The organism is Streptomyces sp. NPDC048516 (genome assembly GCF_043199875.1).
Taxonomy (GTDB): domain Bacteria; phylum Actinomycetota; class Actinomycetes; order Streptomycetales; family Streptomycetaceae; genus Streptomyces.
On sequence record NZ_JBICWS010000011.1, the window covers coordinates 140,097 to 197,096 of the forward strand.

The 57,000-nt window shown below is 71.9% G+C and carries 43 protein-coding genes, 1 tRNA gene and 2 pseudogenes (1 of these 46 cut by a window edge); 24 read left to right on the forward strand and 22 right to left on the reverse strand.

Translation table 11 applies throughout. The features are described from left to right. Nucleotides 1-186: 186 nt before the first annotated feature. Nucleotides 187-855, reverse strand: coding sequence for a hypothetical protein (locus ACGFR7_RS22685; RefSeq protein WP_393322074.1), 669 nt, complete (start codon nt 853-855; stop codon nt 187-189). 47 nt (nt 856-902) lie between these two features. On the opposite strand from ACGFR7_RS22685, the gene ACGFR7_RS22690 reads away from it, so the two are divergent. Next, nucleotides 903-1,091, forward strand: a complete 189-nt coding sequence (locus ACGFR7_RS22690) for a DUF5703 family protein (RefSeq protein WP_006607658.1) — start codon at nt 903-905, stop codon at nt 1,089-1,091. 85 nt (nt 1,092-1,176) lie between these two features. Here ACGFR7_RS22690 and ACGFR7_RS22695 read toward each other — a convergent pair whose 3' ends face one another. From ACGFR7_RS22695 to ACGFR7_RS22705, 3 genes are all read right to left on the reverse strand, one after another. Further along, nucleotides 1,177-1,944, reverse strand: a complete 768-nt coding sequence (locus ACGFR7_RS22695; protein WP_393322077.1) for a chaplin family protein — start codon at nt 1,942-1,944, stop codon at nt 1,177-1,179. Nucleotides 1,945-2,117: 173 nt separating this feature from the next. Then, nucleotides 2,118-2,351, reverse strand: coding sequence for a chaplin (locus ACGFR7_RS22700; protein WP_393322080.1), 234 nt, complete (start codon nt 2,349-2,351; stop codon nt 2,118-2,120). Between the two features lie 142 nt (nt 2,352-2,493). Further along, complete coding sequence (locus tag ACGFR7_RS22705) at nt 2,494-3,819, reverse strand: M20/M25/M40 family metallo-hydrolase (protein WP_393322083.1); 1,326 nt, start codon at nt 3,817-3,819, stop codon at nt 2,494-2,496. 384 nt (nt 3,820-4,203) lie between these two features. Here ACGFR7_RS22705 and ACGFR7_RS22710 point away from each other — a divergent pair. Beyond that, a tRNA-Leu gene (locus ACGFR7_RS22710) sits at nt 4,204-4,288 on the forward strand. A 102-nt stretch (nt 4,289-4,390) separates the two neighbouring features. Here ACGFR7_RS22710 and ACGFR7_RS22715 read toward each other — a convergent pair. Next, nucleotides 4,391-4,528, reverse strand: a pseudogene (locus ACGFR7_RS22715) (IS5/IS1182 family transposase); the annotation flags it as partial. A gap of 724 nt (nt 4,529-5,252) precedes the next feature. Here ACGFR7_RS22715 and ACGFR7_RS22720 point away from each other — a divergent pair. From ACGFR7_RS22720 to ACGFR7_RS22735, 4 genes are all read left to right on the forward strand, one after another. Further along, on the forward strand, nt 5,253-6,521 hold the full coding sequence (locus tag ACGFR7_RS22720) for an MFS transporter (RefSeq protein ID WP_393322086.1): 1,269 nt from the start codon (nt 5,253-5,255) through the stop codon (nt 6,519-6,521). Continuing rightward, the gene (locus ACGFR7_RS22725) at nt 6,518-9,841 is read left to right on the forward strand and encodes a type I polyketide synthase (protein WP_393322089.1); all 3,324 of its coding nucleotides are present in this window, start codon (nt 6,518-6,520) and stop codon (nt 9,839-9,841) included. Before ACGFR7_RS22720 ends, ACGFR7_RS22725 begins: the two co-directional genes overlap by 4 nt. Then, nucleotides 9,838-17,304: a MupA/Atu3671 family FMN-dependent luciferase-like monooxygenase gene (locus ACGFR7_RS22730; RefSeq protein ID WP_393322092.1), complete on the forward strand. Its 7,467-nt coding sequence runs from the start codon at nt 9,838-9,840 to the stop codon at nt 17,302-17,304. The genes ACGFR7_RS22725 and ACGFR7_RS22730 overlap by 4 nt, the downstream gene beginning before the upstream one ends. 176 nt (nt 17,305-17,480) lie before the next feature. Next, nucleotides 17,481-18,470, forward strand: a complete 990-nt coding sequence (locus ACGFR7_RS22735) for a pseudouridine synthase (RefSeq protein WP_393322095.1) — start codon at nt 17,481-17,483, stop codon at nt 18,468-18,470. A 58-nt stretch (nt 18,471-18,528) separates the two neighbouring features. Here ACGFR7_RS22735 and ACGFR7_RS22740 read toward each other — a convergent pair whose 3' ends face one another. Further along, entirely contained in the window at nt 18,529-20,148 is a 1,620-nt protein-coding gene (locus ACGFR7_RS22740) for an ABC-F family ATP-binding cassette domain-containing protein (RefSeq protein ID WP_393322400.1), read from the reverse strand. A gap of 400 nt (nt 20,149-20,548) precedes the next feature. Next, the gene (locus tag ACGFR7_RS22745; RefSeq protein WP_393322098.1) at nt 20,549-22,033 is read right to left on the reverse strand and encodes a cytochrome P450; all 1,485 of its coding nucleotides are present in this window, start codon (nt 22,031-22,033) and stop codon (nt 20,549-20,551) included. Between the two features lie 88 nt (nt 22,034-22,121). Between ACGFR7_RS22745 and ACGFR7_RS22750 the strand changes: the two genes are divergently transcribed. The 3 genes from ACGFR7_RS22750 to ACGFR7_RS22760 all read left to right on the forward strand — a co-directional run bounded on the left by ACGFR7_RS22750 (nt 22,122) and on the right by ACGFR7_RS22760 (nt 24,695). Beyond that, nucleotides 22,122-22,523, forward strand: a complete 402-nt coding sequence (locus tag ACGFR7_RS22750; protein ID WP_393322099.1) for a (2Fe-2S) ferredoxin domain-containing protein — start codon at nt 22,122-22,124, stop codon at nt 22,521-22,523. A 235-nt stretch (nt 22,524-22,758) separates the two neighbouring features. After that, a complete protein-coding gene (locus ACGFR7_RS22755) occupies nt 22,759-23,562 on the forward strand; it encodes a response regulator transcription factor (RefSeq protein ID WP_393322102.1) in 804 nt (267 codons plus the stop codon). Then, a complete protein-coding gene (locus tag ACGFR7_RS22760) occupies nt 23,559-24,695 on the forward strand; it encodes a sensor histidine kinase (RefSeq protein ID WP_393322105.1) in 1,137 nt (378 codons plus the stop codon). The genes ACGFR7_RS22755 and ACGFR7_RS22760 overlap by 4 nt, the downstream gene beginning before the upstream one ends. Before the next feature lie 144 nt (nt 24,696-24,839). On the opposite strand, the gene ACGFR7_RS22765 is transcribed toward ACGFR7_RS22760, so the two are convergent. The 6 genes from ACGFR7_RS22765 to ACGFR7_RS22790 all read right to left on the reverse strand — a co-directional run bounded on the left by ACGFR7_RS22765 (nt 24,840) and on the right by ACGFR7_RS22790 (nt 31,479). Continuing rightward, complete coding sequence (locus ACGFR7_RS22765; protein ID WP_393322108.1) at nt 24,840-26,213, reverse strand: MFS transporter; 1,374 nt, start codon at nt 26,211-26,213, stop codon at nt 24,840-24,842. Beyond that, nucleotides 26,210-26,809 carry a helix-turn-helix domain-containing protein gene (locus ACGFR7_RS22770; protein ID WP_393322403.1) on the reverse strand — a complete coding sequence of 200 codons (600 nt, stop codon included), beginning with the start codon at nt 26,807-26,809 and terminating at the stop codon, nt 26,210-26,212. The genes ACGFR7_RS22765 and ACGFR7_RS22770 overlap by 4 nt, the downstream gene beginning before the upstream one ends. A 205-nt stretch (nt 26,810-27,014) precedes the next feature. After that, a complete protein-coding gene (locus tag ACGFR7_RS22775; RefSeq protein ID WP_393322111.1) occupies nt 27,015-27,725 on the reverse strand; it encodes a cytochrome b/b6 domain-containing protein in 711 nt (236 codons plus the stop codon). Continuing rightward, nucleotides 27,709-28,461: a molybdopterin-dependent oxidoreductase gene (locus ACGFR7_RS22780; RefSeq protein ID WP_393322114.1), complete on the reverse strand. Its 753-nt coding sequence runs from the start codon at nt 28,459-28,461 to the stop codon at nt 27,709-27,711. Before ACGFR7_RS22780 ends, ACGFR7_RS22775 begins: the two co-directional genes overlap by 17 nt. An 80-nt stretch (nt 28,462-28,541) precedes the next feature. Beyond that, nucleotides 28,542-29,513 carry a tetratricopeptide repeat protein gene (locus ACGFR7_RS22785; RefSeq protein ID WP_393322117.1) on the reverse strand — a complete coding sequence of 324 codons (972 nt, stop codon included), beginning with the start codon at nt 29,511-29,513 and terminating at the stop codon, nt 28,542-28,544. 310 nt (nt 29,514-29,823) lie between these two features. Then, nucleotides 29,824-31,479, reverse strand: a complete 1,656-nt coding sequence (locus ACGFR7_RS22790; protein WP_393322119.1) for an FAD-binding dehydrogenase — start codon at nt 31,477-31,479, stop codon at nt 29,824-29,826. A 206-nt stretch (nt 31,480-31,685) separates the two neighbouring features. On the opposite strand from ACGFR7_RS22790, the gene ACGFR7_RS22795 reads away from it, so the two are divergent. The 8 genes from ACGFR7_RS22795 (at nt 31,686) to ACGFR7_RS22830 (ending at nt 38,604) form a co-directional block, all read left to right on the forward strand. Then, nucleotides 31,686-32,579 carry a DMT family transporter gene (locus ACGFR7_RS22795; protein WP_393322122.1) on the forward strand — a complete coding sequence of 298 codons (894 nt, stop codon included), beginning with the start codon at nt 31,686-31,688 and terminating at the stop codon, nt 32,577-32,579. 111 nt (nt 32,580-32,690) lie between these two features. After that, nucleotides 32,691-33,224, forward strand: coding sequence for an NUDIX hydrolase (locus ACGFR7_RS22800; protein ID WP_393322124.1), 534 nt, complete (start codon nt 32,691-32,693; stop codon nt 33,222-33,224). 43 nt (nt 33,225-33,267) lie between these two features. After that, a complete protein-coding gene (locus ACGFR7_RS22805; protein ID WP_393322126.1) occupies nt 33,268-33,678 on the forward strand; it encodes a YidH family protein in 411 nt (136 codons plus the stop codon). A gap of 3 nt (nt 33,679-33,681) precedes the next feature. Then, nucleotides 33,682-34,044: a DUF202 domain-containing protein gene (locus ACGFR7_RS22810; protein WP_393322128.1), complete on the forward strand. Its 363-nt coding sequence runs from the start codon at nt 33,682-33,684 to the stop codon at nt 34,042-34,044. Between the two features lie 208 nt (nt 34,045-34,252). Next, nucleotides 34,253-35,224, forward strand: coding sequence for an MBL fold metallo-hydrolase (locus tag ACGFR7_RS22815; RefSeq protein WP_393322131.1), 972 nt, complete (start codon nt 34,253-34,255; stop codon nt 35,222-35,224). A 276-nt stretch (nt 35,225-35,500) separates the two neighbouring features. Next, the gene (locus ACGFR7_RS22820; RefSeq protein ID WP_393322134.1) at nt 35,501-36,553 is read left to right on the forward strand and encodes a phosphotransferase family protein; all 1,053 of its coding nucleotides are present in this window, start codon (nt 35,501-35,503) and stop codon (nt 36,551-36,553) included. 7 nt (nt 36,554-36,560) lie between these two features. Beyond that, nucleotides 36,561-37,811, forward strand: coding sequence for an acyl-CoA dehydrogenase family protein (locus ACGFR7_RS22825; protein WP_393322137.1), 1,251 nt, complete (start codon nt 36,561-36,563; stop codon nt 37,809-37,811). A gap of 151 nt (nt 37,812-37,962) precedes the next feature. Then, a complete protein-coding gene (locus ACGFR7_RS22830) occupies nt 37,963-38,604 on the forward strand; it encodes a MerR family transcriptional regulator (protein WP_393322140.1) in 642 nt (213 codons plus the stop codon). On the opposite strand, the gene ACGFR7_RS22835 is transcribed toward ACGFR7_RS22830, so the two are convergent. The 4 genes from ACGFR7_RS22835 to ACGFR7_RS22850 all read right to left on the reverse strand — a co-directional run bounded on the left by ACGFR7_RS22835 (nt 38,592) and on the right by ACGFR7_RS22850 (nt 42,912). Continuing rightward, on the reverse strand, nt 38,592-39,212 hold the full coding sequence (locus ACGFR7_RS22835; protein ID WP_393322142.1) for a class I SAM-dependent methyltransferase: 621 nt from the start codon (nt 39,210-39,212) through the stop codon (nt 38,592-38,594). The genes ACGFR7_RS22830 and ACGFR7_RS22835 overlap by 13 nt on opposite strands. Nucleotides 39,213-39,684: 472 nt before the next feature. Continuing rightward, nucleotides 39,685-40,296, reverse strand: coding sequence for a TetR/AcrR family transcriptional regulator (locus ACGFR7_RS22840; RefSeq protein ID WP_393322144.1), 612 nt, complete (start codon nt 40,294-40,296; stop codon nt 39,685-39,687). Between the two features lie 25 nt (nt 40,297-40,321). Beyond that, nucleotides 40,322-41,983 carry an AMP-binding protein gene (locus ACGFR7_RS22845; protein ID WP_393322147.1) on the reverse strand — a complete coding sequence of 554 codons (1,662 nt, stop codon included), beginning with the start codon at nt 41,981-41,983 and terminating at the stop codon, nt 40,322-40,324. Between the two features lie 155 nt (nt 41,984-42,138). Continuing rightward, complete coding sequence (locus ACGFR7_RS22850; RefSeq protein WP_393322150.1) at nt 42,139-42,912, reverse strand: SDR family oxidoreductase; 774 nt, start codon at nt 42,910-42,912, stop codon at nt 42,139-42,141. Nucleotides 42,913-43,116: 204 nt separating this feature from the next. Here ACGFR7_RS22850 and ACGFR7_RS22855 point away from each other — a divergent pair, with 204 nt between their 5' ends. Continuing rightward, nucleotides 43,117-44,397, forward strand: a complete 1,281-nt coding sequence (locus tag ACGFR7_RS22855) for an exo-beta-N-acetylmuramidase NamZ domain-containing protein (protein WP_393322152.1) — start codon at nt 43,117-43,119, stop codon at nt 44,395-44,397. A gap of 240 nt (nt 44,398-44,637) precedes the next feature. Beyond that, nucleotides 44,638-45,882 (forward strand): MFS transporter, encoded by a 1,245-nt coding sequence (locus tag ACGFR7_RS22860; protein ID WP_393322155.1) that lies wholly within the window; start codon nt 44,638-44,640, stop codon nt 45,880-45,882. A 25-nt stretch (nt 45,883-45,907) separates the two neighbouring features. Here ACGFR7_RS22860 and ACGFR7_RS22865 read toward each other — a convergent pair whose 3' ends face one another. Then, complete coding sequence (locus ACGFR7_RS22865; protein ID WP_393322158.1) at nt 45,908-46,930, reverse strand: LysR family transcriptional regulator; 1,023 nt, start codon at nt 46,928-46,930, stop codon at nt 45,908-45,910. Between the two features lie 176 nt (nt 46,931-47,106). Continuing rightward, nucleotides 47,107-49,932: a penicillin acylase family protein gene (locus ACGFR7_RS22870; protein WP_393322160.1), complete on the reverse strand. Its 2,826-nt coding sequence runs from the start codon at nt 49,930-49,932 to the stop codon at nt 47,107-47,109. 244 nt (nt 49,933-50,176) lie between these two features. Between ACGFR7_RS22870 and ACGFR7_RS22875 the strand changes: the two genes are divergently transcribed. After that, the gene (locus ACGFR7_RS22875; RefSeq protein WP_393322163.1) at nt 50,177-50,797 is read left to right on the forward strand and encodes a hypothetical protein; all 621 of its coding nucleotides are present in this window, start codon (nt 50,177-50,179) and stop codon (nt 50,795-50,797) included. Nucleotides 50,798-51,025: 228 nt separating this feature from the next. Beyond that, nucleotides 51,026-52,468, forward strand: a complete 1,443-nt coding sequence (locus ACGFR7_RS22880) for an amidase (protein ID WP_393322166.1) — start codon at nt 51,026-51,028, stop codon at nt 52,466-52,468. A gap of 96 nt (nt 52,469-52,564) precedes the next feature. On the opposite strand, the gene soxR is transcribed toward ACGFR7_RS22880, so the two are convergent. Then, nucleotides 52,565-53,203 (reverse strand): redox-sensitive transcriptional activator SoxR, encoded by a 639-nt coding sequence (gene soxR, locus ACGFR7_RS22885; RefSeq protein WP_393322169.1) that lies wholly within the window; start codon nt 53,201-53,203, stop codon nt 52,565-52,567. A 158-nt stretch (nt 53,204-53,361) separates the two neighbouring features. Between soxR and ACGFR7_RS22890 the strand changes: the two genes are divergently transcribed. Continuing rightward, nucleotides 53,362-53,823: a MaoC family dehydratase gene (locus ACGFR7_RS22890; protein ID WP_350250063.1), complete on the forward strand. Its 462-nt coding sequence runs from the start codon at nt 53,362-53,364 to the stop codon at nt 53,821-53,823. A 132-nt stretch (nt 53,824-53,955) separates the two neighbouring features. Here ACGFR7_RS22890 and ACGFR7_RS22895 read toward each other — a convergent pair whose 3' ends face one another. Both ACGFR7_RS22895 and ACGFR7_RS22900 read right to left on the reverse strand, forming a co-directional pair. Further along, complete coding sequence (locus ACGFR7_RS22895; protein ID WP_393322171.1) at nt 53,956-54,606, reverse strand: TetR/AcrR family transcriptional regulator; 651 nt, start codon at nt 54,604-54,606, stop codon at nt 53,956-53,958. A gap of 187 nt (nt 54,607-54,793) precedes the next feature. After that, complete coding sequence (locus ACGFR7_RS22900; RefSeq protein WP_393322174.1) at nt 54,794-55,945, reverse strand: acyl-CoA dehydrogenase family protein; 1,152 nt, start codon at nt 55,943-55,945, stop codon at nt 54,794-54,796. A gap of 92 nt (nt 55,946-56,037) precedes the next feature. Between ACGFR7_RS22900 and ACGFR7_RS22905 the strand changes: the two genes are divergently transcribed. Continuing rightward, nucleotides 56,038-56,679 carry a TetR/AcrR family transcriptional regulator gene (locus ACGFR7_RS22905; RefSeq protein ID WP_393322176.1) on the forward strand — a complete coding sequence of 214 codons (642 nt, stop codon included), beginning with the start codon at nt 56,038-56,040 and terminating at the stop codon, nt 56,677-56,679. A gap of 20 nt (nt 56,680-56,699) precedes the next feature. Beyond that, a pseudogene (locus ACGFR7_RS22910) lies at nt 56,700-57,000 on the forward strand (DUF5753 domain-containing protein) (its annotated part continues 130 nt past the right edge of the window); the annotation flags it as partial.

The following is a 57,000-nucleotide window of genomic DNA, read 5'->3' on the forward strand; positions in this document are numbered from 1 at the left end:
GCGGCCCCCGCCCCCCCCCCCCCCCCCCCCCCCCGCCGCCCCCCCGGCCGCGCCGGCCCCCCCCCCCCCCGGGGCCCCCCCCCGGGGCCCGGCGGCCGGTGCACACGGATCAGGATGCGGTGGCGGGCCAGGACAGCGGCTCGAGGGGCCGGGTGCGGTGGCGGGACGAAGCCCACCGCGCCGGTCTCACCGTCCGCGGTCGGGCGCTTCCAGATCGTCGTCTTCCAGCTCCTCGTCGAAGACCGCGCTGACGTCGAAGCGGCACACCACCCGCTGGGGGTCTGCCTGATCGAACGGTGCCGACAGCCACTCCCCCGGCTCGGCCGGGTCGTCGGCGGCCGCCACCCACAGGGTGGAGTCGCCCTCCTCCAGGCCGAACTCCTTGTGCCGGGAGGCGATCTCGTCCGGTTCGAACTCCCCGAAGAGCACGCCCAGCGCCGCATGCACGCTGGTACCGACGACCGCGGCGGCGTCGGCGCCGCCGGCCGCCTCGTCGGCCGCGTCCGGATCGAGGTCGGCGATGCGCTGGGCCTGATGCAGCAGCCGCTGCGGTTCGGCGACGGTGTAATCGCGCCGGATCAGCACACTCAGCGCACTCGGCCCTTCCGGGCCCGCGTAGGCGGGCAGGGCGTCACTCCCGGGGATCTCGAAGGGGGTGACCTCGTCGTAGGTGTCGTACAGCAGCTCGTCATAGACCTCTGCCGCCGCGGCGAGCTCGTCGAACGCGGCGTAGACGGCCGGATCGTCCTGCCCCGAGCGGCGTTCGACCGCGTCGAGGTGACGGTCCAGCGCGGCTTTGACCGCCTCGGCGGCGGCACGTACCTCGGCAGCGGAAGGCTGCGCAGCATCAGACATAGTGCAGACGCTATCCGTACCGGGGCCGGTCCCGCACAATAGATGCGATGCCGGAATACGAATTCTGCGATGTGTACGTGCCTCGGGGAGTGTCCCGGAAGGCCGCCACTCGCCTGCTGACCGACCATGCCGAGTACGGACACTGGGAGTTGGACCGACTGCGCCTGAACCCGGACGGGAGCCGCAAGGTGCGGCTGCGCCGCCGGATCATCCGCCAGCTCCGCGCCACATGGTGAGCGCCACCGGCGCCTGAGCACGGCAGAGCGGGCCCCGCTGGGCAGGGCCCGCTCCGTGGAGCGCCGGTGCGCTATCTCGTGCTGCTCACCGACGGGCGGCGCGCGCCTTGCGGTAGATCAAGGCGCCCCCGAGCAGCAGCCCGGCGCTGGCCGGAATCGCATAGCCGACCCCTCCGGCACCCGTCTGCGCGAGGTGACCGACGGGCTTGGGAGGCGTCACGATCTGGCTGTGCCCCCCGGTCTGCGGCTTCGTCCCCGGCGTGTGCGGCGACTGCTGGCTGGGCTTGCCCGGCTGATGGGGCTTGCCCGGGTGGTGCGGCTTACCGGGCTGGTGGGGCTTGCCCGGGTGATGCGGCTTACCGGGCTGGTGCGGCTTGCCCGGGTGGTGCGGCCTGCCCGGAGCCGGCGTCGACCCATTGGCGCAGTGGTTGCCGAAGGCCGGGTTCAGCAGCCCGGCCCCCGAGACATTGTTGCCACAGGCGTTCACCGGTACGTCGACCGGAGCCTGGACACTGTTGCCCGACGCGACACCCGGCGAGTTCGAGGCCCCGCCGGCGGCGTTCGCACCGCCCTGGTGGCCACCCTGGTGTCCGCCGACGTGCCGGCCGCCGCCGACGTTGGCGCAGTGGTTGCCGAACGCGGGGTTCAGCAGCCCGACGACATTGGCGGTGTTGCCGCAGGCATTCACCGGTACGTGCACCGGTACCTGAACGTTGTTGCCGGATCCCACGCCGGGCGAGTTCGCCGCGCCTCCGGCGGCTCCCGCGTCGGCCTGTGCATAGCCGGCGGCCATGGCGAGTACGCCACTGGCGGCCGCCATGGTGATCAGGCCCTTTCGTGCGACCTGTCTCATAGGTTGTTCCCCTGCCTAGTGCCTTACAGGAATACGGGCAAGTGAGGATCCTCGGAAAGATCCACCGGCCCGCCGAATACCCAGCGGCTCCGGAATGCATGGTGCGCCTTCCGGAGCCGGACCGAGTCAGCCCCTTACCGGGTGCAAATACAACGCCAAAGGACGCCAGAAGGTCACTTGTTGACGCAGCCCGCGCCGAACGCGGGGTTCAGCAGCCCGATCACGGAGACCGTGTTGCCGCAGGCGTTCACCGGAACGTGTACCGGCACCTGGACGGTGTTGCCGGAGACCACACCAGGAGAGTTCAGGGCAGCACCCTGGGCACCCGAGTCAGCGACGGCCAGGCCCGCACCGGCGAGCACGACACCACCGGCCACTGCCGCAGCGGCGACGACCTTCTTGATCATTATTCCTCCTTGTAGGCAATACGATCCCAGCCGCGGACCGCACTCACTGCAACGAGAAAAATGCTGTTGAAGCTACGAACACATCGGCGCATTCACCCTTTTCAGCGAAGCCGGCGCGAAAGGCAGGTAATCCGCGCCGAATTCAGCTCTGGTCGATGAACCGGTCGAGCACCCGCACCCCGAACTTCAGTCCGTCCACCGGCACTCGCTCGTCCACACCGTGGAACATCCCTGCGAAGTCCAGCTCGGGCGGCAGTTTGAGCGGGGCGAAGCCGAATCCGCGGATCCCCAGATCGTCGAAGGACTTGGCGTCCGTACCGGCGGAGAGCATGTACGGCACGGCGCGCGCGATCGGGTCCTCGGCCTGCAGCGCCGACTGCATCGCCTCGACCAGCGCACCGTCGAAGGTGGTCTCCAGCGCCTTGTCCGCGTGCACGTCCTCCCGCTTCACCCGCGGGCCCAGGATCCGGTCCAGGTCGGCCAGGAACTCCTCCTCGTGGCCCGGCAGGAAACGGCCGTCGACATGAGCGGTGGCCTGCCCCGGGATGACGTTGACCTTGTAGCCGGCGCCCAGCTGCGTCGGGTTGGCGGTGTTCTTGAGCGAGGCCCCGATCAGCTTGGCGATACCACCGAGCTTGGCCAGCGTGGCGTCCATGTTCTCGGGGTCGAGCTCGGTGCCCAGTGCGTCCCCGAGCTGGTCGAGGAAGGAGCGCAGCGTCTTGGTCACGCGCACGGGGAACTCGTGCCGGCCCAACCTGCCGACCGCCTCGGACAGTTCGGTGATCGCATTGTCCTTGTGGATCATCGAACCGTGACCGGCGTTGCCGTCCACCGTCAGCTTCATCCAGTGCATGCCCTTCTGGGCCGTCTCGATGAGGTAGAGCCGCACCCGCTCGTTGACGGTGAAGGAGAAGCCGCCGACCTCGCTGATCGCTTCCGTGACGCCCTCGAAGAGATGCGGGTGGTGGTCGACGAGCCAGCGCGCGCCGTAGGTGCCGCCCGCCTCCTCGTCCGCGAGGAACGCCAGCACGATGTCCCGCGGCGGCTTGCGCCCGGTGCGCAGCCGGTCACGGACGACGGCCAGCGTCATCGCGTCCATGTCCTTCATGTCGACCGCGCCCCGGCCCCAGACGCAGCCGTCGGCGATCTCCCCGGAGAACGGGTGGTGGGTCCAGTCGTCGGCGTTGGCCGGCACCACGTCGGTGTGCCCGTGGATGAGCAGCCCGGGCCGCGAGCGGTCCTCGCCCTCGATCCGGGCGACGGTCGAGGCGCGGCCCTTGTGGGACTCGAAGATCTGCGGCTCCAGGCCGACCTCGGCAAGCTTCTCCGCGACGTATTCGGCGGCGACCCGCTCCCCCGGCCCCGAGTGATCGCCGTAGTTGCTGGTGTCCATCCTGATCAGATCCCGGCACAGGTCGACGACCTCGTCCTCACCGGTCACCGTACGGCCCGACTGCGACCCGCTCATGCCGCCCCCTCGCTTCGCCCGGCCCCGCATTCGCGGGGCACGCACCTCTCCATGGTTCGCTCGCGGAGCTCGCTCATGCCGCCCCCTCGCTTCGCTCGGCCCCGCATTCGCGGGGCTCGCACCTCTCCATGGTTCGCTCGCGGAGCTCGCTCACAGTGCCTCCTCTGGCTTCACGGCCGCGTCGCGCACCCCGGGGAGCACGGCCCACGGCGGGGTCCACTGCCATCCTCCACCCGTCGCCCGCTGTGCCCAAGGCCGCAATACTCCCGACATGCCCTGGTCACAGCCCAGCTTCCGGCCGAATGCAGGGGTGATCGACCACCCTCGAACGTTTGCTATTGTTTTCCTCGTCGGAACGGCCCAGGCCGCACCGGCAGACACCTTGTCCGGGTGGCGGAATGGCAGACGCGCTAGCTTGAGGTGCTAGTGCCCTTTATCGGGCGTGGGGGTTCAAGTCCCCCCTCGGACACTGACGGAGCGGGCGGCATCGCGATGGCGATGCCGCCCGTTCGGTGTTTCCGGGGCAGCGATGCGGGTGGCCGCGACGACCAGCCGGGGTCGGCGTCGAGGCGACCAGGTGGCCGGTGGAGCACCGGTAGCCCTTCGACTGCTCGGCGGTGGTGTGGTCGCGGGTGGGGGCCAGGGTGCCGCCCACGATCAGCACGGTGTCCATACGGAACCGCTGGCGGGGCGGGAGCGCGAGCGTCGGGCACCTCGCGAACGGATGCCCCGTGCGCGGCGGCCGCAGTCACCCCTTCGTGCCGCGGGCCGATCCGCAGGGCGAGAGGCGGGTATTCCCGGAGCTCCTGTGGAGCGGGTGCGGCCCCGGAGGCGTGAAGCGGAGCGGGGCAATCCAATTCCCCTTTTCCCGGCCCGGTATCCGTCTCGGCAAAAGGGAATGCGTCCTAAGATCGCCGGAACTCGACCGGATTCCAGCACGGCTGCCCAGAAGGGTTGATCAGTAGGGGCGCGCATGCTTGACTGGTGAATGAGCAGCCACTCGGGGCCCTCTGTTACCGCCTTGAGCCGGGCGGATATAAGCCTGCGGCATTGATGACTCGATGCGAGCGTTGATACCGGCCGGTTCAGCGGGGATTTCGGGTGCCATGATTCCGGCACTCCGTGGACGGCACGGTGAAGTATCGGGGAATGATGCGGGAGTTGGCGACAGGAGATGCCCTGAGAGACCTCGGGACACGCGCACAGGTTGCGGTTCGAGCCAGGTACAGGAACCATGCACACGCCACTTGACCTGGGAGTTCAGCAGCTCGGGGAATCGGCAATGCATCATATGCCGCTGCGTTAGACCCAAATCATCTCCCCCATCGAGACGTGCGCTCCCTTTTCGATCACCTTGGCCCGTGACGAGGAGAGCAGACCGTTCCGCCTCAATTCATCGGTTCACGGCTTTCAGCAGAACAGAGGAAACGTGAATGGGATATTTCCGTCTGCTTGTCGTCGGGAATGGAATATCGGCGTACGGCAGTTACCTGAATTTGGTGGCCCTGAACGTCTTCATCTACGACGTCACGGGCAGCGCGTTAGCCGCGGGACTCTTCATGGCCGTACGCCTGGCGACCAGCTTCGCGTCGGGCTTTGTGAGCGGCCGGCTCGTCGCGGCTTACGACCGCAAGCGCCTGATGGTCGGCGCCGACCTCTGCCAGGCCATCTCGCTGCTGACCCTGCTGCTCGCCCCTGAGGGGACGCGCGCCACGCTGCTCTACTTCCTCGCCGTGGTCACCGGCGGTTGCTCGACGCTCTCACAAGTGGCTCTGCGCAGCAGCATTCCGGAGATCGTCGGCAGCGAGCACCGGGCACGCGCCAACGGTCTGTTGGTCGTCGGCCGGTCGCTGGCCATGATCGTCGGTTTCGCCTCGTCGGGCGTGGTGGTGGCGCGGTACGGCTACTCCACGGCGTTCGCGCTGGACGCCGTGACCTTCGTGATCTCTGCGACGATCATGTTCCTGCTGCCCGTACAGACCAGGGCAAAGGCGCCGGCAGCAGCCACCGAAGGCGGTGCGGAGCATGCCTCTCCCGCCACGGCGTGGACTGTCCGGATACTGCTGCGGACGGCCCCGCTGCTGATGGTGATGATCGCAGTACGAGCGGTGGACGGGCTGGGCTCCTCTTCCCACAACATTGCCTTACCCCTCTATTCCCACGGCCTGGACCCCGGCCATCCGGCCACCTTCATCAGCCAGTTCTGGGCCACCTGGGCGATCGGCAACATCGTGGCTCAGCAACTGTTCGGCCGGGTCGCCAAGAGGACCGGCCGGACGCCGGGCGAGCAGGCGTTCGCGCTCGGGGCATGTGTGATGTCGGCGGGCTTCATCGTGGTGTTCTGCGGGCTTCCCACCGTGCCGGCCATCACCGCCGCGCTCATCGCGGGGGCCGCCGACGGATTCACCGAGACCGTGTACGTCACGAGGCTGCAAGCCGCCCCTGACGAGCAGCGCGGTCGCCTCTTCGGGCTCTCCGCCTCGGCCGAGAACGCCGGCTTCGGTCTGGGGATGCTCGTCAGCGGGGCGCTGCTGGAGACCTTCTCGCCGCTGCAGGTGGTGGCGTCCTTCCACGGCCTTGCCATCGTCCTGTGCGCGGTCCTGCTCCTGGTGAGCACGCGACGGGCCGGCCCGGCCGCCCGGCGCACGGAGGAACCGGTCAGCCCGGACCTGCCGGCAGCGGCGGAGGGACGCAGCCGATGACGATACGCAACCCCGACCCTCGCATGGCAGTCATCGGCATGGCCTTCCGGCTGCCCGGCGCCGGCACTCCCGAGGAGTTCTGGCGCATCATCCGCGACGGCACGGACCGCATCACCCGGTTCACGGAAGAAGAGCTGGCTGCCGCCGGTATTCCCGCTGAGCAGTACCGGGCGGCGGATTTCGTCGGCGCGTCCGGTGTGGTGGATGACATCGCCGGATTCGACGCCGCGCACTTCGGGATGAGCGCGCGCGAGGCCCAGCTCACCGACCCTCAGCAGCGCATGTTCCTGGAGTGCGCCCAGCACGCCCTGGAGAACGCCGGATACCCGGACGAGCGGGACGGCCACCGTGTGGGTGTCTACGCCAGTACGGGCTACCACCTGTACGGCCTGCAGAACTACCTGCTCAACAACGTGCTGCCCGGCAAGCCCGTCGGTGACTGGATGGCGGGGATGCAGATCACGATCGGCAACTACAGCGATTTCACGGCCACTCGCGTCGCCTACCGGCTCGGTCTCACCGGACCGGCCCTCAACGTGCAGAGCGGGTGTTCGAGTTCCCTGGCCGGAGTGCAACTCGCCGCTCAGTCGCTGCTCATGGGCGACTGCGACATAGCCCTCGCCGGCGCGGCCGCCGTCCATGCGCCGCAAGTACTCGGTTATCGCTACGTCAAGGGCTCGATTCTCTCCAGGTCCGGTTACCTGCGGCCCTTCGACGCCGACGCGGACGGGACGGTCGGCGGTACGGGGGTGGTGGCCGTCGTGCTGAAACGGCTGGCGCGGGCCGTCGCCGATGGCGACACCATCCATGGCGTCATCCGCGGCTGGGGCATCGGCAACGACGGTGCCGGCAAGAAGGCGTTCCCCGCCCCCAGCGCCCAGGGCCAGCGCACCTCCATTCGCCAGGCGCTGGAGCGTGCGGGTGTCGGCGCGGAGACCATGGGCTACCTGGAGACCCACGGCACCGGCACACACAAGGGTGACCCGATCGAATTCGACGGCGCCACCACCGCGTACCGCGAGGACACCGACCGCACCGGCTACTGCGCCCTCGGCTCGGCCAAGGCCAACATCGGCCATCTCGACGCGGCCTCCGGAGTGGCCGGACTGATCAAGACCCTCCTGGTCCTGAAGCACGGCGTCATCCCGCCGATGGCGAACTTCAGCAAGCCCAACCCCGCCCTCGGTCTGGACCGCAGCCCGTTCTACATTCCCCGGACCGCCCGACCGTGGCCGGAGAGCGACACCCCGCGCCGTGCGGGCCTCTCCTCCCTCGGTGTCGGCGGCACCAACGTCCACCTCGTCCTCGAACAGGCCCCCGAGCCCACGCCACGGTCCGGCACCGCCGCTGCGCCGGACGTACTCCTGGTCTCGGGGAGCACCAAGCAGGCCCTGGCCGCCAACGCCGGCGCCTTGCGCGACCGCCTGCGGCAGGAGCCCGGCACACCCCTGGCGGACCTCGTCACCACCACCGCCCTCGGCCGCGTCCACGGCCGGCACCGGCTCGCTGCCCGGGGCGCGACCCCGGTCGCTCTCGCCGACGCCCTCGACGCATGGCTGACCGGCACCCACCCGGCAGCGGTGACGACGGGAACGCCACTGCCACAAGGCTCCGCCCGCGTTGCCTTCCAGTTCGCCGGGCAGGCCGGCCCCTACCCCGGCATGGCCACCGCTCTGTACGAGCGCTTTCCCACCGTACGCAGCGTGCTCGACACCGGTGAGCGCCGTTACCGCGACCTCACCGGCGGCTCCCTGTTCACCGGGCTGCTCGGGAACGGCTCGCCAACGGGCGGGCTGTGGCACACCGACACCGCGCAGCCTGCCCTGTTCGCGCTGCAGTGCGCCCTCGTCCAGCTGTGGCGCGACGCCGGTATCGCTCCGGATTTCGTGGCCGGGCACAGCGTCGGCGAGTACGCGGCGCTCTACGCGGCCGGAGCCCTGTCGCTCGATGACGGTCTTCGCGTCACCGCCATGCGCGGCCGGCTGATGCAGCAGCGCTGTTTGCCCGGTGCGATGACCGCGGTAGCGCTCGACCGGGAGGCTGCCCATGCCCTGGCTGCCGAGGTGCCGGGCCTGGAGCTGTCCGTGACGAACGGGGAGCGGGCAAGGGTGCTCGCCGGGCCCGCCACGGCCGTGGACCGGCTGGACGCCCTGCTCGACGAGCGCGGCATACCGGGCGAGCGGCTGCCCGTGGCGCGCGCCTTCCACACGGCCTTGATGGAGCCCATGCTGGAAGAATTCCGGACGGTCCTCGGCGAGGTGGCCTTCCGGCCGCTGCGCATCCCGTTCGTCAGCGGGCTCGACGGCATGACACGCCCGCCCGGGTGGGCCCCGGACGCCGAATACCTCATCCGGCACACCCGTGAGCCGGTCCGCTTCGACAAGGCACTGCGCGAGATCGGTCGGCACCAGCCCGACGTGCTGCTGGAGATCGGACCGCACACCACCCTCAGCGGCCTGGCACGCCGGGCGCTGCCGAGCGTGCGGTCGTTGCCGTCCATGCGGCGTGGCACCGCGCTAGGCGCGCTCTGGGGCGCGGCGGCCGAGTTGCACTGCGCGGGAGCGGACATCAACTGGCGTGCGCTCCTGGCGGGCTGCGGGGGCCGGAGGATACCGCTGCCCGGATACCGATTCCAGCACAAAGCCCACTGGACAGAGCCGGAGTTGCCGGTCCTGCCCGCCGGAACACCACCGACATATGGAGCCGCAGTGGCACAGCACGAGGCAGTGATCGAGCGCATACGCCGAAGCATCACCGAGTCGACGGCGCGGCACCTCAGCCATGATCCATCGGCCATCACCAGCGAGACCTCCTTCTTCGCCCTCGGCGCTGACTCCTTGCAGATGATCAGCGTGCTGCGCGAACTGGAGCAGGAGCACCAGGTCAAGGTGACGATGCGAGAGCTGTTCGAGGAGACGGGCACGCCGGGCCTGCTGGCGAAGCTCATCGCCGACCGGCTTCCTGGAGCGAAGACGGCGGCGCCGGAGCCCGTGGCGGAGCGGGCCTGGGATCCGGAGCCCGTGACGGAGCGGACCTGGGAGCCGGAGCCCGTGGCGGAGCGGGCCTGGGATCCGGAGCCCGCCGACCGGCGCTCCCCCGCCGTGCAGGAGCCGGTGGCCCCCCACGCCCTGTCCGCTCCGGAGCCCGCGCCCGTCGCCACCGCTGGCGGGTACGCCACTCGCCAGGAGCTGGAAGACCTCGCCCACAAGCTTCACCAGATATCGCAAATACAGCTGCAGATGATGTCCCAGCTCTCCCAGTTGCTCGCGCTCCAGGCTGCTTCGGCGACGCTCGGGGTCAACGGCAAGGCAGCCGAGTGACCGGGCTGAACGGCGTCCGTGCCGCCCTTGACCAGGACCTGGCGGCCATGGCCGAACTCTCGCGGCGCATCGCCGAGCAGATGGGCGCCGGGGCACCCGCCGTGGAGCGACCTGCTGAGCCGCACCGCATGCACGGCCCCCGGGTGACCGTCCCGCGTGCCTCCGGCATGATCCAGGACACCTCCCCGCGTTCCCAGCAGCAGCATCTGGACGACCTCGTACGCCGCTACACCGCCAGGACCCCGACATCGAAAGGGATCGCGCAGCGCTACCGCCGTGTTCTGGCCGACAGCCGTGCCGTCGTCGGCTTCCGCAGCAGCACCAAGGAAATGCTCTACCCCCTTGCGAGCCGCCGGGCGAGCGGGGCGCGGCTGGAGGACGTCGACGGCAACGAGTACGTCGACATCACCATGGGCTTCGGCGTGCTGCTCTTCGGCCACGAGCCGGCCTTCGTCAGCGAGGCTGTCCGTGAGCACCTGTCGCGGGGCATCCAGCTCGGCCCCCGCAACACCGAGACAGGTGAGGCGGCCGAGTTACTGGCCGAGCTGACCGGCCTGGAGCGGGTGGCATTCGCCAACTCCGGTACGGAAGCCAACTCCGCAGCCATCCGCCTGGCCCGCGCGGCCACGGGCCGAGGCAAGATCGTCACCTTCCTGGGCGCGTATCACGGCCATGCCGACAACGTCCTCGGCCGTCCCTCGGGCACAGGGACGGAGCGGGCCACCATGCCCGTCTCCCGCGGTATCCCGCACAGTGCTGTCTCCGATCTGCTGGTGCTCGATTACGGCAGCGACGCAGCCCTGGAGGCGATCGAGCAGCAGGCCGCGGAGATCGCCGTGGTGGTGGTGGAGCCGGTGCAGAGCAGACACCCCTCTTTGCAGCCCGCCGAGTTCGTGCGCAAGCTGCGCGAGCTGACCCGCCGCCACGGCATCGTGCTGATGTTCGACGAGATGCTGACCGGCTTCCGCCCGGCGCCGCGCGGGGCGCAGGAGCTGTACGGCGTCAGCCCGGACCTCGCCACCTACGGAAAGCTGCTCGGCGGCGGCTTCCCCATCGGAGCCATCGCGGGCCGCGCCGACATCATGAACGGCGTCGACGGCGGCTACTGGACGTACGGCGACGGCAGTTACCCGCCCGCTGACACCACTTTCTTCGGCGGTACGTACCTCCAGCACCCGGTCTCGATGGTCGCCGCGCGCGCCGTGCTCACACACCTCAAAGAGCACAGCCCGCGCCTGCAGGAACAGCTCAACGCGCGTACCGCCGAACTGGCCGCCACGCTCAACGGCTTCTTCGAGGCCGAGGAGTTCCCCCTGCGGATGAGCCACTTCGGCTCCCAGTTCCGTTTCGAGCACCACGCCGACATGGAGCTCCTCTACCACCACCTGATGCTGCGCGGTGTGCATGTCTGGGAGTGGCGCAACTTCTTCCTGTCCACCGCCCACTCGGACGGCGATATCGAGTTCATCGCGGATGCCGTGCGGGGCTCGCTGCGCGAGCTGCGGTCGGCGGGCTTCTTCCCGAGCAGCCGGCCCACGGCCCCGAAGACGGTGGTTCCGAAGGCAGTGGTTCCGAAGGCAGTGGTTCCGAAGGCAGTGGTTCCGAAGGCAGTGGTTCCGAAGGCAGTGGTTCCGAAGGCAGTGGTTCCGAGGGCAGTGGTTCCGAGGGCAGTGGCACCGGAGCCGGCCGCACCCACAGCGGCATCCGCCGCGGCGGCCGCCATGCCCCGGAACACCGCTGCGGCCACCGCACCCCGCCCGTCCCCCGCGAGCGGGCCCGCTCCCCGCACCCCCGACTTCAGCGTCTACTTCTTCGGCGACTACCCACAGGACGCCGCCACGCCCCGGCACGGCAAGTACGAACTCCTCATGGAGACGGCCCGCTTCGCCGACCGGCACGGCTTCCACGCGCTGTGGATGCCCGAGCGCCACTTTCACTCCTTCGGCGGCCTCTTCCCCAACCCGGCGGTGCTCGCCGCCGCGCTGTCCCGTGAGACCGAGCGCATCCGGCTCAACGCCGGCTCCGTGGTGCTGCCGCTCCACGACCCGATCCGGGTGGCGGAGGAGTGGTCGATGGTCGACAACCTCTCCGGCGGGCGTATCGGCATCGGCGTTGCCAGCGGCTGGAACGCCCAGGACTTCGTCTTCTTCCCCGACCGCTTCGGCCGGCACAAGGAGGTGATGTACGAACAGGTGGAGCGGGTGCGGGACTTCTGGCGCGGTGCGGCGCTACGGCGCACCACCGGTGACGGCGAGGGCGAGGTGCGGCTCTTCCCCCGGCCCGTGCAGGACGTCCCGCCCATGTACACCGCGGTGGTCGGCAACCCGGAGTCGTACGAGCGCGCCGCCCGCCACGACCTGGGCATCGTCACCAACCTGATGACGCAGAGCGTCGAACAGCTCCAGGAGAACATCACCCGCTACCGCCGCGCCCGCGCCCGGCACGGCCTGGATCCGGACGCCGGCCGGGTGGCCGTCCTGCTGCACACCTACCTCGCGGCAGACCACGGCACCGCGCGGACCGGGGCGTACGAACCGCTGTCCCGCTACATGCGCGCGTCCCTGTCACTGTTCAGCGGCGTCACCAACAGCCTCGGGCACAGCGTCGACCTCGCCGCCCTCAGCGAGGACGACCTGGAAACGGTGTTCCGCCGCGCGTACGGCCGCTACTGCGACCAGCGGGCCCTGATCGGTACGGTGGACAGCGTCGGCCCGGTGGTGGACGCGGTGACCACGGCGGGCGCCGACGAGATCGTCACACTGGTCGACTTCGGTGTCGCGCCGGACGCGCTACGCGCGGGCCTCCCCCACATCGCCGCGTTGCGCCGTCGCTACCTGGAGAACCCGAAGAAGCCCGCTGCCCGGGCAGCCTCCACGCCGACCGCTGCCGCCGCCGGGCCGGCCGCCCCCGCACCCGTGCCTGGTGACGCGCCTGGTGACACTCCTGGTGACGCGCCGCTCTCGCCGGGCCAGGAGCGGATCTGGTTCCTGGAGCGGCTGCTCCCGGGGCGTACCGCCTACAACGAGGTCAAGGCGATCCGCTTCGAGGGCCCGCTCGACGTGCCTGCTCTGCGCGCGGCTCTGCACGGCCTCATCGCCCGCCACGAGGGGCTGCGCACCGTCTTCCGGGAGACGGGAGGTGAGCCGCGGCAGGTGGTGCGGGCATCGGCCCGGCCGGACTTCGAGGTCGTGGACGGCACCAGCGGTCCAAAGGCCGCGGTCCAGGAGGTCCTGGCGGCGGAGAGCGCCCGTCGTTTCGATCTGGCGGCCGGTCCGCTGTTCGTCAGCCGTCTGATCAGAGTCGCTGACGAGGAGCACGTCCTCGTCCTCTCCCTCCACCACATCGTGGTCGACGCGGCCTCCGCCACCGTCCTGGCCCGCGACCTGTCCGCCCTTTACCGCGCCGAACTCGACGGGACTTCCCCCGGTCTGCCGACGATGGCCTGGAGCTACGCCGATCACGCAAGCGAGCAGGCGGCGTCCGCGGACAGCCCCAAGGCCGCCGAGGACCTGGGCTACTGGCTCCATGCGCTCGGCGGTGAGCTGCCCGTATTGGACCTGCCCACCGACCGGCCGCGCCCCGCAACGATGACATCCAACGGCCGGGCGGTCTTCCGCACCCTCGATCCCGGACTCTCCCGGCAGCTACGGGAACTGAGCCGTCAGCACCGGAGCACCCTGTTCATGACCCTGCTCGCCGGGTACGCGGCGATGCTGCACCGGGTCACCGGTCAGGAGGACATCGTCATCGGCGTGCCGGTCTCCGACCGGCCTCAGCGGGCCGAGGACCTGCTCGGATTCTTCGTCAACACCCTTGCGCTGCGCTTCGACCTGTCCGGCGATCCTGGGTTCGGCGGGCTGCTGGACCGTGTGCGTACCGTCGCTCTCGACGCCTACGACCACGCCGGCGTGGCGTTCGAGACGGTGGTCCGCGAGCTCGCCCTGCCACGGGTGGTGGACCGTACTCCGGTGTTCCAGGTGCTCGCCGAGTTCCAGCGCAGCGAACCGTTCCGCTTCGAGCTGCCCGGCATCGCGGCCACGCCCCTGGACGCCGGTCCGGACAAGGCCCTGACGGATCTCACCCTTTACTTCACCGACCAGCCCCAGGGCATCCGCTGCCACCTGGAGTACAACACCGACCTGTTCGATCCGGACACCGTCGAGCGGTTCTTCACCACCTTCCGGGACCTGCTCGCGGCGGCGGTCGACACCCCCGAGGCACCGCTGTCCCGGCTTGCCGCAGCGGCCGCCTGCGGGGAGCCCGTACCGGAGTCCTGGCAGCGCGGCCCCTCCCGTACGTCGCCGGACACCGCTGTGCACGAGCTGGTGGCCCGGCAGGCGGCCGCGGTCCCGGGCCGCACGGCGGTCATCAGCGGCGACACCGTGCTGACCTACCGTGAACTGGACGAGCGCGCCGAGCAGTTGGCCGCCGTGCTCCAGGAGCAGCACGCGCAGGGCAGCACCGGTGACGTGGTGGCCCTGTGGCTGCCACGCTCCGCCGATCTCGTCGTAGCCATGCTCGCGGTACTCAAGTCGGGCCGCGCATACGTGCCGCTCGACCCCTCCCTCGGCCGGGCGCGCGCCCAGCAGGTGATCGCCGAGTCCGGGGCCCGGATCGTGGTGTCCACGCGAGCCGAGGCGGCCGCACTGGCGCTGCCCGGCGGACTGACCACCGTGGCACCCGACGCCACTTCGCGCCGGCCCCGTGACGCCGCGGCCACCACGGACCGCGAGTCCCTGTGCTGCGTCCTCTATACCTCCGGCAGCACCGGCACACCCAAGGGCGTCGCGGTGCCACACCGCAGCATCGTCGACCTGTGCCGGTGGCACCACCGGCGCTTCGCCTTCACCACAGCCGACCGCAGCGCCGTCGTCTGCAGCCAGAGCTTTGACGCCTCGATCCTGGAGATCTGGCCGGCACTGACCGCGGGCGCCTCGGTCACGATCGCCGACGAGGCGGTCCGCAAGGACCCGCTCGCCCTCTCCCGGTGGTACGCCGGGCAGGGCGTCACCTTCTCCATCCTGCCCACGGCGCTGGGCGAAGCGGTGCTGCAGCTACCGCCCGGCAACCAGCCGCCACTGCGCCAGCTGCTGCTCGGTGGTGACGTGTTGCGCACCCGCCCACGGCCCGAGGCACCGTACGAGACGGTGAACGTGTACGGGCCCACCGAGGTCACGGTGCTGTGCACGGTGGAGACCGTGGCCCCTCAGGGCTCTCCCCCGGCTGACGGGGCGATCGCCATCGGCCGCCCGGTCGACAATGTGCGCCTGCGCGTCGTCGACGAGTCGGGGAGCCCGGTGCCGGTCGGGACCGTGGGGGAGTTGTTCGTCGGCGGCCCGGGTGTGACCCTCGGCTACCTGCACCGGCCCGGATCCACCGAAGAGCGCTTCCTGCCGGACCCGGAGGGTGGCCCGGCCGCCCGCCTGTACCGCACGGGCGACCTGGTGCGCTGGACGACGGAGGGAAAGCTCGAGTTCCGCGGCCGGACCGACGACCAGGTGAAGATCCGCGGTTTCCGGATCGAGCCGGAGGAAGTCTCCCGCGTACTCAACAGCCTGGACGGCGTGCGCGAGGCGGCCGTGCTGACCCGCCGCAACGAACGGGACGAGGCCTATCTCGCCGCCTACGCCGTCCCCGCCGACCCGGTCGGCGAAGCCGCCGACGACCGGCAGGCGTTCGCCGACCTCATGGCCGACGAACTGGCGGCCCGGCTGCCCGAGTATTTCGTGCCGCGCGCCTGGCGAGTCCTCACCGGGCTGCCCCTGACGGGCAACGGCAAGCTGGACCGCTCGAAGCTGTCGCCGCCCGACCTCGTCGCCGCGGCACCGCAACGGGAGCGACGTGCCACCGGTGAGGAGGCGGAAGCCGGCCCCGGCACAGGCAACGGGCCCGGCCCCCGCACCACCATCGAGCGGCGGGTACGGGAGCTCTGGGCAGCCGAGTTCGCCCTCGACGCCGACGGCCTCGGGGCAGACGCCTCGTTCTTCGACCTGGGCGGCCACTCGATCACCGTGATGCGGCTGGTCAACCGGGTCCGGGAGGAATTCGGCACCGAGTACCCCATGGTGCGGTTCTACCAGGAGCCGACGCTGCGGGCCATGACGTCCTATCTCACCGGGGAAGCAGGAGAAGCCGGACCGCCCCGAGCCGACCACGGGACCGCCGTCGAACGCCGGGCGCCCGCTACCGAGCAGCAGGCGCGCTTCGCCTCGGTTCACGCCCGTCACCCTCTTCCGCAAGTCTTCAACGTCGCCATGCGGATCACCTTCTCCGGGGCCCTGGACGTGGCGGCGCTGCGCACCGCACTGACCCGGCTCACAGAACGGCACGAGGGCCTGCGGACCCGCCTTGCCAAGGACGGCGAAGGCTGGCGGCAGGAGGTGCTGCGTCCCCGGCCGGTGGACCTCCCCGTCGAGGACCTCACCGCCCGGCCTCCGCAGGAGCGGGATGCCGCCTCGGAACGCGCCGGTGCCGAGGCCGTGGAGACGCCCCTCGACCCCACCGACGGAATTCCGCTGGCCCTTCGCCTGCTGCACACCGGTGAGAAGACCTGGGTGCTGCTGTTCGTCCTGCACCACGCCCTGTGCGACGGGTGGTCCGTCAGCCTGCTGCTGAAAGAACTGGCCGCGCTCTACACCGCGGCCATGACGGATATCCCCCACACCCTGACACCCGTGCCCTATCAGCCCATCCCGTACGCGCGGTGGCAGCGCGACCACGCCGACGCAGCCGCCGACGAGCGGAAACTGGAGTTCTGGCTGCGCCAGTTGGACGGCGTGCCCTTCGGAGTCGACCTGCCGCTCGACCGGCCACGCTCGGCGACCGCGAGCGGGCAGGGCGGGATGGTGATGTTCACCGTGCCGGCCGAGGTGCGTTGCGCCGTGGAGCAGCTGGCCAGGCAGCGGCGCACGACCCCGTTCGTGGTCACCGCAGCGGCCCTGGGCCGGATGCTGTCGCGGAAGTCCGGGCAGCCGGACGTCCTGTTCAACATTTCCTACGCCAACCGTGAGCGCCGCGACTTCGAGTCGCTCGTGGCCTGTACGACCACGGGGTTCGCGCTGCGGGTGCGCAAGGGCGCGGCCGGTCCCTTCGCTGCCCTGACGGACCAGGTCGCCCGTACCACGGTGGAGTGCATCGATCAGGTCATGCCGGTACGCCGGATCGCCCCGGTGATGCGGGAGCGAAAGGGCATCCCTATGCCGGACCAGCTGGCCGTCGGCTTCGCCTACCAGAGCTCGCTGGATACCGGCATCGAGCTACCGGGGCTGACCACGACCGTCGAGGATCTTGCCCCGGCCGCATCCCGGACAGACCTCACCCTCGCGCTCGTGCCCACCGGGGACGTACTCGCGGGTTTCATGGAGTACTCGGCCGACCTGTGGGACCGCGCGACCATCGAGGGGTGGGCCCGTGACTACGTCGAGCTCCTGCGGAAGGAGGTTCGGCAAGCGCAGGGCGGCTGAAGGACCGGGGTCGGGGTCCACCGGGCCCCGGCCCTCGTGAATGCCCTGGTCACGGCCGGGGGGCGGCCCGCAGTCCGCGGCCCGCTGCCCGGATCTGCCGCAGACCCCGAGCGGGCGGGCCCGCGCCGGCCCGGGCCCGCTTTGCGTTGCCGGTCCTGCTGGGGTTCTCTTGCCCCGTGAGACGCAGATCCCCGGCCCCTCCCGCCCCGCTCCCCCAGCGCGACGGTATCGATCCCGTACGGGTGCGGCTGCCCGCCGATCCGGACGGGGTGTGGGGCACGGTCCGGGAGCATCTGGTGCACCGGTTCCAGGGGGCGATCGGGGCGCAGCGGGTGGACGCGATGCTGGGCGCGGGACGGTTCGTCGGGACCGGCGGTGCGCTGAGCGGGACGGAACCGTACGAGCCCGGGCGGTATGTCTGGTTCCACCGGGACTTCGCGCCGGAGGTGCCGGTGCCGTTCGAGGTGCGGATCGTCCACCGTGACGAGCGCATCGTGATCGCCGACAAACCGCACTTCCTCGCCACGACGCCGCGCGGGCGGCACATCACCGAGACCGCGCTGGCCCGGCTGCGGCGCGAGCTGGAGCTGCCCGCGCTGCAGCCCGCGCACCGGCTCGACCGGCTCACGGCGGGCCTGGCGCTGTTCGTCGTACGGCCCGGGGACCGGGGCGCGTACCAGGGCCTGTTCGGCGGGCGCCGGGTGCGCAAGGAGTACGAGGCGGTCGCGCCGTACGACGAGGCGGTGGCGCTGCCGGTGACCGTCCGCAGCCGGATCGTGAAGGAGCGCGGGGTGATGGCCGCGCGCGAGGAAGCCGGTGCGGCCAATGCGGAGAGCCGGATCGAACTGGTGGAGCGGCGGGGCGGGCTGGGCCGGTACCGGCTGCTGCCCGCCACCGGCCGTACCCATCAGCTGCGGGTCCATATGAACCGCCTCGGGCTGCCGATCCTGCACGATCCGGTCTATCCGGTGGTCGGGGACCCGGACCCGGACGACTTCAGTGCGCCGCTCCAACTCCTGGCGAAGGTACTGGAGTTCACCGATCCGGTGGACGGCAGGACGCGGCGGTTCGAGAGCGGGCGGCGGCTGGCGGCGTGGGACCCGGCCCCCGTCCCGCGGGACGGGCCGCGGGACGGGCCGCGGGACGGGGGCCGCCGACGCGGGTGACGGGGCGGGGGATGTCTCCCCCGCCCCGTTCCGTTCCGCGCCGTTCGGACCGTTCCGTCTACAGCGGTGCGATGTCGGTCAGTTCACCGTCCTCCAGTGCGAGCCGGCGCGTGATGCCGATGTCCCGGAGGAACGTCGGATCGTGGCTGACGACGAGGAGCGCGCCCTCATAGGAATCCAGGGCCGTGACCAGCCGGCGGACCGACGCGAGGTCGAGGTTGTTGGTCGGCTCGTCGAGCATCAGCAACTGCGGGGCCGGCTCGGCCAGCATCAGCGCGGCGAGCGAGGCGCGGAAGCGTTCGCCGCCGGAGAGCGTGCCCGCCTGCTGATCGGCCCGTGCGCCCTTGAACAGGAAGCGGGCGAGCCGGGCCCGGATGCGGTTGTTGGTGGCGTCCGGGGCGAAGCGGGCGACGTTCTCGGCCACGGTCAGCGCGGGGTCGAGGACGTCCAGCCGCTGCGGCAGGAAACGGAAGGGGACATGGGTCTGCGCGGCACCCTCCTGCGGTGGGATCTCCCCGGCGAGGGTCCGCAGCAGGGTGGTCTTGCCGGAGCCGTTGCGGCCGGTCAGCGCGATGCGTTCGGGGCCCCGTACCTCCAGCTCGGCACGGGCGCCGAAACGGGTGCGCAGGGCGTTCAGGGTGAGCACCGTGCGACCCGGCGGCACAGCGGTGTGCGGCAGGTCGATACGGATCTCGTCGTCGTCCCTGACCGCCTCGGCCGCCTCGTCCAGGCGCTCCCTGGCCTCCTTGAGGCGATCGGTGTGCAGGATGCGGTGCTTGCCCGCGGATACCTGGGCCTCCCTCTTGCGCTCGTTCATGACGATCTTCGGTTCGCGCTTGTTGGCGTTCATCTTGTTGCCGTAGCGCACTCGGCGCGCCAATTTGACCTGGGCGTCGGCCAGTTCGCGTTTCTGGCGCTGGACGTCGGCCTCGGCGGCCCGCACCGTCCGTTCGGCCGCTTCCTGTTCGACGGCCAGGGCGTGTTCGTAGGCGCTGTAGTTGCCGCCGTACCAGTGGATCTCCCCGTCGCGGAGGTCGGCGATCCGGTCGACGAGTTCGAGGAGTTCACGGTCGTGGCTGACCACGACGAGCACGCCCGACCAGCCGGTGACCGCGTCGTACAGCCGCTGCCGGGCCGGTCCGTCGAGGTTGTTGGTGGGCTCGTCGAGCAGCAGGACGTCCGGGCGGCGCAGCAGCAGGGCCGCCAGCCGCAGCAGGACCCCCTCGCCGCCGGACACCTCGCCGATGGTGCGGTCGAGGTCGAGGCCGCGCAGCCCGAGCTGGTCGAGGGTGGCGCGGGCGCGTTCCTCGACGTCCCAGTCGTCGCCGATGACGGTGAAGTGCTCCTCGCTCGGGTCGCCGCCCTCGATGGCGTGCAGGGCGGCGCGCGCGGCGGCGATGCCGAGCGCTTCGTCCACCCGCAGGTGCGTGTCCAGCGAGGCGTGCTGCGGGAGGTAGCCGACCTCGCCGGCCACCTTGACGCTGCCGGCGGTCGGGGGAAGTTCGCCCGCGATCAGCTTCAACAGGGTGGACTTTCCGGCCCCGTTGGAACCGATGAGGCCCGTACGGCCGGGACCTACGGCCAGCTGGAGGCTTTCGAGGACGGGGCTGCCGTCGGGCCAGCTGAAGCCGAGGCCGGTGCAGACGATGGCCGCGGACGACGCGGCGGTGGGTGGCATGGACACAGGGGTCTCCTGGGCGCGAAGAGGGTGTGGGGAATGCGCTGGGAGACACCGCACCATCGGCGCGTCATCAAAACGCCGGGGTGCGTCGGGTACGCCGTACGTACGCCGAGGTCGCGGACGGGCCGCGCGAGGCATGAACCGCCGCTCCGGATACCCGAAGCGCAGGGCGGATCACCGTCGCGGGCGCGGTGTCTCAGGACCTCAGACGAGCAACGGCCTTCTCCGATCGGCGGCAATGGGACCGGGACTGACGATACGGGGGACGCCGCCGAAACGCAAACGCTATTTCCGTTGCGTTTGTGGTGGCCGGTTGCGTGGGGGGTTGCGTCCGCTTCCCGCCGTGCGTGCGGCGTCCCCGGGCCCTCGCCCTCGCCCTCACCCTCGGGGTGTCCCCCTACTCCCCCGCTCCGTCGCGCGGGCGCAGGCGCACCCGGGCCGGTCCGGTCGCCTGGAGCGTGATCCCGGCGGCGACCGGCACCTCCTGGTCCACGGCTTCGAGTTCGTACGTCCGCAGCAGCACGGCCAGGGCCAGCACGGACTCCAGCATCGAGAAGTGCTGCCCGATGCAGGCGCGCGGCCCGCCGCCGAACGGGAACCAGGCGTAGCGGTGGCGTTCCGCCTCCCGCTCGGGTGCGAAGCGCCGCGGATCGAAGCGTTCCGGGTCCTCCCACAGCTCCGGGCTGCGGTGGGTGACCCAGGGCGCGACGATCACATCGGCACCGGCCGGGATGCGGTATCCGCCGATCTCCGTGGCGGCCACGGCCCGGCGGCTGATGACCGGTGCCGCCGGATACAGCCGCATGGACTCCTTGAGCGCCTGGGTCAGATACGGCAGACGGTCCAGGTCGGCGGCCGTGGGGGTGCGCCCGCCCAGCACCCGGTCGATCTCCTCGCGCACTCTTTGCTGCTCCTCGGGGTGCCGGGCGAGGAGGTGGAGGGTGAAGGCGAGGGAGGTCGCGGTGGTTTCGTGCCCTGCCAGCAGGAAGATCAGGACCTGTTCGCGGACCTCGGTCGCGTCGAGGGAGCCGTCCTCGTCGTTGCCTGCCGCGGCGAGCAGGGACAGCAGGTCATCCCCCTCGCCCCTCACCTCCCTCTCGCCCCTCTCATCCGCCTCGCCCGCCTCGTCCGGCGCCGCCGTGGCCGCCCCGCGCGCCGCCCGCCGGTCCGCGATGATGCGGTCGCACAGGGCGTTCAGCTCGTCGGTGGCGGCCCGGGCCCGCACATTCGCGGGGGTGGGCCACTCCCGCGGGACCTTCACGGGTACGTAGGCACGCCGTACGACATAGGCGTTGATGACCGGGGCGCACCGGTGGAAGGCGTCCTCGGCCGCGGCGGCGTCCAGGCCGAACAGGATCCGGGCGACGGTGCGCAGCGCCAGCCGGTTCATCTCGGGGACCAGGTCGACGGTGTTGCCCCCGGCGGTGCGCCAGCGCTCGGCGAGGGTGCCGGCCTCGGTCGTGATCGCCGCGGCGTAGCTGTCGACCCGGCGCTTGGTGAACAGCGGCTGCACCAGCCGCCGCTGCCTGAGGTAGTCGGAGTCCTGGCTGGTGAGCAGGCCGTTGCCGAAGGCCTGGCGGACCTCCTCGTAGAGCGGGTGATCCTTACGGAAGTTGGCGGCCTTGGAGGCGAGGATCTGCTGCACACCCTCGGGCGCGAAGACCGCATGGAACACACTGCGCAGACCGGGCGGGCCGGCCGCCAGCCGCACCACATCGCCGTGCGTACGCCGCGCGTTGAGGAACGTGGTGAGGGAGTCGCGCCGCAGTTCGAGCATCGAGCCGAGCACGGGGAGACCGGCCGGGCCGGGGATCTCGCTCTCCGGTGCGGGGCCGGGGTACGGGCCGGGGCGGGGGTGGGGCTGGGAGTCGGTGTGGGGCATGCCGGATATCTGTCCAGCGGACCGGGGTTCCTACCCCGTCCAGCCCTCCCGCATCGGGGGCGTGGTGCCGGCCCGTAGCATGTGCCGGATGATCGACAAGCGTGCCGGACGGAAAGCCACCGCGGCCCCGTGCCGGGTCACCGTATGCCGCGGCTGCTGCTGCGGCGACGCGGCCAAGATCCCGGGCGTCGACCACGCCGGGCAGATACCGCGGTTGCGCGCGGCGCTCGACGGCGCGGCCCCGGTACGGGCCTCGGAGTGTCTGGACGTCTGTGACCAGGCGAATGTGGTCGTGGTCCAGCCGTCGCCCGCGGGACGGGCGGCCGGCGGGCGCCCGGTGTGGCTGGGGCTGGTCAACGACGACGACGCGCTGGCCGACATCGCCGCGTGGATCCGGGCCGGCGGGCCCGGCCTGGCCGAACCGCCGGGCGTGCTCGACCTCTATGCGATCACGGTGTCGCGGCGGGTGCGGGAGGGGCTGGAGGGCTGAGGCGTCACGACAGGCGCCACGACAGGCCCCACGACAGGGCCACGACGGGGCTACGACGGGGCCGCAGTGGGGTACGACGGCACCGGGCCCCGCATCGAGCCGCCCGCCGGCGCCCTTGAAGGACACCGCCACCGGTTACCGGAGTCTTACGACAGCAGGCCGGCCCGCCCGCCGGCGCGCGTACTGGTGTTGGCTGGAACCATGACGCTTCTCTCCAGAAGGGCACGCTGAGCCCGTGCACCGCGCAACGCCGCCCTCCACGCCCCCGCCGGTCCCGCCGCACGGGCCGCCGCGCCGTGTCCTGGTCGTCGAGGACGATCCGACCGTCGCGGAAGTCGTCACCGGTTATCTCTCCCGCGCCGGCTACATCACCCGGCACGCCGCCGACGGTTTCGCCGCCCTCGACCGGGCCGCGGAGTTCCGTCCGCATCTCGTGGTGCTCGATCTGATGCTGCCCGGCATCGACGGTCTGGAGGTGTGCCGCCGGCTGCGCCGCGCCGACGACGGCCCGGCGGTCCCGGTGGTGATGCTGACGGCCCGCGGCGAGGAGGCGGACCGCATCCTCGGCCTGGAACTGGGCGCGGACGACTATGTGACCAAGCCCTTCAGCCCGCGGGAGCTGGTGTTGCGGATCGGCTCGGTGCTGCGCCGCGCGGAGTCCGCGCCGCCGGCCGCGGCGCCCTCGGCCGTCCTGTGCGCCGGGGACCTCCGTGCCGACCCCGGCGGACGGCGCGCCGAACGCCGCGGACGGGAACTCTCCCTCACCGCCCGCGAGTTCGACCTGCTGGTCTTCCTGATGCGCCACCCCGGACAGGTCTTCTCCCGGGAGGAGCTGCTGGCCCGGGTCTGGGGCTGGGAGTTCGGCGATCTGTCCACGGTGACCGTGCATGTGCGGCGGCTGCGCGAGAAGATCGAGGAGGATCCGGCCGCGCCACGGCTGGTGACGACGGTCTGGGGCGCGGGCTACCGCTTCGACCCCATGGAGGACGAGCCTGCGCCGGATCCCGGACCACTGCTGGGAGGCGATCCGCTCTCATGACGGACTTCCTGGTCATCGTGGCGCTGGCGGCGCTGGGCGCGGCGCTGGCGGGTGTGCTCGCCGCGCCCGCGGTACGGGTGCTGCGGCGGCGCTCGGTCGCGCTGTCGCTGTTCGCGGTGGCGGTGCTGGCGGTGGCCGCGATGGCGGCGGGCACGGTGGCGGTCGCCCAGGCGATGTTCCTGTCCGGGCACGACCTGGGCGTGGTGATGGCCGTGGTGGCCGTCTCCGGGGTGGTGTCGCTGGCGGCCGCGCTGCTCTTCGGCCGCCGGATCGCGGCGGGCAGCCGGGAGCTGGCACGTTCGGCCCGTACGGTCGGCAGCGAGGGCGGCTTCGTGGCGCCGGCCGAGCCACCCACCGCCGAACTGGCCGCGCTGTCCCGGGCACTGGAGGAGACCAGCGGGCGGCTCGCCGAGGCACGGGAGCGGGAGCGGGCGCTGGATGCCTCCCGGCGCGATCTGATCGCCGGGATCTCGCACGACCTGCGCACCCCGCTCGCCGGGCTGCGGGCGATGGCCGAGGCGCTGGAGGACGGGGTCGCCGAGGACACCGCGCGCTACCACGCACGGATGCGGGTCGAGGTCGACCGGCTGGCCGCCATGGTCGACGACCTCTTCGAACTCTCCCGTATCCAGGCCGGGGCGCTGGCCCTGACGCTGTCGCGGGTGTCGGTGTACGACCTGGTGGACGATGCCCTCGCCGGGGCCGGGCCGCTGGCGCGGGCCGGCGGGGTGCGGCTGGTGGACGGCGGGGTGGTACCGCTGCCGGTGCGGGTGGACGCCCAGCAGATCACCCGCGTCCTGGGCAATCTGCTGGTCAATGCGATCCGTGCGACACCGGCGGACGGCACCGTCGCGGTCAGCGCACGGCACGAGAAGGGCCGGGTGATCCTCGCGGTCGAGGACGGCTGCGGAGGCATCCCGCCGGAGGATCTGACGCGGGTCTTCGACACCGGCTGGCGCGGCGGCGCGGCCCGCACCCCGCGCGCGGACGGCAAGGGCGGCGCCGGGCTGGGCCTGGCGATCGTCCGCGGGATCGTGGAGGCCCATGAGGGCCGGGCGACGGTTCGGAACACCGGGGCGGGCTGCCGCTTCGAGGTCGAACTGCCGTCGGCGGAGGTGGCGGTGGAGTCTTAGGGGGCGACGGATGAGGCGCGGACCCGCGGACGGACCGCGGGCGGACCGCGACCGCGGACGGACCACGACCGCGGACGGACCACGGCCGCGGACGGACCACGACCGAGCCTCCGCGGTGTGGGCGTACGGGCGCTCTGACGCACCTCAGCGCCGTGCTGCCGCCCCGTCCCGGCCCTCCGGGTCCGGGCCGCGTTCTCGGAGCTCCTCTTGGTGCTCAGCCCGGCGCTCGGGCAGGTGCTCCTCCCCGTGCCCCTCCCGGCGCTCCTCCCGGCCCTCGTCTCCCATCCGGCGCACCGGCAGGTCGCGGACGGCCCCGACCGGCGAGAAGAGCAGGATCAGGGCGGCCAGCGGCACCCCGGCGGTCGTGATCCACATGGCGGTGCGGAGGCCGAGGGCGGAGCCGAGCGCACCGCCGAGCAGCGCGCCCAGGGGCAGCGTGCCGTAGTTGAGGAAGGAGCTGCCGGCGATCAGCCGGCCGAGCAGGGCCGGCGGGCAGTAGCGCTGCTGGAAGCCCGCCTTGAGGGTGTTCCCGCCCACCGCGCCCGCACAGACGCCGAAGCTGCCCGCGACGTAGAGCAGCGCCCCGGCGCCGTGGGCGGCGAGGGGGATGAGCAACGCGGTGCCGGACAGGCCCAGTTCGCACAGCAGCATGGCACGGGCCGTGCCGAACCGGTCGGCGGCCCGGCGCGCCAGGAAGGCGCCCGCGATCCCGCCCGTACCGGCCAGCGCCAGCAGCCCGCCGACCGCGCCGGGCGGCAGACCGACCTCGCGGACCAGGAAGACCGCCGCAATCGACTGGTACCCCATGAGCGCGAGGTTGGAGGCGGCGCCGAAGAGCGTCAGGGTGCGGAACCACGCGTCGCCGGTGACCAGTCGCAGCCCCTCGGCGACGTCCGCGACCAGGGTGCGTGGTGCGTGGCCGCGGGGGTCCGGGCGTGGTTCGCGGTGCCGGATGCGGAGCAGGCACAGCAGGGATACGAGGAAGGTGGCCGACTGGGCCGGCAATGCGTCGACGGCGCCCGCCAGTTGGGCGATGAAGCCGCCCGCCCCCTGCCCCGCGATCTGCGCCGCCGAGGCGCTGCCGTGCAGCTTGGCGTTGCCCTCGGCCTGGTCGGCCGGTGCGAGCAGGCCGGGGAGATAGGCGCTGTAGGCGGTCTGGAAGACCACCGCCGCCGCACCGGCCAGCAGGGCCACGGCGATCAGCAGGCCGAGGCTGAGCCCGCCGTACCCGGCGAGGACCGGTACGGCGGCGAACAGCACCAGTGACAGGCCGGCGGCGCCCAGCATCAGGGGGCGGCGGCGCGTCCGGTCCACCCAGACACCCACCGGGAGGCCGATGAGCAGCCAGGGCAGCCAGCCGCAGGCGCTGAGCAGTCCGACCTCGAAGGTGGAGGCATGCAGGGTGGACACCGCCGCCAGCGGCATCGCCACGGTGGTGACCGCCGCCCCGAACTTCCCCGCCGTCTCACCGCACCACAGCAGCCGGAAGTCACGATGGCGGCGCAGCAGTCCGCTCATCGCTCGTGACGCTCCTTGCGTGGGAAGGACTGCAGCTGGACGACGACGGGCCGTTCCTCGGGGGTGCTCTCGGGAGTGCTCTCGGGGGTGTTCCCGGGGGCGCCCTCGCCGGGTCCGCTGTGCGCCGCCGCCCGGTGCCGTGCGACAACCTGCTCCAACTCCGCGTTCAGTGCGGCGAGTTGTCCGGGCGTCAAGCGCAGATCGTGCCACTGGGAGAGGGTGCCGGCGTCTCGCCATTCCGGGGCCCAGTCCTCGGTGAGGTAGCTGACGACCCGGTTGAAGTGCTGCTGGACGATCTCGTGCACATAGAGCGTCAGCGCGCCGCGGGTGTCCGGATCGTCGCGGAATTCGGTGGTGTCGAGCCGGTGGGCGACCCGGACCGCCCGCCACCAGCGCTCGCGCTTGGTGCCGCGGCCGGTCTCCTCCTCGATGAAGCCGTGTTCGGCGAGGTGACGCAGATGCCAGCTGACCGTCCCGGTGTTCTCACCGAGACGGCGCCCGAGCCCGGTGGCGGTGTCCGGCCCGTCGAGCCGCAGCAGCTCCAGGATGCGCATCCGCAAGGGGTGGGCGACCCCGCGCAGACTACGGGCGTCCATCCGGCGGGTCGGGGGCGCGGCCGGCGGCGTCTGCGTCGGCCGGGGCGGGGGCTGTGGTGCGGAGGCGTCGGACATGAACGGCAGCCTAGAACTGCAGAGACCCCTCTGCATAGACTTCTCTGCAGAGAGGTCTATGCAGAGAGATTCCTGCAGGAAGGTCCCAGCAGAAGAGTGGCAACGGGCGGGAACGGCCGCGCCGTTGGGGCTAGGCCGTACCCTGGGGCCCGGCCCCGTGTGGGCTCTCCCCCGCTTCCCCGCCGTCATCCGCGTCCCCATCCGCCTCCCCCTCCCCGTGCACCCACAGCGGATGCTCGCGCCGTGCCCACTGCGCGTCGACGGAGCCGGTGCGCAGACCGCGGCGTGACTCGGGGTCGCCGAACGCCTTCCAGACATGGCCGGCGATCACGAGGACCACGGCGAGCGCGAGCCAGTCGTGGACGAAGGTGGCGCCGGTGCGCCAGACCAGGGGGGCGAGACTGGTGAACCACATCAGCAGGCCGGTACCGAGCATCACCAGGACCGCGCCGGCGATCCAGGCGGCGTAGAGCTTCTGCCCGGCGTTGAACTTGCCGGCGGGCCTGCCCCCTCGGCGGCGCAGTGCGGCACGCAGCCACTGGCGGTCGTGCGGGCCGTAGCGGTTGAGGCGGGTGAGGTCGGCGCGCAGGGCACGGGAGCCGAGGCCCAGCAGCAGGGGGACGGGCAGCAGGATGCCGGACCACTCGTGGACGGTGACCATCAGATGGCGGCGGCCGACGAGTTCGGCGAGGAAGGGGAGGTAGAGACAGCCCGCGGTGAGGACGCAGACGGCCATCAAGCCGGCGGTGGCGCGGTGCACCCGGTGTTCGGCGGGGGTGAAGCGCGGGACGCGGCGGCGCGCCGTGGTGGCACCGGACCGGCTCTCAGGTGGTCGGGGCATCGTCGCGTCCGTTCGACCGGCCGACCCAGGCGTCGATGTCATATCCGAGGTTCTCCCAGTATCCGGGCTGGACATGGTCGGTGACGGTGATCCCGGAGAGCCACTTGGCCGACTTGTAGAAGTACATGGGCCCGACATAGAGACGCACCGGACCGCCGTGGACGTGGGCGAGCGGCTTGTCCTGCATCCGCAGGGCGACCAGGACGTCGTCGCGGCGGGCCTGTTCGAGGGTGAGGGATTCGCTGTAGCTGCCGTCGAAGCACGTGAAGCGGACGGCCTTCGCCTCGGGGCGGACGCCCACGGCGTCGAGGAGGGCGGAGAGGCGGACGCCCTCGAAGGGGGTGGCGGGCACCCGCCAGCCGGTCACGCACTGCACATCGCGGACGAGCCGGGTCTGCGGCAATCGGCGCAGACCGGCGAGGCTCAGGGTGGTCCGGTGGCGGACCAGGCCGTCGATGGTGAGGCGGTAGGTGCGTGCGTCCTTGGCCGGTACGGAGCCGGTCACGGAGTAGTAGCGGAAGCCGCCGCCGCCCGGGAGCAGACCGGTCAGGCCGGTGGGGTCCTGCTGTGCGGCGGCCCCGAGGGTGCTGTCGTAGGCGCTCTGCAGGAAGGGGGCCGCGGCGACGCCCGCGGCACCGGCGGCGAGCATGCCGAGCACCACTCGGCGGCCCACGGGGGTGCCGTGCCCGTCCTCGCCGCCGCCCGCCGGGCGGGGCCTCTTCGCGTCCTTGGTCACCCTTCGATTCGAACACCCCGCGGGCGCCGGGGCCAGCCTCCCGGCCCCGGCGTCAGACTTTCGTCATCAGTGCCGCCCGGTCACGGCGCGGCGGCGTCCCGGCCGCGGCACAGTGCGGTGGCCCGCGCGGCCCGGAACGCGCCCGCGCCGTCGCGGCCCGGGTACGACCACGGGGCGCGCGTGGCGTGCGGACCGATCCGCTGGAACAGCGTGGCGGCCTCGGGGATCCGCCCTTGGTGGAAGGCGGCATGGGCGAGGAAGTTGAGATCGATCTTGCGGCGCGGGTGCTCCTCGCCCTCCCACTCCAGCCACCAGTCGACGGCGCTCTGCAGCACCTGCCGGGCGCGCCGGGTGGACCAGGGGCCCCAGTCCGCGGGGTCGCAGGGAGCAAGTCCCGCGGCGGCGAGGACGCGGTAGCGCTCGGCGTACGCCACGACGGGCAGGAGGGCGAGCGGGGAGTCGGCGGGGGCACGGGCCGCCGCGTGGGCCGCGAAGACATGGACCGGGTGCCGCGGATCGTCGGTGACGCCGGGCAGCTGCTCTGCCAGGGAGGCCGTCATGAGGTGGTGTGCGTGGTGGTGGTCGCGGTGGCGGGCGCACACCTGGCGGAAGGCGTGGGCCCGTTCGTCCGGGGTACCGGTGCGGCGGGCGAGGATCAGCGCGCCGAGCCAGGGGGTGGGGTCGTCGGGCAGCATCCGGGCGGCGGTGGCACAGGCTTCGGCGGCGACCCCGGTGCCGCTCTCGCCGCGCAGGGCGAGATGGACGGTGGCGAGGGCCAGGAGCGTGGCGGCGTCACCGCTGTCCGGTTCGGCGAGCAGCCAGTCGCCGGCCCAGGTGGCGCTGCCGGGGCAGGTGGCCAGGACGGTTAATCGGTGGCCGCGCAGATCCCAGTGCGCACCTGTCCCGGCGAGCAGGGTACGTACCCTGGCCCACTGGCCGAGTGTCAACGCCTCGGCCGCCAGGGCAAGTTGGGCGTCTTCCAGGGCCGGGGTGAGAACCGGGGTGCCGGGGCAGTGGGCGCGCCGGAGGGGTGACGGCATCGTTGGCGACATCGATATCACGGGTCAGGGGCTCCATCAGGGGCTCCACGGCGCGCCGCACCGGCCTTCTCGCCGCACCGAGTCGTCCTCGGCGGGCGGGGACCGGATCCGCGCACCTCTACAGAGGGTGATGGCTTGGTCCGCACCAGTCATCACGCACAGCAAAGCGGCCCGCAGAGCTCCGCGTCAAGGTACGAAAGGGAATGGCCGAATCCGCCCCCCCTCCTCTCTCTGCCGCACCGCTCCCTCCCTCTGCCGCACCGCTCCCTCTCTCGTTGCCGACCGCATTCCCCCCGGCACTGCACCGCACCGCCCCGCCCCGTCAGGACACCGCCCGCGCCGCCGCCCGTCCCGCCGTCCGTCCGGAGAAGAGACAGCCCCCGAGGAAGGTGCCCTCCAGCGAGCGGTAGCCGTGCACCCCGCCGCCGCCGAACCCGGCCGCCTCGCCCGCCGCGTACACGCCGGGCAGGGGCGCGCCACCGTCGGTCAGCACCCGTGAGGAGAGGTCGGTCTCCAGACCGCCGAGCGTCTTGCGGGTGAGGATGTTCAGCCGTACGGCGATCAGCGGGCCGGCCTCGGGGTCGAGCAGCCGGTGCGGCGCCGCGGTGCGGATCAGGCGGTCCCCGAGGTAGGCGCGGGCCCCGCGGATCGCGGTCACCTGGAGGTCCTTGGTGAAGGAGTGGGCGATCTCCCGGTCCCGCGCCACGATCGCGTCGCGCAGCGCCTCCTCCGCTATCAGCGGCTCCTTGGTCAGCTCGTTCATCCGCCGCACCAGATCGGTCAGCGAGCGCTCGACGACGAAGTCCGCGCCACGGTCCATGAACGCCTGCACCGGCCCCGGTGCGCCGGCCCTGGCCCGGCCCAGCACCCCGCGGATGCTCTTGCCGGTCAGATCGGGGTTCTGCTCGGACCCGGAGAGGGTGAACTCCTTTTCGATGATCTTCTGGGTGAGCACGAACCAGGTGTGGTCATGGCCGGTCCGCATGATGTGTTCGAGGGTGCCTAGGGTGTCGAAGCCGGGGAAGAGCGGCACCGGCAGCCGCTTGCCGCGCGCGTCGAGCCACAGCGGGGAGGGTCCGGACAGGATCCGGATGCCGTGCTGCGGCCAGATCGGATTCCAGTTGTCGATGCCCTCGGTGTAGTGCCACATCCGGTCGCGGTTGATGATCCGGCCGCCGGCCGCCTCGGCGATGCCCAGCATCTTGCCGTCCACATGCGCGGGCACTCCGGACAGCATCCGCCGCGGGGGCGTGCCGAGCCGTTCGGGCCAGTTGGCCCGCACCAGCTCGTGATTGCCGCCGATACCGCCCGAGGTGACGATCACGGCCTGGGCCTTGAGCTCGAAGGCCCCGGCCACCTCACGGCTGCTGGGCCTGCCGCGCTCGGCGTCCGAGGGCTCCAGGACCTCGCCGCTGACGGTGTCCACGCTCCCCGCGGTGCGCGACAGCCCGGTCACCCGGTGGCGGAAACGCAGCTCCACCAGTCCGCGGGCGGCCCCGGCCCGCACCCGGCGCTCGAAGGGGGCCACCAGCCCGGGCCCTGTGCCCCAGGTGATGTGGAAGCGGGGGACGGAGTTGCCGTGCCCTGTCGCGTCGTAGCCGCCGCGCTCGGCCCAGCCGACGACGGGGAAGAGCCGTACGCCCTGCCGGTGCAGCCAGGAGCGCTTCTCGCCGGCCGCGAAATCGACGTAGGCCTCGGCCCAGGAGCGCGGCCAGTGGTCCTCGGGCCGGTCAAAGCCGGCCGTGCCCAGCCAGTCCTGCCACGCCAGCGCATGGCTGTCGCGGATGCGCAGCCGGCGCTGTTCGGGGGAGTCCACCAGGAAGAGACCGCCGAAGGACCAGTGGGCCTGGCCGCCGAGGGACTGCTCGGGCTCCTGATCGAGGAGGATCACCTTCCGTCCGGCGTCCACCAGTTCCGCGGTGGCCGCCAGGCCCGCGAGCCCCGCTCCGATCACGATCACATCAGCGTCGTACGCCATCTCAGCAACTCCTCAACGGGGCTCGCCGGGCGCCCCGGCCGCCTGGTGGAACGATCCTCAGCGCACCCGACTGCCGCGTCAACCACCTGGTTACCGCGCAGTACACAGAGGCGCGCGGGAGAATGGTCGGTGACGAGGGCCACCCCACGCCCGCCGCCTGGTGACTATCCTCAGGCGCATCCCCCGCCCCCGATACGAGGTGCGACGTGACGGTGATACTGCTCGCCCTTGGAGCGGCCTGCTGTCTGGGACTCGGCTTCGTGTTTCAGCAGGCCGCGGCGCAGCACGCGCCGATGAAGGACTACCTCTCGGTACGTCTGCTGCTCGATCTGGTGCGGATGCCGCTGTGGCTGGCCGGTATCGGTCTGATGGTGGTCGGGATGGCGCTCGGCGCGATGGCGCTGGGGATGGGCGACATCACTCTGGTGGAGCCGCTGCTGGCGACCAATCTGCTGTTCGCGATGGCGCTGTCGCGGCGGCTGACCCGGCAGCGGCTCGGCCGGAGCGGCTGGGCCGGGCTGTGGCTGCTGGCGGGCGGGGTGACGGCCTTCATCGTGGCCGGGCGCCCCCAGGGCGGGCAGCGCAGCGCGGATCATCTGTGGCAGTGGCTGATCATGGGCATGGTGCTGGGCACCGCGTTGCTGCTGGCGGCGGTCGCCAAGCGGGAGCGGGTGCATGTGAGCCTGGAGGCCGCCCTGCTGGGGATCGCGGCGGGCCTGATCTACGGGCTGCAGGACGCGCTGACCCGGATCAGCGGGGAGCACTTCAGCGAGGGCGGCTGGTCGGCCCTGGTCACCAGCTGGCAGCCGTACGCCATCGTGGTGCTCGGTGTGCTGGCGCTGGTGCTCGTGCAGAGCGCCTTCGAGTCGGCGCCGCTGCGGCTCTCGCTGCCCGCGCTGACCGCCGCCCAGCCGCTGGCCGGCATCGCCTGCGGGGTGGGGTTCCTCGGCGACCAGCTGCGGGTGACGCCCGGGGCACTGGCGTGGGAAGTGACCGGGATCGTGGCCGTCGTCGCGGGCATCGTGCTGATCGGCAGCCATCCGGCGATGCCGCCGGGGTCCGGCCGGCGGGAGAACGTACGGGAGCTGCAGCCGCACTGAGGAGGGCGTCCCGGGCCGCTCCCCCGCGGTGGCGGCCGCCCTCGCCGACCGCCGCCCGGAGATCGCCGCCCGGTGAGCTGGGCCCGGGGCCCGGGTGGTTGCATGGCTGCCATGACCGATCAGCAACCGCTCAACGCGGACGAGATCCTCGACGTCGTCGATGAGAACGATCAGGTCGTGGGGCAGGCCCCACGCGGTGAGACCTACGCCCGCAGGATGCGCACCCGCTGCGCGTTCGTCCTCGCCCGGGACGAGGCGGACCGGATCTTCGTCCACCGCCGCACCCCGCAGAAGCTCGTCTTCCCCTCGCACTACGACATGTTCGTGGGAGGGGTGGTCGGCACCGGCGAGACCTACGACCAGGCGGCGCTGCGCGAGGCCGAGGAGGAGCTGGGGGTCCAGGGGCTGGAGCCGCCCGAGCCGCTGTTCAAGTTCCTCTACGAGACGGCCGAGCACACCTGGTGGTCCGCGGTCTACCAGGTGCGCTGCACCCTGCCGGTCGCCCCGCAGGAGTCGGAGATCGACTGGTCCGCGTTCCTGACCGAACAGGAGCTGGCCCGGCGGCTCGACGAGTGGCCGTGGACGCCGGACGGGCTCGCCGCGTACCGGGAGCTGCTGGCCCGGCGGGAGGCGGGGGAACTCTGATGCGCCCCGGGCAGGGCACCGGCCGGCGGATAGGGTTTCGGCCATGATCCTTACCGAGGCGCTGCGGTCGGCCGGCGCGGCCGTACGGCTGTGGTTCTCGCCGGCTCGGATCCGCGAGGAGGGCGCGACCCCCGACTACCGCTTCTCGCTCGCCAACGAGCGCACCTTCCTCGCCTGGCTGCGCACCGGGCTGGCACTGATCGGCGGCGGCTTCGCGGTGGACCAGTTCCTGCCCCGGCTGCACCAGGGGCTGCGGGTGACCTTCACCGTGGTCCTGCTGGTGGGCGGCGCGCTGTGTGCGCTGCGGGCGGTCAATCACTGGGTGCGCTGCGAGCGCGCGATGCGGCGCGGTGAGGACCTGCCGGTCAGCCGCTTCCCCACGGCGCTGGCGCTGAGCGTCGGCGTCCTGGCGGTGGCGGTGGTCGTCCTGGTCCTCCTGGGCCGGACGACCTAGCCGGTGGCGGGCACAGGGCCCCCGGGCGCGGGGCCGCCGCGTCCGGCCCCCGACCGGGACCCGGGGCTGCAGCCGGAGCGGACCAGGCTGGCGTGGCGGCGTACCACGCTGTCCGCCACGGCGATGGCGGTGCTGGCCGCCCGTCAGCTGCTGCGGAACGCCGCTCCCGGACCGGCGGAGGTGGTTCTGGCGGCGCTGACCGGCCTGTTGTGGATCGCGTTCGTGGCGCTCGCGCACCGCCGGATGCAGGCCATGGTCACCGGCCGCCCGCCGGGCCTGTCCCCGCGGGCGGCCCTGCTGCTGGTCGGCTGCACTCTCGGGCTGGCGCTGTGCGGCGCGGTGATATTGGTGCGGCCGGGGCACTGAGCCGGGACACTGAGCCGGGGTGCCGATCCGGGGAGCCGATCCGGGACGCCGATCCAGGACGCCGATCCGGGACGCCGATCCGGGGTGCGGCGCCACCGCGGCGGGCGGTGGAGGTACCGTGACGCGACCCCCCGCCGTCCCGGGTCGGGACCGACTCCCGCCCCGGCAGCGGGGCATGAGGGACCACCGGACGAGGAGACACACACGCATGGGCGACTCGGCAGCACGGAACACGCCGGCACAGACCCCGGCAGCGCACACCTCGGCGGCACCGACCCCCGAGCCCTACCTCACCGAACTGGCCGCCGGAGTCCACGCCTTCATCCAGCCGGACGGCGGCTGGTGCCTGAACAACGCGGGCTTCATCACCGACGGGGACGCCACCCTGGTCGTGGACACCGCCGCCACCGAGCACCGGGCACGCCTGCTGCGCCGCCGGATCGCCGAGAGCGGCGCGCCCACGCCCCGCATGGTGGTCAACACGCACCACCACGGCGACCACACCTACGGCAACTGCGTCTTCGCGCCCGAGGCGACGGTCATCGGGCACGCCTCCTGCCGCCGTGAGCTGCTGGCCGCCGGACAGCAGCTGCACGCGGTGTGGCCCGAGGTCGAGTACGGCGACATCCGCCTGGCGGCGCCCGAGGTCACCTACACCGACGAGCTGGCGCTGCACGTCGGGGACATCGAGGTGCGGCTGATCCACCCGGGCGTGGCGCACACCACCGGCGACACCGTCGTCTGGCTGCCGCGGCAGCGCATCGTCTTCGCCGGCGATCTGGTCTTCCACGGCGGTACCCCGTTCGTCTTCATGGGGTCGCTGGCCGGATCGCTGCGGGCGCTGGAGTTGCTGCGCACCCTGGACGCGGTCACCGTCGTCCCCGGGCACGGTCCGGTGACCGGTCCCGAGGTGTACGACGGCATCGAGCGCTATCTGCGGTTCGTCGGCCGGCTGGCGCAGGAGGGCCGGGCGGCCGGCCGTACGCCGCTGGAGGTGGCCCGGGAGGCGGACCTCGGCCCGTTCGCGGAGCTGGCCGAGAGCGAGCGGCTGGTGGCGAACCTGCACCGGGCGTATGCGGAGCTGGCGGGCACCGCGCCGGGTGCCCCGCTCGACCTGGTGGCCGGGTTCGGCGATATGACGGTGATGAACGGCGGGGTGCCGATGGCGTGTCACGCCTGACCACGGCCGTGCTGCCGGAGGCCTGAGAGGAGGCCTGGGGCGACCGGGGCGGAGGCGACCGGAGTCGGGGCGTCCGGGGCCGGCGCGTCCGGGGCCGGCGCGTCCGGGGTCAGGGGCAGCCGGACCGGGGGCGTCCAGGGCCTCCGATGCGGCGGAGGTGTGGCGGAAAAACCTCGCGTGACCCACGCCCCACGCCCCGGCACTGGACTCCATACCGACTAGTCGGCATGATCGTGCTGCGACCGATCGACCGTCCACTCCGTACGGAGGAGCACGATGAGCAAGGGCACCCCTCCCCCGCAGGCCCAGGACCGGAAGGATCCCCCCGGCCTCGACCTGGAGCGATTGCGCGAGCATCTGGGCCGGGAGCGGCCGGAGCTGGCCGGCGGCCCGCTGCGGGCCCGGCTGATCGAGGGCGGGCGGTCCAATCTCACCTACCGGGTCACCGACGGTGCCGCGTCCTGGGTCGTCCGCCGGCCGCCGCTCGGCCATGTACTGGCGACCGCGCACGACATGCGGCGCGAGCACCGGGTCATCAGCGCCCTGCACGAGACGCCGGTGCCGGTGCCCGAGGCGCTGCTGCTGTGCGAGGACGAGTCGGTCATCGGCGCGCCCTTCTACGTGATGGAGCTGGTCGAGGGCGTGCCCTACCGCACGGCCGACCAGCTGGCCCCGCTCGGGCCCGAGCGCACCCGGGCCGTGGTGCTCTCCCTGGTCGATACGCTCGTGGACCTGCACGCCGTGGACCCCGAGGCGGTCGGACTCGGCGACTTCGGCCGCCCCGACGGCTTCCTGGAGCGCCAACTGCGCCGCTGGGGCAAGCAGTTGAGCGCGTCGAAGAACCGTGACCTGCCGGGGATCGACGAGCTGCACGAGACGCTGGGCCGGTCGCTGCCCGCCTCGCCCGCCCCGGCCGTCGTCCACGGCGACTACCGCCTCGACAACGTCCTGATCGGGGCCGACGACACCCTCAACGCCGTCCTGGACTGGGAGATGTCCACGCTCGGCGATCCGCTGACCGACCTCGGCCTGCTGGCGATGTACAGCTCGGACCTGGGCCTGTCCCGGTCGCCGGTCAGCACCACCAGCGGCGCCCCCGGCCACCCCTCACCGGGCGAGCTGATCGAGCGCTATGCCGCCCGCTCCGGCCGGGACACCTCCGCCATCGCCTGGTACACGGCGTTCGCCTGGTTCAAGCTCGCCGTGATCCTCGAGGGCATCCACTACCGCTTCACGCTCGGCCAGACCGTAGGCGCCGGGTTCGACCGGATCGGCGAGCTCGTCCCCGTCTTCATCGACCACGGACTCTCCACCCTCAAGGAAGGCTGAGGCACCCATGGACTTCGCATTCGACGCCCGGACCGAGGAACTGCGCGCGCGGCTCCTGACGTTCATGGACGAGCATGTCTACCCGGCCGAGCAGACCGCCCATGAGCAGCGGGCCGCACTCGCCTCACCGTGGGACACCCCGGTGATCGTCGAGGAGCTGAAGGCCGAGGCCCGCAGGCAGGGCCTGTGGAATCTGTTCCTGCCCGACGCGGAGCACGGTGCCGGGCTGACGAACCTCCAGTACGCCCCGCTGGCCGAAATCACCGGCCGCAGCCCCCAGTTGGCGCCCACCGCACTGAACTGCGCGGCGCCGGACACCGGCAACATGGAGGTACTGGCGCAGTTCGGCAACGAGGCGCAGAAGAAGCAGTGGCTGGAGCCGCTGCTGGCCGGTGAGATCCGGTCGGCGTTCGCGATGACCGAGCCGGAGGTGGCCTCGTCGGACGCCACCAACATCGAGACGCATATCGCGCGCGACGATGGGGGTACCTCCCGTTCGAGCGGAGCCGAGAGTGGGGGAGGCTATGTCATCAACGGGCGCAAGTGGTACATCTCCGGCGCGATGAACCCGCTGTGCCAGATCTTCATCGTGATGGGCAAGACCGACCCGGACGGTACGGACATCCGCCGGCAGCAGTCGATGATCCTGGTCCCGCGGGACACCCCCGGCGTGGAGGTCAAGCGCGCCATGCAGGTCTACGGCTACGAGGACCACTACCACGGCGGCCACGCCGAGGTGGTCTTCCACGACGTACGGGTGCCGGCGGCCAACCTGATCGGTGAGGAGGGCGGCGGCTTCGGCATCGCCCAGGCGCGGCTCGGCCCCGGCCGGATCCACCACTGCATGCGGCTGATCGGCATGGCCGAGCGCGCCATCGAGCTGATGTGCCGCCGTGCGGTGACCCGCACGGCGTTCGGCAAGCCGCTGGCCCAGCAGGGCGTGGTGCAGGAGTGGATCGCGGATGCCCGGGTGGCGGTGGAGCAGCTGCGGCTGCTGGTGCTGAAGACCGCCTGGCTGATGGACACCGTCGGCAACAAGGGTGCCCACACCGAGATCCAGGCCATCAAGATCGCCACTCCGCGCACCGTCGTGGACATCCTCGACAAAGCGGTACAGCTGCACGGCGCGGGCGGCGTCAGCCAGGACTTCCCCCTGGCGGAGCTGTGGGCCGGCGCCCGTACCCTCCAGCTGGCGGACGGACCCGACGAGGTGCACCAACGGTCCCTGGCACGCCGCGAGTTGAAGCGCTATCTGTAGGGCCTGACGGCCCGGGGCCGCCCCGGTACCGCAGCCGTGCCCGAGGGAGTGGGGACCTCGGGCACGGCCTGCCCGCGCCGCGGGCGGGGCGCCTCGTCCACCGGTCGGAGCGGGCCCCGGCCGGGAGGGGCCCCGCCGCTATCCTCGGGGAATGCGTATCGGAGAACTGGCGCGGCGGACCGGGGTGCCGGTTCCGTCGATCAAGTACTACACCCGGGAGGGCATGTTGCCCCCGGGCGAGCGCATCAGTCCGAACCAGGTCCGGTACGCCGAATCGCACATCCGGCGGCTGAAGCTGATCCGGGCTCTGACCGAAGTGGGCGGCTTGTCCATCGCGGCCGCCGCCGAGGTGCTGGCCGGCATCGACTCTCCGGGCACCACCCCGCACGGCATGCTCGGGACCGCGCAGTCGGCGGTCAGCAAGGTGGCCGCCGAGCGGGGCACCGACGAGATGTGGGAGCGCGCCGAGCGCGAGGTCGCGGAGCTGGTGCGGCGGCACGACTGGGCGGTGCGGCCGGAGAATCCGGGGTGGCGGACGCTGGTGCAGGTCGTGGTGGCCTACCACGAGCTCGACCAGAGCGAGCTGCTGGGCCTGCTCGACCGGTACGCGCAGGCCGCCGGGTCCCTGGCCGCCGCCGAGCTGGCGGCGTTCGACGGGGTCCCGAGCCTCGACGCCCAGATCGAGGGTGCGGTGCTCGGGACCGTGCTGGGCGACACGGCGATGGCCGCACTGCGGCGTATCGCCCAGGAGGACGTGGCCCGGCGGGTGCGGGCGCGGTCTCAGACCGGGTGAACGGGGTCGCCGGCCGGCACGAGGTGATGCACCCGGGCCGGCGGCAGGTTGCCCAGCACCAGTTCGGTGCGGAAGGTGTGCCGGTCGAGTATGCGGCGCAGCGCGTTCTGGCCGTCGAGGGCGTGGACCCGGGCGGCCGGGCCGCTGAACGTGCGGCGGACCGTGGCCCCGCCGACGTAGCCGAAGAAGGAGAGCGTGCCGCCGGGCCGCAGGGCGCCGAGCAGCCGGTCGAAGATGTCCGTCGTGGTCGGGGCGTCGAAGTTCGCGAACGGCAGGCCGCAGACGATCGTGTCGTAGGTGCCGAGTTCGTGCTCCTGCACCAGGCCGGTGAGGAACTGCAGCCGGGGATCGCTGCCGTAGGCGCCGTGCAGGATGTCGACGAAGCGCGGGTTGGCCTCGACCAGGTCGAGGGTGTCCTCCCGGCCGAGCGCATCGGCGATGTGGCGGGTCACCGCGCCGGTGCCGGGACCCACCTCCAGGACCGCGCGGGAGCGGCCGGGGCTGGGGATCAGATAGCGGGTCAGGGCCCTGCCGAGCCGGGGACTGCTCGGAGCAATCGCGCCCACCTCCCGGCGCGTCCGTGCGTACTCCCGGAGAAACAGCGTCACTTCAGCCACAAGGCCACCCACATCGGTAGTGATAGCAGAACTATCGATACCGTAAGTTACGGACCACGGATGAGGACAGTCCCGATCCGTGACCACGCCTTGAGTGTCGTTGCCCGGGAGCGTATTCCCACAGGCCTTGCGCGCAATCCAACAAATTGCTGAAGATGCGGCGAAGGCCCTCAGGCTCGCCCGGAGGAGCGGCCCGGATCACCCCGGTGTGGCCGGCCCGATACACAGGGTGAGGGTATGTGAGGAACGCCACTCCCGCACATGTGGCCAACGGAACACCGCGGCCGGCCGGCGCAACCAGCCGGTGGGGGCGGCGGACATCCCGGCGCCGTGTCCGGGCTCGCACGCCGTGGCCGGGCGGGCCCGGAGGCGGGTCCATCCGGCCGCGGGTCTCCGGCCCCCGGACACGGCGTGCGGACACGGCGTGCGGACAAGGCGCCCGGACACGGCGTGCGGTGCGCGCCTACGGCCGCAGGGCACGCAGCAGCAGATCCGCCAGGTGATCGGCGACCTGCTGCGGGCTGAGCGGTCCGTCCTCGCGGTACCACGTGCCCAGGTGGTGCACGGAGCCGAAGTGGTAGTCCACGACCAGGTCGGCGGGGATGTCGGCGGCGAAGACACCGGTGCGCTGGCCCTCCTGGACCAGGGCCCGGAACCGCTCGTGGTAGCGGCGCCGTTCGGCGCGTACCTGCTTGTCCTTCTCCGGGCTCAGCTGGTGCATCGAGCGGAAGAAGATCTTGGTGTCGTCGAGGTTCTCGATGGTGGTGACGACCACGTCGGCGGCGGCGTCCCGCAGTCGCCGCTCCACCGGCGCGTCGGCGCCGGCGAAGTGGTCCAGCCGCTCCTGCTGGAGTCGCAGGACCCGGCTGTAGACCTCGTGGAGCAGGTCCTCCTTGGAGCCGAAGTAGTGGTAGAGGGCGCCCTTGGTGACGCCCGCCGCATCGACGATCTCCTGGACGGAGGTGCGGTCGTAGCCCTGCTCGGCGAAGAGCCTGGTGGCGGTGGCCAGCAGCCGCTGGGCCACCGGCTTCGCACTGCCGTTGCCGTTGCCGTTGCCGTCCTTCGTGCCGGCCATCGCCCTCACCTGTCCTTCGTGCTAGTCATGCGCGGTGGCGCAGCTCCCGTCGGAGGATCTTGCCACTCGTGGTCTTCGGAAGCTCGGCCAGGATCTCCACCACACGGGGATATTTGTACGCCGCGAGCCGTTCCTTGCAGTAAGCGGCCAGCTCGGCGGGTTCCGGGGACGTGCCCGGGCGCAGGCTGACATAGGCCTTGACCGACTCGCCGCGGTAGGCGTCGGGCACCCCGACGACCGCCGCCTCGCGCACCGCCGGGTGGCTGTAGAGGACGTCCTCGACCTCGCGGGGCCAGACCTTGAAGCCGGAGGCGTTGATCATGTCCTTCTTGCGGTCGACGACGTACAGCCAGCCGCCGGCGTCCATGAAACCGATGTCCCCGGTCCGCAGCTCGCCGTCCGGGATGGCCTCGGCGGTGGCGTCGGGGCGGCGCCAGTAGCCGGGGACGACCTGGGGGCCGCGGACCGCTATCTCGCCCTGCTCGCCGAACGGCAGGTCCTGGCCCCTCTCGTCGGTGATCCGCACGACGGTGTCGGGGCCGGGGACGCCCACGGCGAGCGTGCCGGAGACCTTGTCGACAGGTGCCTTTCTGCCGGGCGGGACGCTGGCACAGGGGGCGGTGCACTCGGTCAGGCCGTAGCCGTTGTGGAGGTACGGGCCGAAGTCGGTGCGGAACTTCTCGACGAGGGCGGGCGGCAGCGGCGCACCGCCCGAGGACATGGTCCGGAAGGACGCGAAGTGGTCGCGGGTGACCTCGGGGTGCGCCATCAGCGCCATGTAGGCGGTGGAGGGCCCGACCGTATAAGCGGGGCGGTGCTCCAGGAAGGCGTCCAGGACGACACCGGCGTCGAAGCGGTAGGCGAGCGCGAGGGTGCCGGAGTTGGCGACACAGGCGGCCAGTTCGCAGACCATGCCGGTGATGTGGAAGAGCGGGGCGAGCGCGAAGTAGGTGGCGCCTTCGGGCAGGCCCAGGCCGGTGCGCTGGCGTTCGGCGTTGTAGGTGATGTTGCCGTGGGTGTTGGTGGCGCCCTTGGGGGTGCCGCTGGTGCCCGAGGTGTAGCTGATCAGCGCGAGGTCGTCGGCGGTGAGCTCCGGGTCGGTGGGCACCGCGCGGATCCTCCCCGCGGTGCGGGCGACGGTCAGCAGGTCGTCGGCGCCCTCCTGCGGGCCGAGCCGGTCACCGCGCAGCACCCGCCGGTCGTCCCGGGTCTGCAGGTCCCGTTCCCAGGCGGTGAGCGCGATCCGTACGGACGGCGACCCGGCGGCGGTGGCACGCAGAAATCCGTCCCAGGTGCGGTCGGCGCAGATGACGGCGGTGACCTCGGCGTCGTCCAGGATGTGCCGCATCTCGGCGGACTTGTACATGGGGTTGACCGGCACCACCACACCGCCGGCCTTCCACACGCCGAGCAGGGCGAGCACGAAGTGCGGGGTGTTCTGCAGCATGACCGCGGCCCGGTCGCCGCGCCGGAAGCCGCGCTCGGAGAGGTGGGCGGCGATGCCGTCGGAGAGCGCGTCGGTCTCGGCGTAGGACAGCCGGCCGTCGAAGTAGGCGAGCGCCGTACGGTCGGGGACGCGACCGACCGCGGCCCGGAAGGCGTGCAGCGTCGAGGGCGGCGGCTGGACGGGGGCGCGCTGGGCGTCGGTGAGCTGTGCCAGCCACGGCATGTCCTGGTAGGAGGTCATCGGGGTGCGGCCCTTTCTTCCTGATCGCCTGAATCATCCCTGCGGGGAAAGCGCCCGGGTGACGCGGGGCGCGGGTGACGTGCGGTGACGCGCCGCCCGGCCGGCTGCACGTCGGCCCGCCCGGCCCGTCCCCCTGCGCTGCCGGGGCGGGTGGCCTAGGAGCGGCCGCCCTCGTCCTGCTCCAACTTCCGCTGGAGGTGGTTCATCCCGCCGAGCCAGCGGTCGGGGTCCGCCGCCCGCGCGGTGTAGTAGTCCGCGACCTCCGGGTGCGGCAGGACCAGGAAGCGGCCCTCGGCCATCGCCGCGAAGAGGGCGTCGGCGACGTCCTCGGGCTCCACGGCCGTGGGCGTCAGAACCAGGTCCCCGGCGGCGCCGGTGGCGGCGAGCATGTCGGTACGGACGCCCTGCGGGCAGATGGCGTGGACGTCGATACCGCGGTGCCGGTAGGTCAGCGAGAGCCATTCGGCGAAGGCGTAGGCGCCGTGCTTGGTGACGCTGTACGGGGCGGCGGCGACCATCGTGAGCAGCCCCGCGGCGGAGACCGTGGAGATGAAGCGCCCGCTGCCGCGCTCCAGCCATTCGGGCACCAGCTCCCGCGCGGCCCGGACGTGTGCCATGACATTGACGTCCCAGGCCAGCGCCCAGTCCTCGTCGGGCGCCTCGGGCCCACCGCCGGTCCCCACCCCTGCGTTGGCGCAGAAGATGTCGATCCCGCCGCCGAGCGCCGCCCGTGCGGCCGGGACGACGGCGGAGGCGTCGCCCGCGACCGCGATCGCCCCGATCTCCCCGGCGGTCTTCGCCGCCTTGGCCTCGTCCAGATCGTTGACCACGACCCGGGCGCCCTCGGCGGCGAACCGGCGGGCCAGCGCGGCGCCGATCCCCCCGCCCGCCCCGGTCACGACAACGGTCTTGTCCCGTACGGCTTCCACCCTGGGTCTCCCTCGGTCGTGTCGATTCGACGGAGGCAGACTAACCAGTCGGTATGTCCTGGCGGAAGAGCCCTTGCCACACCGGCCGGGTCCAGACCGAAGAGCCCTTGCCGCACCGGCCGGGTCCATTCCGCCACGCCCCGGAGCGGGCTAGCGTGCACACGACACGTACCCGGTTGGTTTCCTGATCACGGAGGTGTGCGGATGGCTCTGTCGAGACGCGGGCTGCTCGGGCGGCTGGCGACGGCCGGAGCGGCCGGTGCGGCACTGGCTGCCGCGGGCGCGGGACCCGCGCAGGCGGCGCGCCCCGCACACGGCGGCGGACGGCGGGTACACACCGGCTTCGACCGGCTGGCCGCCGACGGCTACCGCCTCCTGGACGGCCACCGGGCCGGCCTCGTCACCAACCCCACCGGTGTCACCCGGGATCTGCGGCACATCGTGGATGTGATGCACGCCGACGAACGGGTGCGGCTGACCGCCGTCTTCGGCCCCGAGCACGGCTTCCGCGGCACCGCCCAGGCCGGCGGCTCCGAGGGCCGCTACGACGATCCGGCCACCGGACTGCCCGTCTACGACACGTACAACAAGAACGGCAGGGAACTCGCCGGCATCTTCGGCGCCTCCGGTGTGGACACCGTCGTCTTCGACATCCAGGACGTGGGCGCGCGCTTCTACACCTACATCTGGACGCTGTACGACTGCATGGTGGCGGCGGCGCTCGCCGGCAAGCGCTTCGTCGTCCTGGACCGGCCCAATCCGGTCACCGGCCGCGCGGCCACCGGCCCGGTGCTCGACAAGGCGTACGCCTCGTTCGTCGGCCGGGAGCCGATCGCGCAGTCACACGGGATGACGGTGACGGAGCTGGCGCTGCTGTTCAACGGCGAGTTCGTGCCGCAGGCGGCCGGGCGCCCGGTGGAGCTGGAGACCGTGCGGATGACCGGCTGGCGGCGCACCGACTTCTTCGACGCCACCGGCCTGCCCTGGGTGCCGCCGAGCCCCAACATGCCCACGCCCGACACCGCCCTGGTCTACTCCGGCACCTGTCTCTTCGAGGGCACCAACCTCTCCGAGGGGCGCGGCACCACCCGCCCCTTCGAGCTGCTGGGCGCGGACGGCATCGACCACCGCTGGGCCGCGGCCGCCACCGATCTGGGCCTTCCCGGCGTCCACTTCCGGGAGGCCTACTTCGCCCCCACCTTCTCCAAGTTCCAGGGCAAGACGATCGGCGGCGTCCAACTGCACGTCCACGACCGTGAGGCGTTCGACCCGGTACGTACCGGCATCGGCCTCCTGGTGACCGCGAAGCGGGTCTGGAGCGGCTTCGCCTGGCGTCCCGACAACGGCATCGACCGGCTGACCGGCTCGTCGACCGTGCGGAAGATGATCGACGCGGGCGCGGATCCGGACGAGATCGTGGCCGCCTGGCAGGAGGGGCTGAGGCGCTTCCGAGCGGTGCGACGGCGGTATCTGCGGTACCCGTGAGGGGTGTTGTCCCGGATCAGGCCTGACCGGGCCGCCTCGGTCCGGTCAGCCCCTGGTCCGGCCCGCCCCGGTCTCAAGAACCGAGACAGCCCATTTCACCTCTTGACTGTCCCCTGCACCGAGCCGGAAAGTGCGCTGGTGAGTAGTGACGCGACATCAGCGCATGGATCAGCGCAGGCATCAGCAGGTTCTCCTCCGAAGGCGAAAGGGGAGGCCGGCGGCGGTGAGAGCCTGCGCCGGGTGGCGGTGGCCTCCTTCATCGGGACGGCCATCGAGTTCTACGACTTCTACATCTACGGAACGGCCGCCGCGCTCGTCCTCAATCAGGCGTTCTTCCCGACGCTCAACCCGGTCAACGCCACCCTCGCGTCCTTCTCCACCTACGCGGTGGCGTTCGCCGCGCGGCCGCTGGGCTCGGTGCTCTTCGGCCACTTCGGTGACCGGGTGGGCCGTAAGTCCGTGCTGGTCGTCTCGCTGCTGCTGATGGGGCTCTCGACGGCGTGCGTGGGGCTGCTCCCCGGCTATGGCACCTGGGGCGTCTGGGCGCCGATGCTGCTGCTCGTGCTGCGCTTCCTGCAGGGCATCGGCCTGGGCGGCGAGTGGGGCGGCGCCGCGCTGCTCGCGGTCGAGCATGCGCCGCGCAGGCGCCGCGGGCTGTATGCGGCCTTCCCGCAACTCGGCCCGTCCGTGGGATTCTTCGCGGCGACCGGGGTGTTCTGGCTGCTGTCGTCCGTGCTCGATGACGCGGCGTTCCGCTCGTGGGGCTGGCGGGTGCCGTTTCTGCTGTCGTTCCTGCTGGTCGGCGTGGGGCTGTTCGTACGGCTGAAGATCAGTGAGACGCCGGTGTTCGCGAAGGTGCTGGACGCCCGGGAAGCGAGCAAGGCCCCCGCCGTCGAGGTGCTGCGCCGTCATCCGCGCGAACTGCTGCTGGGCGCGGGCGGCATGATCGTCGCGTACGGCCTCTTCTACACCGCGACGACCTACTGCCTGTCCTACGCCACCGCCACCCTCGGCATCTCCCGCAACACCATGCTGGGGCTCTCCCTCGTCGCCTGCCTGTTCCTGGCCGCCGGTACCTGGCTCGCCGCCACCCGGTCCGACGCGGCCGGGCGCCGCAAGCTGATCCTCGCCGGGAGCGCCCTCGCGGTGGTGTGGGGGCTGGTCCTCTTCCCGCTGCTGGACACCGGGGCACCGGTGCTGATCGCCCTCGGCATCGGCGGCGCGCTGTTCTGCATGGGTGTGGTGTACGGACCGATGGGCGCGTACCTGCCGGAGCTGTTCGGTACACGGGTGCGGTACTCGGGTGCCTCGCTGGCCTACAACCTGGGCGGCGTTCTCGGCGGCGCGGTGGCCCCGCTGGTCGCCACCCGGCTCCAGTCGGCGTACGGGTCGGCCTCGGTGGGCTGGTACGTCAGCGCGATGGCGGTCGTCTCGCTGCTGTGCGTGCTCGCGCTGCCGGAGACCCGGGGGCGGGACCTGGCCTGAGTGAGGTGCCGGTGACGCCGCGCGCTCACGAGCTCAGCCACCATCGCCCGCTCTCCCTGGACAGGGCGTCCCACAGAAGGTTGAGGGGGTGGCCGGGGACGTAGGAGTCCCGCTCGCCGCGGCGGGTGAAGACGCCGACCAGCACCTCGGTCCGGGGGCCCACCTCCCCGAGGATCTCCAGGGTGCGCAGCCCGCCGGCCTCCGGGAGGCGGCCGTTCGCGGCGGCCTCCCCGATACCCCGGGTGACCAGCATCGCCCCGCTGACCACTCCCGACCGCAGCAGTTCGAAGCCGTAGTGCGCGGCCTCGATCTCGGCCGCCACGGACAGCTTCTGCCGGTAGTCGGGGCCGTACCAGGAGGTCAGAAAACGGCTGATCAGGCCGCGCGTCGAGACGACCAGCGGCAGCCGGGGCAGGTCGTGGGCGCTGAAGGAGGTACCGGGGAGCCGCTCCTGCGGCAGGTTCGTCAGCAGGGAGAGGCCGCTGCGCCGCCATTCCATGACCTCGTACGGAGCCAGCAGTTCCGCTTCGTCGTCCTGGGTGACCACGACGCTGCCGCAGACCAGGTCGAGTTCCTTGGTGCGCAACTTGGTGAAGAGGTCTCCGGTGCGGACATGGGTGACCTTCAGATCGACGTCGTCGCGCTCATAGTCCTCGGCGACGCGTTCCACCGCGTCCAGCAGGAAGCCGAGGGTGTAGCGGGTGGTGCCCACGGACAGCGTCCGGCCGAGCCGGCGGCGGGCGTCGCGCACCCCGTCCGACCACTCCCCCAGCGTGCGCCGCGCCAGCTCGACCAGCGCCTCGCCGGTCGCGGTGAACAGGGCGTCCTGGCCCCGCCCTTGCTTGAGGACCAGCTCCTCGCCGCACAGCGCGGCAAAGGTGCGGTTCATGGTGTCCAGCTGCTTTTGCACACTGGACTGTTCGCGGCCCAGCCGCCGCGCGGCGCCCAGCGCGGTGCCCGCCTCGTGGACGACGATCAGTGTGCGCAGCTGGTCCATGGTGGTATCCAGCAGCTCCGTCGGGTACTGCTGCGGACCTGACAAGGCCATGCCTCGCTTTCCCATTCCCTGGAGTTCGGAACCCTGCAGCATAACCCCCGCGCAATTCCGGTCCGGAGGACAGTCGGGCTTCCCGGTACGGGAGTTGGAACGGCAGGGCACCCGGCGGGCGCACGCGAAGGCCCCGGGGCGGTGATACCCCGGGGCCTCGCCGTGCCGCGCTCCCTCTACCGGTGTGCCGGGAACTCCACGACCTGCTGGTAGGTCGGCCGGTTCTGCCAGCTGATGGTGTCGTGGGTCAGACCGCCCACCGTGCGGTGGATGATCGCGTCCGCGCACCACTGGTCGCCGGCCTTGCAGCTGTCGTCGCCGGGGTAGACCTGCTCGGCCGTCTTCCCGCTCGCCTGCCGGAGCGTGGCCAGCAGGGTGTCACGGCAGGCGGACAGTTCACCGTTGCCGCAGTACGGCTGCGCCAGCGGGCCCGCCACCTTGTCGCCGAGCACCGACCGCAGGTCCTTGTCCGCATAGCTCCACCAGCCGTACTGGAAGGCCGATCCGGCGTGCGCCCCGGTCGGTCCGTGGCCGGCCGACGGGGATTCGTCGATGCCGAGATTGGCCCGCAGCGCGTCATAGAGGTCGCCGCCCAGCCCTGGCTTGAAGACCGCGTCGATCATCAGCGGCCACCAGGCGTCCATCAGACGTACGGCGTCGGGGTGGGTGTAGGTGTGCGAGCCCGCGGCGGTCTCCCGGCGCTGGGCACCGTCCTTGCGCCACGCCTCCAGTTGCTGGACCGCGGTCTTCAGCTGGGGGTCGGTGACGGGCTTGCTGCCCAGGACCCGCAGGAGTTCGGGCAGCACGTCCTCGCCGCGCAGGTCGGTGGCGGCGGCCTCGGACATGGCGCGGGTCAGCGAGGCCCGGGTCACCCCGCCGTTCTCGGTCAGTGCGCGCACCCGGTCGTCCAGCAGATTGCCGCGGTGCACCGACCCGTTGCCGAAGCCGGCCGAGTCGTAGTCCTTGGCCTGCTTGTTGTTCCACGAGATGTAGTAGTCCTGGCCGACGGACTGCGGATGCTGGGCGGGCGGGGTGTAGTCGGTGGTGTTGGTGTCCGGGTCGTAGCCCTTCCACTCGTACGCGTCCTCCGCCTTGATGGGCAGGGCGGGATCGACATCGGGGTTGCGGACCGGATTGAGGCCGCTGTTGTAGTACGCGATGTCACGGGAGTCGGCGTAGAACCAGTTGAAGGCGTAGCCGATGTGCTCGGCGGCCTGCTGGAACGTCTTGGCGTCGTGGACGTAGGAGGGGTCGTTGAACATCTGGAAGCCGATGATCGAGTCGGCCTCGTGGCGGTAGGTGGAGCGCTGCGCGGTGTAGGCGACGGGCTTGCCGTCGACGGTGGCGCGGTGGGTGACGGTCCCGTACTTCGTCCGGAAGACCTGCATCCGGTAGGAGCCGGCCGCCGTCGGGTCGGCGACGGTGGGCTTCCAGGAGTTGGTGCGCTCCAGCTTCTCCATGGGGACGCAGGCGCCGCGGTAGCGGTAGGAGGTGGAGTCCTTGGTGGGCGCCGAGCCGTCCGCGTCGCACAGTTCCACGGCGTAGGTGTCGGTGATGTCCTGGCCGGCGGAGGTGGCGCTCCAGGAGTAGTCCTGCCCGCGGCCGAGCTGGACGTACATCCCGACGCCCGCGAAGGAGGCACCGCGGGCGCTGATGCCGGGCCCCTGGATCTCCTGGAGCATCAGGAGCTGCGGCGCGAAGTAGCCGGTCTGCGGGCCGAAGACAGCGACCGGGTGACCGCCGGCGGTGTGCTTGCCGGAGACCAGCAGGGCGTTGGACATCCCGCGGTGCTGGGTGGGATCGAAGCTCCCCTTGGGCAGCACGCCGTCCTTGAAGAGGCCTTCCAGCTTCTTGTACTTCTTGGGGGCCTTGACCGGGTCGCGGGGCGGCGTCCCGCTCTTGACGGTGGCCGCGCCGGTGCGGTCGAAGACCAGCGGCTCGGACGTCACCGAGCCGCGGTCGGGCAGCGCGGTGCCCTTGGCCTTGGCCGGCTTGACCGCGTACGGGAAGCTGCTGCCGTCGTGCAGGGTCTTGGCGGCCTCGGGGTCGTTGCGCTCCCGGAACGACTCCCAGACCTCAGTGCCCTTCTCGACGCCGTACTTCTGCTGGGCGGAGAGCAGCGCGAGGGCCGAGGGGACCTCGCCGCCTCCGCCGTTGCCGAAGAGACCGCCGACGACGGAGGCGAGGGCTATCAGGTCGGTGAGTTTGAAGGGCTGGATCTCACCGGCGTTGGTGATCGCGTCGACATGGCCGGTGAGGACGTACTCACCGGGGAAGTAGCGGCCGTTCTTGGACTGTTCGCGGTAGGCGTTGATGCCGTCGAGATAGGCCTGGGCGTCCTGCATGGCCAGTTTGCCGCGCTCGCCGTTGGAGTCGCGGATGTTGTCGACCTGGGCCTGGAGATCGGCCTCGGTGTACGGCGCCTGCGGCCAGAACTGCTGTTCCAGGCCCTGGTTGGCGAGGGCCCCGCCGGCGAAGGAGGTCAGTTCGCCGCGGCCGATGTGGCGGAAGAGGTCCATCAGCCAGAGCCGGTCCTGGCCCGCGGCGTAGCCGGCGCCGAACTCGGTGCCGTAGCGGGTGGTGCCCTTGATGTGCGGCACCCCGGTCTTCTTGTCCCGGGTGATGGTCACGTCGTTGCGGGGCGCCGTGACCTTGCCGACCTGGTCCTGGGGGACGCCGAAGGAGGCGTCGTTGAAGAACTGGCCGAGCGTGTCGTCGGTGAGCGACTGGTAGCCGCTCGCCAGCGCGCCGTACGGGCCGAGTTGGTCGGTGGAGTGCTCGGGGTGGGTTCCGAACAGCTTGTTGCCGAGGATCTCCACCAAGGTGGCGTTGCCGGTGGCGCCGGGCGGCAGGATGTCGCCGCACTGGCCCTGGCAGTAGTCGTGGGCATCGTTCGGTGCGGCGGCCGCGGCCGCGGTGGGGGGCGGTGCCAAGAGCATGGCACCCAGGGCGAACAAGGCCGCCGCGGTGGCAGTCCTGAGCCTTCCGGTACGTCGTCGCATTCCGGCTCCTCGCTGGGGGTCCCCTGAGCGCGGGGGAGGGCGGGCGGGACGTTACCGCCGGTTATCCCTGACCGGAAGATGAACAACAGTCAACTTTCTTCTTCTGCCGGGAGTTTGCTCCGACGCCGCCCCGGCACCCCGGCATATCGCCCCTGAAACCGCAAGAAAGTTCGAGGGATCCAGTTGGTGATCGGCTACGTCCCATCTCCGTTCAGTCGGATCCTCCCCACGGAGGTGGGATGAAATGGCCGGTTTCAGAGCCCTCGCAGAACAGGTCCGCAATCCACGACTCGTCGCGGCTCAGCGACGCACGGCCCTGCGCAAGTGCCTTGAACGCTTCGCCCCTTACGGGCATCGGGCGACCTGGCACCATCTGTGCACCCGGGCCGGTATCGCGACCCAGGACCGCGACCCCGATCCGGAGCGGCTGATGGCCGCGCTCGCCGAGCTGGAAGAGGCCCGCGCCCTCTGGCTCGCATACGAGCAGGAGTTCGCCGCCCGGCGCCGCAAGGAGAAACACGACGGCATCCGGCAGCCCGGCGCGATCGACGAATGGCACCGGCGGACCTGGGGCGGCTGCGACATCGTGCCGTGCGAGTCACCGCAGCGCCACCCCGCGGCCCGCCTCGCGGTGGTACTGCACCGCATGATCGTGGCGATGGAAGCGGGGCGGCCGCGCCGCGACTGCCCGGTGTGCGGCGGCACCCGCTTCGCCTGGCTCCCGGATGCCGTGGACGCACCGGCACCCGGGCCGGCCTGCCGGCAGTGCGGGGTGCTGGCCCCGCCGTCCGTACTGACGCACGAGGCGCTGACCACGGCGGGCCGGGTGCGGGTGCACGCGGCGGGGGCGTTCGCGGCGGCCTGACCGGCTCCGGGGGGCGGCGGGCGAACGGGGTCGCGCCGCCCTCCTGTCCGTCCTCGTCCGGCTTGGGTCGGACGGCCCGTTCCCGTACGGCCTTTACGAGCCGCCCCTCGAACTGAAACAACTGTGCACGGGCCGCCCCCGCACCGGCATCGCGCCCGGCCCGCGCCGGCCCTCCCGCCCGTACGACACCAGGGCCGTGCGGGCACCCTGAGGAGAGGCTGGACGTCCATGGCCGACCTGCACGATCTGACCGCGCTCGAACAGGCCGAGAAGATCCGGTCGGGCGAGCTCTCCCCCGTGGAGCTCACCGAGCACTATCTGACGCGGATCGAGCGGCTCGACGACTCACTCGGCGCGTTCCTCACCCGCACCCCCGAGATAGCCCGCAAGCAGGCCTCGGACGCCGAGAGCGAGGCCACCGCGGCCCGCCGGGAGGACCGTGCGCTCCCGCCGCTGCACGGCGTCCCCGTCCCCGTGAAGGACCTCAACCAGGTCGCCGGGGTGCGCTGCACAATGGGCTCGCGCGCGCTGGCGGGGCAGGTGCCGACCGTCGACGACCATGTCGTCCACAAGCTGCGGGCGGGCGGCACGATCCTGCTCGGCAAGACCAACACCCCCGAATTCGGGCTGCCCTGCTACACCGAGAACGACCTGGCTCCGCCCGCCCGCACCCCGTGGGACCCGGAGCGCTCGGCGGGCGGCTCCAGCGGCGGGGCGGCCGCGGCCGTGGCCGGCGGCCTGGCACCGCTCGCGCACGCCAGCGACGGCGGCGGCTCGATCCGTATCCCGGCCTCCGCCTGCGGGCTGTTCGGCATCAAGCCCAGCCGCGGCCGGGTCAGCGGCGGCCCGCTGCTGCACGACATCTCCGGCCTGGCCACCTCGGGGCCACTGGCCCGTACGGTCGCGGACGCGGCCACCCTGCTGGACGTCATGGCAGACACGATGCCCGGCGATCCGTTCGCCGCGCCGCCCCTGCCGCCCGGGGAAACCTTCGCCACCCACGCCCGCCGCGATCCCGGACGGCTGCGGATCGCCTGCCTCACCGAGCCGCCCGTCCCCGGCATCGAGCTCCACCCCGACTGCCGCACCGCCACCACCGAGACGGCCGCCCTGCTGACCGGACTCGGCCACGAGGTCGAGGAGCTGTCCCTGCCGGCCGACGACGGCATCCTGCTCGCCTTCACCCGTGTCTGGTCGGTGCTCGCCGCGAGCCGCCCCGTGCCGCCGGAGCGCGAGGAGCTGCTGATGCCGCTCACCCGCTCACTGCGTGCCCGCGGCGCCGAGGTCTCCGGTACGGACTTCGCACGCTCGATGTACGCGTTCCGGATTCTCGCCCAGTCCGTCGCGGACGGTCTGATGCCGCCGGGCACCGGCTATGACGTGATCCTCTCGCCGACACTGGCCGCGCCCCCGGTCCCGGTCGGCGGGCTGCGCAACGACGCCGACCCCCAGGCCGAGTTCGCCGCCATCGGCGCCTTCACACCGTTCACCGCGCTCTACAACGCCACCGGCCAGCCCGCGGTGAGCGTCCCGCTGCAGTGGAACGCCGAGGGACTGCCGATCGGGGTGATGCTGGCCGGGCGCTACGGCGACGAGGCCACCCTGATCGCGCTGTCGGCGCAGCTGGAGCAGGCCCGCCCGTGGGCGCACCGCACCCCGTCCATGTGGTGAGGGAGCCGGAACACCCGCGCCCGCCCCGTCATGGGGCGGGCGCACCGGCGCCGGCGGCCAGGCGCACATCCCCACTACGGGCGGGCGCCTCCGCGCTCACGGCTCGTCGGTACAACTGCCCTGCTCGTCCGTACAGCAGCCCTGCTCGTCCGTACAACTGCCCCGCTCGTCCGTACGGCAGCCCTGGTCCTCCCGCTCGCCGGGCTCAGCCCTCGTATGCCGCTGCTGCCGCTGCTCGCCGCCCGCGCGCCGCTGTGCCCCCTCCGGGTCCTTGACGCTCCGGTCGACCCGCAGCCGTCGCGCGCCGGGCCCCTGCTCACCGAGGTTGTCGTACGGGTTGGACAGCGCGCAGGTCTCCAGCGAGAGGCAGCCACAGCCGATGCAGTCCGTCAACCGGTCGCGCAGTTCGACGAGTTGGGTGATCCGCTCGTCCAGCTCGGCGCGCCAGACCGCGGAGAGCCGGGCCCAGTCGGCGCGGTTGGGCGTGCGCTCGTCGGGCAGCTCGGCCAGCGCGTCACGGATCACCGCGAGCGGGATCCCCACCCGCTGCGCCGCCCGCACGAACGCGACCCGGCGCAGCGCGTCACGGGTGTAGCGCCGCTGGTTGCCCGCCGTCCGGGTGCTGCTGATCAGCCCCTTGGACTCGTAGAAGTGCAGCGCGGAGACCGCGGCACCGCTGCGTGCGGAAAGCTGGCCGACGGTGAGCTCATGAACCTTGTACGGAAGCTGGGGCACGGCTCAACCCTAGGCGACCCTCGGGGCCGGCTTCCCCGCCTGCGGGGCTCGCCGGACCGTTGACAGCGGGCACCCGCACTCAGCATGCTGAGCAAGCGCTTAGTAAGCGTCGGCCGGTGCACCACAGCGGCGGATGGATCCCGAGGAGGCGGACGAGAATGGCACAGCCCCGAGTGTTCGGATCGCTCGACGAACTGCGCGAGGCAGTCGGTGAGGAGCTGGGCACCAGCGACTGGCTGGAGATCGACCAGAAGCGGATCGACCTGTTCGCGGAGGCCACCGGCGATCACCAGTGGATCCATGTGGACCAGGAGAAGGCCGCGGCCGGCCCCTTCGGCACCACCATCGCGCACGGCTATCTGACGCTGTCGCTGCTGCCCGCCTTCGTACCGCAGCTGATGCGGGTCGACAACGTGAAGATGGGCATCAACTACGGCACCAACAAGGTCCGTTTCCCCGCCACCGTCCCGGTCGGCTCACGACTGCGCGCCACCGCCAGGATCGCGGAGGTGACCGAGGTACCCGGCGGCGTCCAGCTCGCCACGGTCGTGACCATCGAGCGCGAGGGCGGCGACAAGCCGGTCTGCGTCGCGGAGTCGGTCAGCCGCTTCTACCTGTAGCCCGGGCGGCGGCCGGACCACGGGCCGCGGGACCCGCGGCTCCCGACGGCCCGGCCGTCCCGTTCCGGGAAGCGGGCCGCTCCCCCCTCGCGGGCGGCGGTCCACCCCTCGTGCCCCCTCGCGGGCGGCGGTCTACCCCTCGTGCGCGGCGGCCCGGTCCACCGGCGCACCCACCATGCGCAGCACGAGGTCGGCATAGAGGGTGCCGACCTCGTCGGGCGTGCGCGGGCCCTGGGCCGTGAACCAGCGAGCGACGTCCACACACAGCGACAGCACCGCGAGGGTGGTGCCCGGCACGTCGTCGGCCTGGAACTCCCCGCTGTCCGCACCGTCCTGGATGATCTGCCGCAGCACCCGGTCCGTACGGCGGCGCAGACCGGTGATCTCGGTGTAGTGCTCGGGGCTCAGCGCCTGGAGCTCGTACTGGATGACCCGGGCGGTGGTGTGGTGCTCCGCATGCCAGCGGGCGAAGGTCCGTACGGCGTCGCGAAGGCGCTCGGTGGCGCTGCCCTCGGCCTCGGCGGCGGCGTCCATGATGCGCAGCGCCTTTTCGTGGCCGATGCCGCTGATGCGGTACAGCAGCTCTTCCTTGGTCTTGTAGTGGATGTAGAGGGCGGCAGGGCTCATCCCGGCCCGGCCGGCGATGTCACGGGTGGTGGTGGCGTGGTAGCCACGCTCGGCGAAAGCCTCGACGGCGGCACTGACCAGGCGCCGCGCGGCGTCCGGGGTCACCCCGGCCCACTCCTCGTTCTCCTCTTCGGCCCGCTTCGCCGCCGCACCCATCGCGTACCCCGCTCCTCGATCCGCCAGGGACCCTCCTCTGACGGATCGAACACCATATCGCGCCGCTGAGCAAGCGCTTAGGGCCCGGCGGCAGGCAGCCGGGACGTCCGCGGACGGGCCGGTGAGCGCCCACGGGCGGGCGGGTGAGCACCCGCAGAGGGGCCGGTGATCACCCGCCTCCAACCGGTCAGAAGGCGGAGACCCCTGTCAGCGCACGGCCGATGACCAGCTTCTGTATCTGGCTGGTGCCCTCGTACAGGGTCATCACCCGGGCGTCCCGCAGCAGCTTGCCGACCGGGTACTCGTCGATATAGCCGTAGCCGCCGAAGACCTGGAGGGCGTTGTTGGCGGCCCGCACCGCGGCCTCGGAGGCGAACAGCTTGGCCTTCGACGCGGCGGCGTCGAACGGCTCGCCGCGCTCGATCAGATCGGCCACCCGCCAGGTCAGCAGGCGCGCGGCGTCCACGTCCACGGCGATATCGGTGATCAGCTCCTGCACCAGCTGGTGCCGGGCCAGGGGCTTGCCGAACTGCTCGCGCTCGCCCGCGTAGCCGACCGCGGCGTCCAGGGCGGCCTGGGCGATGCCCACACAGCCGGCGGCCACCGACATCCGGCCCTTGGCCAGCGCGGACATCGCGACCGAGAACCCCTTGCCCTCGGGGCCGAGCATGGCGGCGGCCGGGACCCGTACCCCCTTCAAGACCAGCTCCGCGGTGGCCTGGCCGCGCAGCCCCAGCTTGCCGTGGATCTCACGGCGCTCCAGGCCGGGGCTGTCCGCCGGGACGAGGAAGGCGCTGATGCCGTGGTGTCCCGGGGCGCCGCCGGTGCGGGCGAAGAGCAGGACGACATCGGCCCAGGTGCCGTTGGTGATGAACATCTTGGTGCCGTCGATGACGTACGAGTCCCCGTCGCGGACCGCCCGGGTGGCGAGGTGCGCGGCGTCGGAGCCGGTGCCCGGTTCGGTCAGACCGAAGCAGCCGACCGCCTCGCCGGAGGTGAGCCGCGGCAGCCACGTCCGCTTCTGCTCCTCGTCGCCCCACGAGGCGAGCGTCTTGGCCACCAGCCCCAGGGAGACCGAGACGATGCCGCGCACCGAGGAGTCGGCGCGCCCCAGTTCCTCGGTGACCAGGACATAGGAGAGGTGGTCGCCGCCGGAGCCGCCGTACTCCTCGGGGACGGTGAGCCCGAGGAAGCCGAGACCGCCCAGCTTCTTCACGATGCCGCGGTCGACCTGCTCCGCGCGGTCCCAGGCAGTGGCGTACGGAGTGATCTCGCGGGCGGCGAAGTCCTTGGCGAGCTGCCGTACCGCGGTCTGCTCCGCGCTGAGCTCCAGATTCATCTCGGGCCCCCTGTGGACGTGGACGAGAGCATGGACAACCACACTTAATTAGCACTGCTAGTTTTTGCTCGGCAGCCCCTACTATGTGCGTCATGGCCCGACCCCGCAAGCCCCTGCTGAGCCGCGAGCGCATCGTCTCCACGGCGCTGGCGCTCATCGACTCCGAAGGGCTGCCGGCGCTCTCCACCCGGCGCCTGGCGGCCGAGCTGGGCGTGAGCGGGCCGTCCCTCTACAACCACTTCACGACCAAGGACGAGATCCTTGACGCGGTGGCCGACACGGTCATCGCCCAGGTCGATGTGTCGGGCTTCGAGACGGGCGCGGACTGGCGCGCCGGACTGCTCGCCTGGGCCCGTTCCTACCGCGCGGCACTCTCCGCGCACCCGCAGATCGTGCCGTTCCTCGCCCAGGGACCCGGCCGCCGCCCGGCCGGACTGAAGATGGCCGACGCGGCGTTCGGCGGGATGGTCGAGGCGGGCTGGCCGCCCGCCCAGGCCACCAGGGTCTGTGCGATGGTCCGCTACTTCGTCGCCGGCTCCGCGCTGGGCTCGTTCGCCCGCGGCTTCGTCGACGACCCGAGCGCCTATGACCCCGCCGACTATCCGCATCTGGGCCAGGCCCATCTCCTGGCGGAGCATCAGCGCCAGGTGGACGAGGGCGCGTTCGAGACCGGGCTGCGGGCCCTGGTGGACGGCCTGGCGCTGCAATTCCCTGCGCGACCCGCCAAGGACTGACTACCGTGAGTGTTCTGGCCGTGGACGAGCAGGTGAACGCGCGGGTGGACCGGCGGAATCTGCTGGAGGGCGAGGACCCACCGCCGTTCCGCGTCATCCTCTGCGAAGCCGTGCTGCGGAACTCGCTGCGCGATCCTCGGGAGTGACGGGAGCAGTTGCAGCACCTGGTGACGCGTCGGAGCGCCCCCACATCACGCTTCACCTCCTGCCGTTCGGCACTGGTCTGCATGGCCTGGACAGCACGGACGTGATGTTCCTGCGGCTGCTGGACGGCAGTACCGTGGCGCACGCCGAGACCGACGTACGCGGGGAACTGATCGA

Excerpts from the sequence above, each read along its gene's own strand:
- ACGFR7_RS22775 (WP_393322111.1), bottom strand. The coding sequence starts at position 27,725 with ATGCCCCGACCACCTGAGAGCCGGTCCGGTGCCACCACGGCGCGCCGC.
- ACGFR7_RS22845 (WP_393322147.1), bottom strand. The coding sequence starts at position 41,983 with ATGACCTCCTACCAGGACATGCCGTGGCTGGCACAGCTCACCGACGCC.
- ACGFR7_RS22895 (WP_393322171.1), bottom strand. The coding sequence starts at position 54,606 with ATGGGTGCGGCGGCGAAGCGGGCCGAAGAGGAGAACGAGGAGTGGGCC.
- ACGFR7_RS22690 (WP_006607658.1), top strand. The coding sequence starts at position 903 with ATGCCGGAATACGAATTCTGCGATGTGTACGTGCCTCGGGGAGTGTCC.
- ACGFR7_RS22790 (WP_393322119.1), bottom strand. The coding sequence starts at position 31,479 with ATGGCGTACGACGCTGATGTGATCGTGATCGGAGCGGGGCTCGCGGGC.
- ACGFR7_RS22785 (WP_393322117.1), bottom strand. The coding sequence starts at position 29,513 with ATGTCGCCAACGATGCCGTCACCCCTCCGGCGCGCCCACTGCCCCGGC.
- ACGFR7_RS22720 (WP_393322086.1), top strand. The coding sequence starts at position 5,253 with ATGGGATATTTCCGTCTGCTTGTCGTCGGGAATGGAATATCGGCGTAC.
- ACGFR7_RS22805 (WP_393322126.1), top strand. The coding sequence starts at position 33,268 with ATGATCCTTACCGAGGCGCTGCGGTCGGCCGGCGCGGCCGTACGGCTG.
- ACGFR7_RS22820 (WP_393322134.1), top strand. The coding sequence starts at position 35,501 with ATGAGCAAGGGCACCCCTCCCCCGCAGGCCCAGGACCGGAAGGATCCC.
- ACGFR7_RS22705 (WP_393322083.1), bottom strand. The coding sequence starts at position 3,819 with ATGAGCGGGTCGCAGTCGGGCCGTACGGTGACCGGTGAGGACGAGGTC.
- ACGFR7_RS22865 (WP_393322158.1), bottom strand. The coding sequence starts at position 46,930 with ATGGCCTTGTCAGGTCCGCAGCAGTACCCGACGGAGCTGCTGGATACC.
- ACGFR7_RS22760 (WP_393322105.1), top strand. The coding sequence starts at position 23,559 with ATGACGGACTTCCTGGTCATCGTGGCGCTGGCGGCGCTGGGCGCGGCG.
- ACGFR7_RS22745 (WP_393322098.1), bottom strand. The coding sequence starts at position 22,033 with ATGCCCCACACCGACTCCCAGCCCCACCCCCGCCCCGGCCCGTACCCC.
- ACGFR7_RS22740 (WP_393322400.1), bottom strand. The coding sequence starts at position 20,148 with ATGCCACCCACCGCCGCGTCGTCCGCGGCCATCGTCTGCACCGGCCTC.
- ACGFR7_RS22700 (WP_393322080.1), bottom strand. The coding sequence starts at position 2,351 with ATGATCAAGAAGGTCGTCGCCGCTGCGGCAGTGGCCGGTGGTGTCGTG.
- ACGFR7_RS22685 (WP_393322074.1), bottom strand. The coding sequence starts at position 855 with ATGTCTGATGCTGCGCAGCCTTCCGCTGCCGAGGTACGTGCCGCCGCC.
- ACGFR7_RS22855 (WP_393322152.1), top strand. The coding sequence starts at position 43,117 with ATGGCTCTGTCGAGACGCGGGCTGCTCGGGCGGCTGGCGACGGCCGGA.
- ACGFR7_RS22770 (WP_393322403.1), bottom strand. The coding sequence starts at position 26,809 with ATGGACGCCCGTAGTCTGCGCGGGGTCGCCCACCCCTTGCGGATGCGC.
- ACGFR7_RS22870 (WP_393322160.1), bottom strand. The coding sequence starts at position 49,932 with ATGCGACGACGTACCGGAAGGCTCAGGACTGCCACCGCGGCGGCCTTG.
- ACGFR7_RS22900 (WP_393322174.1), bottom strand. The coding sequence starts at position 55,945 with ATGAATCTGGAGCTCAGCGCGGAGCAGACCGCGGTACGGCAGCTCGCC.
- ACGFR7_RS22725 (WP_393322089.1), top strand. The coding sequence starts at position 6,518 with ATGACGATACGCAACCCCGACCCTCGCATGGCAGTCATCGGCATGGCC.
- ACGFR7_RS22875 (WP_393322163.1), top strand. The coding sequence starts at position 50,177 with ATGGCCGGTTTCAGAGCCCTCGCAGAACAGGTCCGCAATCCACGACTC.
- ACGFR7_RS22825 (WP_393322137.1), top strand. The coding sequence starts at position 36,561 with ATGGACTTCGCATTCGACGCCCGGACCGAGGAACTGCGCGCGCGGCTC.
- ACGFR7_RS22815 (WP_393322131.1), top strand. The coding sequence starts at position 34,253 with ATGGGCGACTCGGCAGCACGGAACACGCCGGCACAGACCCCGGCAGCG.
- ACGFR7_RS22905 (WP_393322176.1), top strand. The coding sequence starts at position 56,038 with ATGGCCCGACCCCGCAAGCCCCTGCTGAGCCGCGAGCGCATCGTCTCC.
- ACGFR7_RS22765 (WP_393322108.1), bottom strand. The coding sequence starts at position 26,213 with ATGAGCGGACTGCTGCGCCGCCATCGTGACTTCCGGCTGCTGTGGTGC.
- ACGFR7_RS22840 (WP_393322144.1), bottom strand. The coding sequence starts at position 40,296 with ATGGCCGGCACGAAGGACGGCAACGGCAACGGCAACGGCAGTGCGAAG.
- ACGFR7_RS22695 (WP_393322077.1), bottom strand. The coding sequence starts at position 1,944 with ATGAGACAGGTCGCACGAAAGGGCCTGATCACCATGGCGGCCGCCAGT.
- ACGFR7_RS22800 (WP_393322124.1), top strand. The coding sequence starts at position 32,691 with ATGACCGATCAGCAACCGCTCAACGCGGACGAGATCCTCGACGTCGTC.
- ACGFR7_RS22750 (WP_393322099.1), top strand. The coding sequence starts at position 22,122 with ATGATCGACAAGCGTGCCGGACGGAAAGCCACCGCGGCCCCGTGCCGG.
- ACGFR7_RS22880 (WP_393322166.1), top strand. The coding sequence starts at position 51,026 with ATGGCCGACCTGCACGATCTGACCGCGCTCGAACAGGCCGAGAAGATC.
- ACGFR7_RS22890 (WP_350250063.1), top strand. The coding sequence starts at position 53,362 with ATGGCACAGCCCCGAGTGTTCGGATCGCTCGACGAACTGCGCGAGGCA.
- ACGFR7_RS22830 (WP_393322140.1), top strand. The coding sequence starts at position 37,963 with ATGCGTATCGGAGAACTGGCGCGGCGGACCGGGGTGCCGGTTCCGTCG.